This window comes from Neobacillus niacini (genome assembly GCF_031456445.1).
Lineage (GTDB): Bacteria > Bacillota > Bacilli > Bacillales > Cytobacillaceae > Neobacillus > Neobacillus niacini_I.
The window spans coordinates 57,672-114,655 of record NZ_JAVDUQ010000013.1; the positions used below are offsets into that span (position 1 = coordinate 57,672).

63 protein-coding genes, 3 pseudogenes and 1 riboswitch (1 of these 67 only partly in view) are annotated in these 56,984 nt (G+C 36.6%); of the genes and pseudogenes, 41 read left to right on the forward strand and 25 right to left on the reverse strand.

Annotation, left to right across the window (positions count from 1 at the left end; translation table 11 throughout):
- Positions 1–3 carry the 3' portion of a hypothetical protein gene (locus tag J2Y67_RS12760; protein ID WP_310174550.1) on the forward strand. Its footprint begins 219 nt before the window's first position, so 3 of the gene's 222 nt are visible here — the last part of the coding sequence; the start codon falls outside the window, past its left edge; its stop codon occupies positions 1–3.
- A 281-nt stretch (positions 4–284) separates the two neighbouring features.
- The gene (locus tag J2Y67_RS12765) at positions 285–653 is read left to right on the forward strand and encodes a Gp49 family protein (RefSeq protein ID WP_310174552.1); all 369 of its coding nucleotides are present in this window, start codon (positions 285–287) and stop codon (positions 651–653) included.
- A gap of 187 nt (positions 654–840) precedes the next feature.
- Here J2Y67_RS12765 and J2Y67_RS12770 read toward each other — a convergent pair whose 3' ends face one another.
- Positions 841–1,617 carry a hypothetical protein gene (locus tag J2Y67_RS12770; protein WP_310174554.1) on the reverse strand — a complete coding sequence of 259 codons (777 nt, stop codon included), beginning with the start codon at positions 1,615–1,617 and terminating at the stop codon, positions 841–843.
- 323 nt (positions 1,618–1,940) lie between these two features.
- Here J2Y67_RS12770 and J2Y67_RS12775 point away from each other — a divergent pair, with 323 nt between their 5' ends.
- Positions 1,941–2,408 (forward strand): DUF3291 domain-containing protein, encoded by a 468-nt coding sequence (locus J2Y67_RS12775; RefSeq protein WP_310174556.1) that lies wholly within the window; start codon positions 1,941–1,943, stop codon positions 2,406–2,408.
- 70 nt (positions 2,409–2,478) lie between these two features.
- Here J2Y67_RS12775 and J2Y67_RS12780 read toward each other — a convergent pair whose 3' ends face one another.
- The 3 genes from J2Y67_RS12780 to J2Y67_RS12790 form a co-directional block, all read right to left on the reverse strand.
- The gene (locus J2Y67_RS12780) at positions 2,479–2,835 is read right to left on the reverse strand and encodes a GIY-YIG nuclease family protein (RefSeq protein WP_310174558.1); all 357 of its coding nucleotides are present in this window, start codon (positions 2,833–2,835) and stop codon (positions 2,479–2,481) included.
- Positions 2,836–2,857: 22 nt separating this feature from the next.
- Positions 2,858–3,613 carry a DUF2087 domain-containing protein gene (locus tag J2Y67_RS12785; RefSeq protein WP_310174560.1) on the reverse strand — a complete coding sequence of 252 codons (756 nt, stop codon included), beginning with the start codon at positions 3,611–3,613 and terminating at the stop codon, positions 2,858–2,860.
- Positions 3,614–3,940: 327 nt separating this feature from the next.
- Positions 3,941–4,099: a hypothetical protein gene (locus tag J2Y67_RS12790; RefSeq protein WP_310174562.1), complete on the reverse strand. Its 159-nt coding sequence runs from the start codon at positions 4,097–4,099 to the stop codon at positions 3,941–3,943.
- A 242-nt stretch (positions 4,100–4,341) separates the two neighbouring features.
- Between J2Y67_RS12790 and J2Y67_RS12795 the strand changes: the two genes are divergently transcribed.
- From J2Y67_RS12795 to J2Y67_RS12815, 5 genes are all read left to right on the forward strand, one after another.
- A complete protein-coding gene (locus J2Y67_RS12795; RefSeq protein WP_154709163.1) occupies positions 4,342–4,542 on the forward strand; it encodes a cold-shock protein in 201 nt (66 codons plus the stop codon).
- A gap of 397 nt (positions 4,543–4,939) precedes the next feature.
- On the forward strand, positions 4,940–5,074 hold the full coding sequence (locus J2Y67_RS12800) for a DUF3934 domain-containing protein (RefSeq protein WP_310174565.1): 135 nt from the start codon (positions 4,940–4,942) through the stop codon (positions 5,072–5,074).
- Between the two features lie 171 nt (positions 5,075–5,245).
- Positions 5,246–5,869 (forward strand): hypothetical protein, encoded by a 624-nt coding sequence (locus J2Y67_RS12805; RefSeq protein WP_310174567.1) that lies wholly within the window; start codon positions 5,246–5,248, stop codon positions 5,867–5,869.
- Between the two features lie 147 nt (positions 5,870–6,016).
- Complete coding sequence (locus J2Y67_RS12810) at positions 6,017–6,415, forward strand: VOC family protein (protein WP_310174569.1); 399 nt, start codon at positions 6,017–6,019, stop codon at positions 6,413–6,415.
- Between the two features lie 312 nt (positions 6,416–6,727).
- Entirely contained in the window at positions 6,728–7,354 is a 627-nt protein-coding gene (locus tag J2Y67_RS12815) for a hypothetical protein (protein ID WP_310174570.1), read from the forward strand.
- Positions 7,355–7,569: 215 nt separating this feature from the next.
- On the opposite strand, the gene J2Y67_RS12820 is transcribed toward J2Y67_RS12815, so the two are convergent.
- Genes J2Y67_RS12820 through J2Y67_RS12830 form a run of 3 tightly spaced genes read right to left on the reverse strand, consistent with a single transcriptional unit; the run spans position 7,570 to position 8,910 of the window.
- Complete coding sequence (locus J2Y67_RS12820; RefSeq protein ID WP_310174572.1) at positions 7,570–8,097, reverse strand: permease; 528 nt, start codon at positions 8,095–8,097, stop codon at positions 7,570–7,572.
- On the reverse strand, positions 8,094–8,576 hold the full coding sequence (locus J2Y67_RS12825) for a hypothetical protein (RefSeq protein WP_310174573.1): 483 nt from the start codon (positions 8,574–8,576) through the stop codon (positions 8,094–8,096). The genes J2Y67_RS12820 and J2Y67_RS12825 overlap by 4 nt, the downstream gene beginning before the upstream one ends.
- Positions 8,569–8,910 carry a PadR family transcriptional regulator gene (locus tag J2Y67_RS12830; RefSeq protein WP_310174575.1) on the reverse strand — a complete coding sequence of 114 codons (342 nt, stop codon included), beginning with the start codon at positions 8,908–8,910 and terminating at the stop codon, positions 8,569–8,571. Before J2Y67_RS12830 ends, J2Y67_RS12825 begins: the two co-directional genes overlap by 8 nt.
- Positions 8,911–9,461: 551 nt before the next feature.
- Between J2Y67_RS12830 and J2Y67_RS12835 the strand changes: the two genes are divergently transcribed.
- The 3 genes and pseudogenes from J2Y67_RS12835 to J2Y67_RS12845 form a co-directional block, all read left to right on the forward strand.
- The gene (locus J2Y67_RS12835) at positions 9,462–9,782 is read left to right on the forward strand and encodes a PadR family transcriptional regulator (protein WP_057776084.1); all 321 of its coding nucleotides are present in this window, start codon (positions 9,462–9,464) and stop codon (positions 9,780–9,782) included.
- Positions 9,783–10,137: 355 nt separating this feature from the next.
- A pseudogene (locus tag J2Y67_RS12840) lies at positions 10,138–10,227 on the forward strand (DUF1048 domain-containing protein); the annotation flags it as partial.
- A pseudogene (locus tag J2Y67_RS12845) lies at positions 10,214–10,438 on the forward strand (ABC transporter permease); the annotation flags it as partial. The pseudogenes J2Y67_RS12840 and J2Y67_RS12845, both read left to right, overlap by 14 nt.
- A gap of 150 nt (positions 10,439–10,588) precedes the next feature.
- Here J2Y67_RS12845 and J2Y67_RS12850 read toward each other — a convergent pair.
- A complete protein-coding gene (locus J2Y67_RS12850) occupies positions 10,589–10,876 on the reverse strand; it encodes a TetR/AcrR family transcriptional regulator (RefSeq protein ID WP_310174581.1) in 288 nt (95 codons plus the stop codon).
- A 160-nt stretch (positions 10,877–11,036) separates the two neighbouring features.
- Positions 11,037–11,206: riboswitch (cobalamin riboswitch) on the forward strand.
- 79 nt (positions 11,207–11,285) lie between these two features.
- On the opposite strand from J2Y67_RS12850, the gene cobT reads away from it, so the two are divergent.
- Positions 11,286–13,064, forward strand: coding sequence for a nicotinate-nucleotide--dimethylbenzimidazole phosphoribosyltransferase (gene cobT, locus J2Y67_RS12855; protein WP_310174583.1), 1,779 nt, complete (start codon positions 11,286–11,288; stop codon positions 13,062–13,064).
- Positions 13,065–13,183: 119 nt separating this feature from the next.
- Here cobT and J2Y67_RS12860 read toward each other — a convergent pair whose 3' ends face one another.
- Positions 13,184–14,152, reverse strand: coding sequence for a helix-turn-helix transcriptional regulator (locus J2Y67_RS12860; protein ID WP_310174585.1), 969 nt, complete (start codon positions 14,150–14,152; stop codon positions 13,184–13,186).
- A 111-nt stretch (positions 14,153–14,263) separates the two neighbouring features.
- Here J2Y67_RS12860 and J2Y67_RS12865 point away from each other — a divergent pair, with 111 nt between their 5' ends.
- The 6 genes from J2Y67_RS12865 to J2Y67_RS12890 all read left to right on the forward strand — a co-directional run bounded on the left by J2Y67_RS12865 (position 14,264) and on the right by J2Y67_RS12890 (position 18,076).
- Entirely contained in the window at positions 14,264–14,743 is a 480-nt protein-coding gene (locus J2Y67_RS12865) for a GyrI-like domain-containing protein (protein WP_310174587.1), read from the forward strand.
- A 22-nt stretch (positions 14,744–14,765) separates the two neighbouring features.
- On the forward strand, positions 14,766–15,233 hold the full coding sequence (locus tag J2Y67_RS12870) for a phage tail protein (RefSeq protein WP_310174589.1): 468 nt from the start codon (positions 14,766–14,768) through the stop codon (positions 15,231–15,233).
- A 272-nt stretch (positions 15,234–15,505) separates the two neighbouring features.
- A complete protein-coding gene (locus J2Y67_RS12875) occupies positions 15,506–16,123 on the forward strand; it encodes an NUDIX hydrolase (protein WP_310174591.1) in 618 nt (205 codons plus the stop codon).
- Positions 16,124–16,302: 179 nt separating this feature from the next.
- Complete coding sequence (locus tag J2Y67_RS12880) at positions 16,303–16,701, forward strand: VOC family protein (RefSeq protein ID WP_310174593.1); 399 nt, start codon at positions 16,303–16,305, stop codon at positions 16,699–16,701.
- Between the two features lie 64 nt (positions 16,702–16,765).
- Complete coding sequence (locus tag J2Y67_RS12885; protein WP_310174595.1) at positions 16,766–17,059, forward strand: hypothetical protein; 294 nt, start codon at positions 16,766–16,768, stop codon at positions 17,057–17,059.
- A 201-nt stretch (positions 17,060–17,260) separates the two neighbouring features.
- Positions 17,261–18,076, forward strand: a complete 816-nt coding sequence (locus J2Y67_RS12890) for a lipid II flippase Amj family protein (protein WP_310174597.1) — start codon at positions 17,261–17,263, stop codon at positions 18,074–18,076.
- Between the two features lie 71 nt (positions 18,077–18,147).
- Here the strand turns inward: J2Y67_RS12890 and J2Y67_RS12895 are convergent, their stop codons facing one another.
- Positions 18,148–19,521: a dipeptidase gene (locus J2Y67_RS12895; RefSeq protein ID WP_310174598.1), complete on the reverse strand. Its 1,374-nt coding sequence runs from the start codon at positions 19,519–19,521 to the stop codon at positions 18,148–18,150.
- Between the two features lie 190 nt (positions 19,522–19,711).
- On the opposite strand from J2Y67_RS12895, the gene J2Y67_RS12900 reads away from it, so the two are divergent.
- Entirely contained in the window at positions 19,712–20,347 is a 636-nt protein-coding gene (locus J2Y67_RS12900; protein ID WP_310174600.1) for a fumarylacetoacetate hydrolase family protein, read from the forward strand.
- A 334-nt stretch (positions 20,348–20,681) separates the two neighbouring features.
- Here J2Y67_RS12900 and J2Y67_RS12905 read toward each other — a convergent pair whose 3' ends face one another.
- From J2Y67_RS12905 to J2Y67_RS12925, 5 genes are all read right to left on the reverse strand, one after another.
- Positions 20,682–21,254, reverse strand: a complete 573-nt coding sequence (locus tag J2Y67_RS12905; RefSeq protein WP_310174602.1) for an acetylglutamate kinase — start codon at positions 21,252–21,254, stop codon at positions 20,682–20,684.
- 413 nt (positions 21,255–21,667) lie between these two features.
- Positions 21,668–23,092, reverse strand: coding sequence for a Na+/H+ antiporter NhaC family protein (locus J2Y67_RS12910; RefSeq protein ID WP_310174603.1), 1,425 nt, complete (start codon positions 23,090–23,092; stop codon positions 21,668–21,670).
- A 222-nt stretch (positions 23,093–23,314) separates the two neighbouring features.
- Complete coding sequence (locus tag J2Y67_RS12915; RefSeq protein WP_310174605.1) at positions 23,315–23,656, reverse strand: hypothetical protein; 342 nt, start codon at positions 23,654–23,656, stop codon at positions 23,315–23,317.
- 383 nt (positions 23,657–24,039) lie between these two features.
- The gene (locus J2Y67_RS12920; RefSeq protein ID WP_310174607.1) at positions 24,040–24,468 is read right to left on the reverse strand and encodes a hypothetical protein; all 429 of its coding nucleotides are present in this window, start codon (positions 24,466–24,468) and stop codon (positions 24,040–24,042) included.
- 96 nt (positions 24,469–24,564) lie between these two features.
- On the reverse strand, positions 24,565–24,957 hold the full coding sequence (locus J2Y67_RS12925; RefSeq protein ID WP_310174687.1) for a GNAT family N-acetyltransferase: 393 nt from the start codon (positions 24,955–24,957) through the stop codon (positions 24,565–24,567).
- A 279-nt stretch (positions 24,958–25,236) separates the two neighbouring features.
- On the opposite strand from J2Y67_RS12925, the gene J2Y67_RS12930 reads away from it, so the two are divergent.
- Both J2Y67_RS12930 and J2Y67_RS12935 read left to right on the forward strand, forming a co-directional pair.
- The gene (locus tag J2Y67_RS12930) at positions 25,237–26,244 is read left to right on the forward strand and encodes a M28 family peptidase (RefSeq protein WP_310174609.1); all 1,008 of its coding nucleotides are present in this window, start codon (positions 25,237–25,239) and stop codon (positions 26,242–26,244) included.
- A gap of 244 nt (positions 26,245–26,488) precedes the next feature.
- Complete coding sequence (locus tag J2Y67_RS12935) at positions 26,489–27,244, forward strand: class I SAM-dependent methyltransferase (protein WP_310174611.1); 756 nt, start codon at positions 26,489–26,491, stop codon at positions 27,242–27,244.
- A gap of 372 nt (positions 27,245–27,616) precedes the next feature.
- On the opposite strand, the gene J2Y67_RS12940 is transcribed toward J2Y67_RS12935, so the two are convergent.
- The gene (locus J2Y67_RS12940; protein ID WP_310174612.1) at positions 27,617–28,315 is read right to left on the reverse strand and encodes a Dph6-related ATP pyrophosphatase; all 699 of its coding nucleotides are present in this window, start codon (positions 28,313–28,315) and stop codon (positions 27,617–27,619) included.
- A gap of 231 nt (positions 28,316–28,546) precedes the next feature.
- Here J2Y67_RS12940 and J2Y67_RS12945 point away from each other — a divergent pair, with 231 nt between their 5' ends.
- The 5 genes from J2Y67_RS12945 (at position 28,547) to J2Y67_RS12965 (ending at position 30,566) form a co-directional block, all read left to right on the forward strand.
- Positions 28,547–28,807, forward strand: a complete 261-nt coding sequence (locus tag J2Y67_RS12945; protein ID WP_310174614.1) for a hypothetical protein — start codon at positions 28,547–28,549, stop codon at positions 28,805–28,807.
- Between the two features lie 214 nt (positions 28,808–29,021).
- Complete coding sequence (locus tag J2Y67_RS12950; RefSeq protein ID WP_310174617.1) at positions 29,022–29,312, forward strand: hypothetical protein; 291 nt, start codon at positions 29,022–29,024, stop codon at positions 29,310–29,312.
- A 197-nt stretch (positions 29,313–29,509) separates the two neighbouring features.
- On the forward strand, positions 29,510–29,815 hold the full coding sequence (locus tag J2Y67_RS12955) for a hypothetical protein (RefSeq protein ID WP_310174619.1): 306 nt from the start codon (positions 29,510–29,512) through the stop codon (positions 29,813–29,815).
- A 146-nt stretch (positions 29,816–29,961) separates the two neighbouring features.
- Positions 29,962–30,240, forward strand: coding sequence for a hypothetical protein (locus J2Y67_RS12960; RefSeq protein WP_310174621.1), 279 nt, complete (start codon positions 29,962–29,964; stop codon positions 30,238–30,240).
- Positions 30,234–30,566 carry a hypothetical protein gene (locus J2Y67_RS12965; RefSeq protein WP_310174623.1) on the forward strand — a complete coding sequence of 111 codons (333 nt, stop codon included), beginning with the start codon at positions 30,234–30,236 and terminating at the stop codon, positions 30,564–30,566. The genes J2Y67_RS12960 and J2Y67_RS12965 overlap by 7 nt, the downstream gene beginning before the upstream one ends.
- A 114-nt stretch (positions 30,567–30,680) precedes the next feature.
- On the opposite strand, the gene acpP is transcribed toward J2Y67_RS12965, so the two are convergent.
- The 4 genes from acpP to J2Y67_RS12985 form a co-directional block, all read right to left on the reverse strand.
- On the reverse strand, positions 30,681–30,908 hold the full coding sequence (acpP, locus tag J2Y67_RS12970) for an acyl carrier protein (RefSeq protein ID WP_310174625.1): 228 nt from the start codon (positions 30,906–30,908) through the stop codon (positions 30,681–30,683).
- A 220-nt stretch (positions 30,909–31,128) separates the two neighbouring features.
- Complete coding sequence (locus tag J2Y67_RS12975; protein ID WP_310174627.1) at positions 31,129–32,241, reverse strand: Ger(x)C family spore germination protein; 1,113 nt, start codon at positions 32,239–32,241, stop codon at positions 31,129–31,131.
- A 2-nt stretch (positions 32,242–32,243) separates the two neighbouring features.
- Positions 32,244–33,338, reverse strand: a complete 1,095-nt coding sequence (locus J2Y67_RS12980; RefSeq protein WP_310174629.1) for a GerAB/ArcD/ProY family transporter — start codon at positions 33,336–33,338, stop codon at positions 32,244–32,246.
- Positions 33,319–34,863 (reverse strand): spore germination protein, encoded by a 1,545-nt coding sequence (locus J2Y67_RS12985; RefSeq protein ID WP_310174631.1) that lies wholly within the window; start codon positions 34,861–34,863, stop codon positions 33,319–33,321. The genes J2Y67_RS12980 and J2Y67_RS12985 overlap by 20 nt, the downstream gene beginning before the upstream one ends.
- A gap of 265 nt (positions 34,864–35,128) precedes the next feature.
- On the opposite strand from J2Y67_RS12985, the gene J2Y67_RS12990 reads away from it, so the two are divergent.
- The 8 genes from J2Y67_RS12990 to J2Y67_RS13025 all read left to right on the forward strand — a co-directional run bounded on the left by J2Y67_RS12990 (position 35,129) and on the right by J2Y67_RS13025 (position 43,938).
- Positions 35,129–36,286 carry a DUF4317 domain-containing protein gene (locus J2Y67_RS12990; RefSeq protein WP_310174632.1) on the forward strand — a complete coding sequence of 386 codons (1,158 nt, stop codon included), beginning with the start codon at positions 35,129–35,131 and terminating at the stop codon, positions 36,284–36,286.
- Between the two features lie 275 nt (positions 36,287–36,561).
- Entirely contained in the window at positions 36,562–37,521 is a 960-nt protein-coding gene (locus J2Y67_RS12995; RefSeq protein WP_310174634.1) for an aromatic acid exporter family protein, read from the forward strand.
- Between the two features lie 456 nt (positions 37,522–37,977).
- Positions 37,978–40,935, forward strand: a complete 2,958-nt coding sequence (gene fdhF, locus J2Y67_RS13000; RefSeq protein WP_310174636.1) for a formate dehydrogenase subunit alpha — start codon at positions 37,978–37,980, stop codon at positions 40,933–40,935.
- Positions 40,935–41,432 carry a helical membrane plugin domain-containing protein gene (locus tag J2Y67_RS13005; protein WP_310174638.1) on the forward strand — a complete coding sequence of 166 codons (498 nt, stop codon included), beginning with the start codon at positions 40,935–40,937 and terminating at the stop codon, positions 41,430–41,432. The genes fdhF and J2Y67_RS13005 overlap by 1 nt, the downstream gene beginning before the upstream one ends.
- A gap of 191 nt (positions 41,433–41,623) precedes the next feature.
- Complete coding sequence (locus tag J2Y67_RS13010; protein WP_310174640.1) at positions 41,624–42,229, forward strand: trimeric intracellular cation channel family protein; 606 nt, start codon at positions 41,624–41,626, stop codon at positions 42,227–42,229.
- Between the two features lie 84 nt (positions 42,230–42,313).
- Positions 42,314–42,673: a Na-translocating system protein MpsC family protein gene (locus J2Y67_RS13015; RefSeq protein ID WP_310174642.1), complete on the forward strand. Its 360-nt coding sequence runs from the start codon at positions 42,314–42,316 to the stop codon at positions 42,671–42,673.
- Positions 42,674–42,682: 9 nt separating this feature from the next.
- The gene (gene fdhD, locus J2Y67_RS13020; protein ID WP_310174644.1) at positions 42,683–43,486 is read left to right on the forward strand and encodes a formate dehydrogenase accessory sulfurtransferase FdhD; all 804 of its coding nucleotides are present in this window, start codon (positions 42,683–42,685) and stop codon (positions 43,484–43,486) included.
- A gap of 251 nt (positions 43,487–43,737) precedes the next feature.
- Positions 43,738–43,938, forward strand: coding sequence for a cold-shock protein (locus J2Y67_RS13025; RefSeq protein WP_026574136.1), 201 nt, complete (start codon positions 43,738–43,740; stop codon positions 43,936–43,938).
- 178 nt (positions 43,939–44,116) lie between these two features.
- Here J2Y67_RS13025 and J2Y67_RS13030 read toward each other — a convergent pair whose 3' ends face one another.
- Positions 44,117–44,638 (reverse strand): GNAT family N-acetyltransferase, encoded by a 522-nt coding sequence (locus tag J2Y67_RS13030; RefSeq protein ID WP_310174648.1) that lies wholly within the window; start codon positions 44,636–44,638, stop codon positions 44,117–44,119.
- A 90-nt stretch (positions 44,639–44,728) separates the two neighbouring features.
- Between J2Y67_RS13030 and J2Y67_RS13035 the strand changes: the two are divergent.
- Both J2Y67_RS13035 and J2Y67_RS13040 read left to right on the forward strand, forming a co-directional pair.
- Positions 44,729–44,851: pseudogene (locus J2Y67_RS13035) on the forward strand (TetR/AcrR family transcriptional regulator); the annotation flags it as partial.
- Positions 44,852–45,181: 330 nt separating this feature from the next.
- On the forward strand, positions 45,182–45,958 hold the full coding sequence (locus tag J2Y67_RS13040) for a putative protein N(5)-glutamine methyltransferase (protein WP_310174650.1): 777 nt from the start codon (positions 45,182–45,184) through the stop codon (positions 45,956–45,958).
- Between the two features lie 194 nt (positions 45,959–46,152).
- On the opposite strand, the gene J2Y67_RS13045 is transcribed toward J2Y67_RS13040, so the two are convergent.
- From J2Y67_RS13045 to J2Y67_RS13060, 4 genes are all read right to left on the reverse strand, one after another.
- Positions 46,153–46,380, reverse strand: coding sequence for a hypothetical protein (locus tag J2Y67_RS13045; protein ID WP_310174652.1), 228 nt, complete (start codon positions 46,378–46,380; stop codon positions 46,153–46,155).
- A gap of 70 nt (positions 46,381–46,450) precedes the next feature.
- Positions 46,451–46,630, reverse strand: coding sequence for a hypothetical protein (locus J2Y67_RS13050; protein ID WP_310174654.1), 180 nt, complete (start codon positions 46,628–46,630; stop codon positions 46,451–46,453).
- Positions 46,631–46,942: 312 nt separating this feature from the next.
- Positions 46,943–48,148: a COG4705 family protein gene (locus tag J2Y67_RS13055; protein ID WP_310174656.1), complete on the reverse strand. Its 1,206-nt coding sequence runs from the start codon at positions 48,146–48,148 to the stop codon at positions 46,943–46,945.
- Between the two features lie 371 nt (positions 48,149–48,519).
- Positions 48,520–49,302, reverse strand: a complete 783-nt coding sequence (locus J2Y67_RS13060) for a hypothetical protein (protein WP_310174658.1) — start codon at positions 49,300–49,302, stop codon at positions 48,520–48,522.
- A 515-nt stretch (positions 49,303–49,817) separates the two neighbouring features.
- On the opposite strand from J2Y67_RS13060, the gene J2Y67_RS13065 reads away from it, so the two are divergent.
- The 5 genes from J2Y67_RS13065 to J2Y67_RS13085 all read left to right on the forward strand — a co-directional run bounded on the left by J2Y67_RS13065 (position 49,818) and on the right by J2Y67_RS13085 (position 56,833).
- A complete protein-coding gene (locus tag J2Y67_RS13065; protein WP_310174660.1) occupies positions 49,818–51,509 on the forward strand; it encodes a methyl-accepting chemotaxis protein in 1,692 nt (563 codons plus the stop codon).
- A 197-nt stretch (positions 51,510–51,706) separates the two neighbouring features.
- Positions 51,707–53,440 carry a sensor domain-containing protein gene (locus tag J2Y67_RS13070; protein WP_310174662.1) on the forward strand — a complete coding sequence of 578 codons (1,734 nt, stop codon included), beginning with the start codon at positions 51,707–51,709 and terminating at the stop codon, positions 53,438–53,440.
- Positions 53,441–53,632: 192 nt separating this feature from the next.
- The gene (locus J2Y67_RS13075) at positions 53,633–55,708 is read left to right on the forward strand and encodes a carbon starvation CstA family protein (protein WP_310174664.1); all 2,076 of its coding nucleotides are present in this window, start codon (positions 53,633–53,635) and stop codon (positions 55,706–55,708) included.
- Positions 55,701–55,904 carry a YbdD/YjiX family protein gene (locus J2Y67_RS13080; protein WP_310174666.1) on the forward strand — a complete coding sequence of 68 codons (204 nt, stop codon included), beginning with the start codon at positions 55,701–55,703 and terminating at the stop codon, positions 55,902–55,904. Before J2Y67_RS13075 ends, J2Y67_RS13080 begins: the two co-directional genes overlap by 8 nt.
- Positions 55,905–56,695: 791 nt before the next feature.
- Positions 56,696–56,833, forward strand: coding sequence for a hypothetical protein (locus J2Y67_RS13085; RefSeq protein WP_310174668.1), 138 nt, complete (start codon positions 56,696–56,698; stop codon positions 56,831–56,833).
- Positions 56,834–56,984 lie beyond the last annotated feature (151 nt).

Below are 56,984 nucleotides of genomic sequence, written 5' to 3' on the forward strand. Positions count from 1 at the left end.
TAAAAATACAACAAAAACCAGAGATCCAATAAAAGATCTCTGGCTTTTTTTTATTAGAATAAATGTCGATTTAAAGACAGTTTTTCAGCCATGGATAAGAATTCCATCTCTTGTGATTTATCAGAAAAATTAGAAAAAATTTAATTTGACTGCGTTCCCATTCCGTAATAAACTAAGGAAAATTTCATAAAGAAACTACCGCCTTTCCTATTTTTTTATGGGGAAAACATGGGTAATGTAGCTAGTAGATACTTTTCAGTAAAAAACTAAGGGAGAGAAGAACCATGATAATCGAAAGCATTTGCCCAAAATGTGGAGAAATCAATAATGTTGAGCATAAAGGGGAAGACCTTCTATTTGTAACGTGTAACAACAAACATATCTATGATCATATTGTCATCCCTTATTCAAGAACCGGTGGGATTAAGGATGACCGTAGGAAAAAGTTAGAGGAAATGATTGTTGAGAAAAAATTTCATCGAATGAGTGATAAATCAACAATTTGTCTATTAATCTTTGAAAATGGTTATGAAATTGAAGGGCGTTCGACCGTTCGTGACATGACTGATTTTCGAACGATTATTGGAAAAGATAAAGCGTATGAACAAGCATTGAAGAAGGCGATGGTTGCATTAGGTGCCTATTTAGTGTAATTAGAAAATAAACGGGACCATCCCATTTGGATAATTAGTTCCGTTTTTGCGGAGAAACCTAATAAATAACGTACAAAGTAAAAGACCAAATCATATGATTTGGTCTTTTACCATTCCTTATTGTTTGTTACACGAAAAAGAAACCCTTATCAATATATAGTGGTCTTTAATTTAGGTAATTCAATTTTCATTTTATATTTACAGAATGATCACTTTTTGGAATAAATGAATTCGTTAATGGATGTCCGAAAATCAACTTCCATTGCCCTTTTTCATTAAAAACAGCTAAATTTTGGGTATAGCTGTGATTTGGATATTCAATTTCAACTTGTGTAATTGCTAGTGAGTCGGAAATCATATTTATTCCGTAGGTTGTTATTTCCGGTGTCGGTTGTTGACTTAACGCTTTTAGATGTTTTTCGATTTTTTCATTACTGGATTTAGGTAAGATTTTAATAAAAGTTTTCATTTTTGGAATATCGTGAGCTTTTATGGCATTGGTATACTCCGTAAAAAGCTGTTCCACTTCTGCCTCCTTCGCAGATCGATTTTGTTTCTTTGTACTCTTAGCCCCTGAAGGAGGAATTCCCATTACGATTTTCCAATGTCCATCTATCTTTACCACGGGTGTGGTTCTTAAAGTGACCATTTCCTTGTATGTTGATTGAATGGATACCAATGCGGTTTCATCGTTAACGATGCTAAGATTCGTTATCTTAGCTTCTTCTAAAGGGGTTTCAGTGCAAAACCATGTATAAAATTCTTTCACATTCTCTATCTTATGGAAATATTGAGAGTGGGTCACCATCATATCTGTATTACAATTTTTTTGAGCTTTTAGGAAATTCACTACAGCAGCTAAAGCATCATCTTTTGTTGCAGCATTAACGCTTATACTGCTAAATGAAATAATAAATATCAAGAACAAAAGTATTTTTCTAAGGTTTTTAGCGATACTAATCAATTTCTCACCCCGTTCTTTTTATTGGAATCTCCCATTATTTTTCACCAAATGATCAAGGATATCCTAATAAAATACAAAATCCCTTGGAATGAAATTAATTCTTATTAAACAAACGGGCATTTAGTTAAAGGAATTTTTTTAATAAAGCAGAATATATAAATTAAAGGTATTTCCAAAATTTACATTTTAAGCACCATTTGTCACAAAGAAGGTACAAAAGGAATGGAGGAAAATGAATATGACCAGCCTTACATTAAAAATGTATAATAAGATCCCATCTTACTTGAATATATCTAGGTAAAACTGTAAATGGAGGGCTGTTTATGGCTTTAGTATCGATCTATACTGTTGGTAGGCTAAATCACCCCTATGACCACCCTGCCTCTCGTGAGTTTTTTGAAGTGGGATATGAAGTATTTCGGCAGGCATCTGAATCAGGACATCTTATAGAGGCGTTTTCACCAAATGGAGTGCAATTCCCTGAAGAAGACATTAAAGGGGAAGGTTTTCCTATTCTTACTTTAACGGTATGGAAAAGCCTTCAATCCTTATATCGTTTTACCTATTCAGGTCAGCATAGGCAAGCGTTACGAGATAGGAGTAAATGGATGGAGCCTTATCAAGAGAAACACCTTTCATATGTAGTGTGGTGGACAGAGAAGGTGAAGGATGTCTCATGGGAGGAGGCTTTCAAGAGATACAACTATTATCTTCAGCATGGGCCCACTCCTTTTGCGTTTGACTTTAAGCACCCGTTTGATGAAAAAGGGGAGACGTCCTTGGTTAAGTAGCAAGGACGTCTTTTGTTTACGTATAAGAAACAGAAAAAATGGTGATAGGTTGATCGCGCTAATAATTTAATTACTGGGGCTTTTGGGAGTTATATCCTCGTTCTCCATATGGTTGAAGTTGTTCCAACCATTTTATCTCTAGCTCCAATAATGCTTCTTTCTCAGTAAAATACGGATCATCTTTCTTTTTAAGAATCTCTAATACTTCAAAAGTAAACATGCTTTGCCCAAAATGGTTCCATTCTTTTTGGAGCTCTTTATTCGAATGGGTACCTGTATCAAGCATTAACTTTACCCCATTTAAGGTTTTCAAGTTTTTTGTACTTCCGATAAAAATCTTTTGGTTATGACTATTTTTAATTTGATAGACACCTGCTTCAATGGGTTGTTCTTTATAAAGTCTTTTTAATTCTTTTTTTCTATCCATTATTTATCCCTGCTTTCAACCATTATTTTTTTAGCCAATATTGGCTTCCATCGGATTTTCGATCTAAAAAACCATATTCGATTAAATATCTTCTGATTAAGACATAATCATCGTAAATGGATTTTAAAATTTGATTTAATTCCATCTCATCATAGGACTGTTCACGATCCAATTTTTTTGCAATTTCTCGAAGGACAATCAGCCGCTGTTTTTCCTTTGGAGGAAATTTCTTTAAGGCTCCACTGGTTCCTTCAGGGAAGTATTTCTTAATGGTTTCTAATTGTTCATCCTGTGTAATATCATATCGATCATCCACCATTCTGGCTGTTTTATGAGGGGGGATAAAGGCTGGTTCGTACTGATCTTTGTCTTTTAATAGTTCCATTATGGCTAAAAAAATCTTTGCTTGACGTTCCTTCTCTTTGAGTGCAAAACGGTGATGCCTGATCGTCGAGGTACTTCCAATATCCATTTCTACCTGGACTTCTTTATCGCTTTTTCCCTGATAAAAAAGACTGAGGAGATGATTCTGATGGTCGGTAAGACCTGTGAATTTTTTATCCATTCCGATTAAGTAATCAAATACGGACTGGTGGCTCCTTTCGATGTGGATCCGCGTATACCTTTCAGCTTCATAAAGAATCCCCTCATAAGGATAAATAATTCCACCTTCGAATGCCTCGCCACATAGCAGGCATTTATAAGTACCCGAATCATGAATGTATCCTCGTTTAAGTTCTTCTAATGAAGCGTTCCAAAAAAAATCTGAAATATCCATTTCCAAACACACCCAAACAACGTTTAATTATATAATAAACAATATTTAGTTTTGTTTATATATATATATACAAATATAATAAAATAATGTTTAGTCTTGGTCAATAAATTAGCTGGAATTTAATTAAAAGGGGGATAAGAACATTAAGTTTTGTTACTTGCTAACCCGTGCACCACTAAAGACTATGCGGTTGTTAAATAGTCAAATGATAGAGGACAAAATAAAAAGTCAACATAATGAATGTTGACTTAGATCACCGACAAATCCGAAAATTTACGGTTTGCAGGCAGTTTTAAAAAAGTTCCAATTTAATATTGTTAAGAGTTTTTAATCGCGCATTGCTCCGGCCTCTCGGGAAGTCATTGCACCTTGTCCTTCGCTTACATCTTTTTGAATTTCTTGTTTTATATTTTGTGCATTAGTTCCGGCAAATTCTGGTTTCATAATAGATCCCATATTCTCTTTAGCTTGTTGATCCTGTTGCATACAAGTCCTCCTGAATTTATTATTTAACAATCTTATTATTAGCATCGACTGGAAAAATAAAAGCGACTTATTTTTTCCTAATTTTAATCTCCTTGCAAATACATACAAAAAATGTTATTATAAATATTGAATTATTTTTGTTCAGTGTAAAGGATTATAAGTTTCAACTTTTCGTCTTGATGATCACTGAGAGCAAGGATAGTAATACATTGTGTGTATTTACACACTAGGAGGCAACAAAAATGGAAAAAGGTAAAGTAAAATGGTTTAACGGCGAAAAAGGCTTCGGATTCATCGAACGTGAAGGTGGAGAAGACGTTTTCGTTCATTTCTCAGCGATTCAAGGCGAAGGATACAAAACATTAGAAGAAGGTCAAGAAGTGACTTTTGAAGTTGAAAAGGGTCAACGTGGACCTCAAGCAACTAACGTACACAAAGCTTAATTATAGAATCCTGTAAACAGGCTCTTATATTAGAGTCTGTTTTTTAATTTTCTTAAAAAAACAAAAAACCCCACTCATAAATGAGTAGGGAATATGAAAACAGTAAATCAAATGGTAAGCAAAGTGTAGCACACAATCAGGGAATCTCCAAATTTTTTTAGAGAGATTGACTTCTAATGGTCACTCTTTATTAGTTCAGATATGCCGTATTGAGCTAATACCAGTTTAGTGAAAAAAGGAAATTCTGTGAAGACGATAATAGTTTATTGTTTCTACACAATTATATGGGTGACCTTTAGGATGTTATTTATTGTAATATGCTTGGTTAATAACCCAGTAAAATGACTAAAATTAACCAGATCGGTAACTCAACCTAGAATAATAATGGGGTGATTTTATGAGTAAAGGTAAAGGAAAAGGTGGAACAGGGAGAGGAACAGACAAGAAAGGTTGGAATCGTTGGCAATCTAGTGCAAACAAAAAAAAGAGTGCAAAACCTTATATAAGTAAAGGTACAAAAAAAACGGATTAATTAGTATATGGTTAGGTAGTTTCTTAATTGCAAGGGCTGTAAGTCTTTTTTCAAAAGCACACTGGAAAAATGAATTAATAATTACATCTGCATAATCATTAATAATTTCGGGAGTAATAATATTTTTCTTTTAAAGCCTAATTAGAAGTAGTTTTTAAAGGGGATATTCATATGACATTAAAGATCGATGTAGATTATAAAAAAAATAAATCCGCTTTTTACCCAACGGATGACATATTCGAATCATATGATACCGCCATCAACTTTATTTATAACGGCAAATCTTTTTTTGAATCTTTTTCTCCGATTACAAAAGATAGTGAAATGGCAAAGTTTATTGTTCATAGTGAATTGGATAGCAGTGCATTTACTTATGATCTTGAACATGCTAAATTTCCGTTGTTTAGTATGGTTATGGATATAAATTTTGGTCTAAAACAAATTAGCCTTAACGAAATTGTTATAATGACCCATGATACATATCAAACAGAATTCGTATTTTATAGAGACAAAGAAGGAATCCATATATTTTTCCATCTTAAATATGACGGACTATGGTATGACGGTAATAAAATCTTCTTTACAAGACAGGTTCCAGTAAAGTCCAGTTTTGTAGTTAATACAAATGAATTTATTTGTGCTTTTGATGATTTTATTAATCAACTTCAAGAATATTTATCAATAAATCATCTAGATTTAGTTAAAGATCCGTTGGTTAAAAGAAGTTTTGGAAATGATAAGCGTTTTAATGATTACTTAGAAAAAAACAAAAGAAACAATATGATTTCTGAATAGGGTGTTCTTAAGCAATCCGATGCTTGAATTTAAGATGGGAGCTGTCATCGTGGCAGCTCTTTATTCTTGTATGAACTAAAGCAGTTTAGTTCAACAAGAAAATCAACTAAAATAAATTTAGTACATAAAATTAGGAGGCGGATAAAAATGGAAAAGGTTACACCATTTTTAATGTTTCAAGATAGTAACGCAGAAGAAGCGATGAATTTTTATACATCCATCTTTGAGGATTCTCAAATTACAAACATTGTTAGATATGGGGCTAATGAAGCTGGACCAGAAGGCACCGTAATGCAGGCAACTTTTACCTTGAAAGGGCAAGAATTTATGTGTATTGACAGTTATATAAAACATCAATTCTCCTTTACACCTTCTTTCTCAAACTTTGTTACTTGTAATACTGAAGAAGAACTTGACAATCTTTATGAAAAACTTATAGAAGGTGGCCAAGCACTTATGCCTTTAAACAATTATGGTTTCAGTAAAAAGTTTGGTTGGGTGAATGACCGCTTCGGGGTTTCTTGGCAATTAAATCTTCCTTTGTGAATGTTTTAGGGGAATTTAATAAATAAAAAAACTAGATTAGGTAAAGGGGTATTACTTCAAAAAAGGTAATACCCCTTTTTATCTTAAAGCTGTATTTTTTTGACTTTGTGAAATAATGCATTTAAAGCAACGGGTGCAAGAGTTATAAATTATGCTGTCACATTGGGGCTGCTTTTCTTATTTAACTAAAAGCCCGTTAGTTTGACAAGAAAAAGTAATGGAAGTAAATTCCTTTAAAGTGTAAAATAGTAAAGGTAATTTATTGAATCAGATTTAAGGAGCATGGTCTATATAGAAGTTGGGGGAAAATTTATGAGAAAATTAATGATTAGTGTTCTATCTATTTTTACATTGAATTTTTTACTTTTTAATGTCATTGTTGAGGCAAAAACAAGAACAGGCACGATTAACAGACCGAGTTCAACTATTTCCAAATCTATTAGGTCTACGTCAAAGTCTTCGACGTCACAATCCAACTCAAGCAGTCAAAGCAATTATACTACCAAAACACCATCCTATTCATCTTTTAAGAAAAAGTATCCAAAATCATCACGTTATTTTTCCGGCAGCGAGTTATCAAAAACGCTTCTTTTTGGAACGACATTATTAATGTTAAATGACTCGAACAATGAAGAACCCACATATGAGGACGAAGAAGGAAATATTTACACACTTGCTGATATGGAGGAAATGGATATACATATACCAGAAGAGGAACCAGTAGAAGAAGACCTATATTCGGAAACAGTGGAATTTGATGAGACAGCAACAGATATGCCAAATGAAATTGGAACTGCAACTTCTAACGATGATGAAAACATAGATACTGAAGAAAACGAAGAAGAAGATAACTCTTTTAATTGGATCTGGCTTATCCTCCCTTTTATGGTAGCAGGGATTGCATTTACTTTAAGACAGAAAACTAAAAATAACAAATGAAGTTGATATTATTCGTCTTAAATGGCGGATCCCCCATTTCTTGTTGAACTAAAGTGGCAGGGTTGAAGAAGGGAATTAAAAAGAGGATGCAGTGCATACTGTATCCTCTAATCTTTTACGATACGAAGTAGTCGTTGTAGGTGCAGCAATACCAGAAAATGATAGTAGATAAAAAAGAGTTTGGGATTGAAGCTTAAAGATTTATGGATCTAAATCTAAATGTCCTTAGTTATATCATACTTTAACAATTGTCGATGCTTATAAAATTCCTCAAAAATAATACCCATTAAATAGAAAAATAACAAACCAAAACAAATGTGAATGAGTGTAAATTTAACTCCAAATGAAGCAAATTCATATACTATAACCGGTAATTTTGCAGTTGTCCAAACTCCTAAAAAAAATACAATATAGCGTATGCTTGCTCCTTTTTTTAATAACAGTGCCGCAATTGGAAAAGCTACGTATAGAGGACCAGCCGCAATTACTCCTAATAATAAGGAGAACAAAATACCATAGATGCCGGATTTCCTCCCCATATATCTAATTAGTGTTTCTTTCTCCACCCATTTGTCAAGCAAACCTACGAATAGTAAGACAGGAGGGAGTAGAAACAGCATATCTAAAATGCTTTTTCCAGTTAATTGAAACGCGTTCCACCCCACTGATTGGTTTATAAAGGTAAGGATCATGAGCCCAAATAGTAAAATGAAAAAGAAACGATATCTTTTTAATTCATTCATCCCATCATCACCCAAATAATATATGAAAATATGAGAGACATTAACACTGCAGATGCATTGCGAGAATAGGCAAAACTTCGCCCAAATATCTTTTGTTCCATAGGTAAAGTAGTGATTCCTACGGACATTAATGTAGACATTAATACAGCTACTTGAGGGAGTCCTGCACCATTTTGGATTAATGTATGACCAAGTGGAAATACAACAAAGCTTGGAACTAGTGCAATAGATCCAATTAATGTCGAATAAACAATACCTATCAATCCAGATTTTTCTCCAATGATTGAAGAAATGAAGGATGGAGTTAATATAGATAGTGAGAGCCCAACGAAAAGCATAATGGATAACATGTCAGGTAAAAAATTACGAAAGCTTTTCCATGAGTTTAATAGAGCATCTTTTGTTTTATTTCGATCTTTTATAAAAGAAATAGTGAGAAGAATCATAGCCATAGCGTAAAGGATAGCTCCATTAATCATGATTAGACTCCTTCCATTCTTTGTATTTATTTAAGAAAAATGATAAGTTCTTCATTTTTTCTTCGATATCGATTTGAAAATCATCTAATTTTCTTTTTCCAACTGTAGTTATTTTGTACATTTTTATCAGCTTATCTTGATTAGATGTGTCCAAATAAGACTCAACAGCACCTTCTTTCTCTAATGTTTTTAATGTGCGATAAAGAATCGCACTATCAATTGGATTGATCGGAAGCTTTTCTTCACATTTCTGCAGAAGTTTCCCTCCATAGCTATCTCCCTCTGTTAAAAACAGCAGAAGAAATGCACCTGTATGTCTCCCTGTATGTTTCATGAAATATAACCTCCTAATTTAAATGCTAAATTTTTTTTCGGCAACATCTTACTGTTAATAACAGTATACTGTCATCGACAGTAATATGTCACTGACGTATGTCCTTTTATAAAAATTTTTTGTTCAATTTTTCAGTAGAGGTTTCGAAGGTTGCTTTATTTGAAGGTGTATTGCCTCATTTTATTATTGTGCTAACGGCGGGTTAGTGGAAAATGAGGAAGTAAAAGCTCCATAAAGAAAATTGGCTGTATCCAATGGGGTTAGCTGGTTTTAAAAATATTAAGAAAATCCAGTTGACAGTCCTTCTACTACTTGTTACGATATACCTTTAATAAGTCACACTTGATACCAATACCACTGAATAGTGAAGACGCAAAAATATTTTTAAGAAAAAAAGTTGACACCTTGCTACTCAGTGATACAATGCACGTGTAATAAGCAATACTGAATAGTGTGATTTCTCAAAAGCTATTCAGTGAAAATTTACCTTAGTACTATGTTATACTGAATATAAGTCAGACAATATAGAGGAGGTAAAGGAGGTTCTGAACATGGAAAATTTAACTGAAATGCTGAAGGGTTCGCTGGAAGGTTGCGTGCTGGAAATCATCAGCCGCCATGAAACCTATGGCTACGAGATTACCCGCCGCCTGAACGAGCTTGGGTTTACCGAAGTCGTGGAAGGGACGGTCTACACCATTCTCGTGCGATTAGAAAAGAAAAAACTGGTGACTATTGAAAAGAAACCGTCAGATATGGGGCCGCCCCGCAAGTTTTACTCACTTAATGAGGCTGGCCGCCAGGAACTTGAATTGTTTTGGAAAAAATGGGATTTTGTATCATCAAAAATCAACGTCTTGAAGTCAATCTAGCTGCATAAGATATTCCGTCCGATATTTTTGGAGTGTCTTGTTCAGCTTTATAAAAGGCTCTGTTATTATTCATTGTTGATTTTCGTGTAGGTATGAGAATTCATAGGAGGAGAATTTCCTGCTAATGTATATAGAGGAAGCTTAAGAAGCAGATATAAGCGGAAATATTCCGATTAACTGCTCTAAATAAGACAAAATTCAAAGATTTGGATATTATAAACGGAAAAACTTCCTTTATTTTTAAGGAAATATGGGTATTTCCCAATTTAAACGGAATTTTACCGTTTATTTTTCAAACACAGTGAAATCAACATTCAGTTATTACAGAGGCATATAAAAAAGAAGGAAAAATAACATGCTGGAAATGTTCAAAAAAATGATTGGTGATAAAAAAGAGTACAAAATGATGATGGCACGGGTAGAAGCCCTCCCTACCGTTTATCAGCTTGGCCTTTGTCCCCACCGAAACCATGCCTAAAATTGTCCGTGCGTTCGCTGAGAACCAGCCCGTGACTTCAATCGTGAATGCGATTCGTGCCCTCTTGTATGAAGGGTCTGTTGGCAACGGAATCTGGATCGCGCTTGCCTGGTGCGTCGGCATCGTGGTCATCGCTTACTTCTTCGCCAGTAAAGCATTTAAACGCCAGTTAGGGTAAGTACACCATTATGGGATTAGCCCTATCAATAGTCAGCCGCTGCGATGAATGCATTTGCTATCACATGGAAGGCTGCTAAAATGCCGGGGTAACCATCGAAGAAATCATGGAAACCCTCAAAATTGGTGTGATTAGTGGCGGCTCGATCACTTATCCCAACCTGTTTATTGGTGCCTGTTTTATCTCAGAAAAAATTTTTTCACGACCTTCTTGAATTCTGTCGCAAACTGCGATACCTAGATCTCCTTTCTTTTCAAAATGATAATGAATACTTGCTTTAGTGACACCTAGTTCTTTCGCTAAATCATCATAGTTAAAAGATAAGTAGCCTTTTTCTTGAATATTTTTTAAGGTTAGTTCAATGATTTGAGATTTTCTATTTGTCATGTTTTCGTAGTAACTTACTAGTAAGTAAGTGTCAATTAATGCGTTTTCCATGGTAGTATGTCAGCTTCCCTAAGATGTTTTATTTCGAGCTCTGAAAGGAATATTGGTTTTTTTCCAGGCTTCTAGTTGAAGTATTGTGATAGAAATACGGTCGATATAAAGGATTGTCATTCCAATTATTTTATGGTTTACTAAAAGTGTAAGTTTTACATCTTAATAGTCTTCATTAGGTGCCTTAATATGGGAGAATAGGGAAGTTTTTAAACAACGCGGAGCCCGCCACTGTAGTCGAGGAACTGCTGCAATGCCACTGGGAAACTGGGAAGGCGCAGTATGTGATGAATCGGAGTCAGGAGACCTGCCTAAATGAAGTTGTGTATGCGGTTATGGCAAAACCTCAGCTTATTAAAGCTGGGGTTTTTTAGCGTGGTCGGGAATTACCATAAGGGAGGAAATATTTATGGAAAAGTTAAAAGAAACAATTTGTTTAATCGATGGTTTGAACACAGAAGCACAAGAACAAATGGAACAACATTTAAACTCACTTACAAAACCATTGGGAAGTTTGGGCATATTAGAATCACTTGCAATTAAAATTGCAGGGATAACGGGAAATACAAAACCTGAAATTGACCCGGCAATGGTGGTATTGATGGCAGCAGACCATGGCGTAACTGCTGAAGGAGTTTCAGCATTTCCATCAGAAGTTACACAGCAAATGGTTAGAAATTTTATTACAGGTGGAGCAGCTATCAATGTTTTGTCCAGAGCAGCGAATGCCTCGGTACAGATTGTTGATATTGGTGTTAATGGAGATTTGCAGCTTCCGGGTGTGATAAACAGAAAAATACGCTATGGAACAAATAATATGGCACAAGGACCGGCTATGGAAAGTGCAGAAGCCATTGCGGCAATTGAAGCAGGAATCGAGACAGCACAAGCAGCTATCCAGAAAGGTGCTAAGCTGCTCGCACTTGGAGAAATGGGAATCGGAAATACGACTGCTAGTAGTGCAATGCTTGCTGTACTCGGACAGATTCCGGTTGAACAAATTGTCGGTTCTGGAACCGGTATAAATACTGCGGAAAAAGAAAAAAAAGCCAATGTTATTAAACGGGCAATTGAGGTAAATCAACCCAATCCAGCAGATCCGATTGATGTTTTGGCAAAAGTCGGGGGATTAGAAATAGCAGGACTTACAGGTATTGTGTTAGGTGCAGCAGCAGCACGAATCCCTATTTTAATAGATGGTTACATAACAGCTGTGGCTGCGTTGACGGCGGTTCGAATAACTTCTACATGTGTGCATTATCTTATTGCATCACATCAATCAGTGGAACCTGGTCATATCTTTGTGAATAAACTTTTAGGATTACAGCCACTTGTCAATCTAAACCTTCGTCTTGGAGAAGGAAGCGGGACGGCAACTGCGCTTCCGATTGTGAGATCAGCTATTCGAATTGCTAATGAAATGGCTACATTTGAGCAAGCAGGCGTGTCTGGTTCAAATGATGGCTCGGTTAAAGGTGCAGCAGAAGTAGCCGTTGCATCTGAAATATTACCTACAGAACCTACTTTGCAAATTGCAACTCGTCATGAGTTTGATGGGCAACAAAAACAAGGTGTCTATCATGCCATTTATAGCCGAAGGGATATTCGGTCATTTATCAAACATCCGATTGAGGAGGAGAAACTGCGCAGAATCATGAAAGCAGCTCATCACGCACCATCAGTAGGCTTTATGCAACCATGGAATTTCATTATGGTTCGCTCAGACGAAATTAAACAGCAATTACATGATGTTGTTTCTAAAGAAGTAGAGGTTGCAGGAAGGTATTTTGAGGATGAACGGTCTTTATTGTATCCCAAATTAAAAGTGGAAGGTATTCTCGAGGCTCCTGTTACAATTTGTTTTACGTGTAATCCGACAAGTGGTGGGGAACATGTACTGGGGAGAAATACGATACCAGAAACAGATGCCTATTCAGTAGTATGTGCTATACAGAACTTGTGGCTAGCTGCACGGGCTGAAGGTCTTGGAGTTGGATGGGTTTCCTTTTATAAGAAACAGGACATAAGGAAAATACTAAATATCCCGCCACATATCGAGCCTATCGGCTTACTATCAGTCGGATATACACATCAGTTTCAAGAACAACCAATATTAGAGACAGTCGGATGGGGTAAACGAATACCATTAGATGAATTAATTTATACTGACAAATGGGGAAAGCAATGAAACTATATAGTTAAGTTATCGTTATTTAACGGATGGAAATTGAATAGCGAAATGAACGAAAAAGCCGGTTCTTCCTTTATGAGAACCGACTTTTTATTTCCATAGTATGTAATCAAAGATTATGCTTTTGGGAAGCATAAGGATAATCTCTGTTGTAAACCTTCTAAGATTTCTTCTGGCACTTCCCTGACCTTGATATCCCCACCTAGGAAAAGTAGCCAATTTGTTATTTCGGTCAATTCTTCAGGATTATGTACATTGATAAAATTCTTTAGAATGGCTGTGGTCTGGTAAGGATTCGTATAGGAAATTGAAACCTTTAAAGGACGGTATTTTTTGAACTGGGCAATCGCTTTTGGACCAAGTTCAAGGACAAGGTTGATTCGTTCTTCCTGCTTACTTAGTTTTTCTAAAATTTTTTTCTTACTTAATCTTTTTTTCGTCGGGTAGGGTTTGACATTGGTGAGATGGTCGACAGGAAAAATCAGCTTCTTTTCTTCCTTTAAGTCAAATCCTTCAATCAGCCAAAGGCTTTTTTCATGATAAAGGTGCAAGAGATAAATTGGATAAGACTTTATTACCTCCTCTTGTTTGATGGTAATCAATAAATAGCTATCCAAAAGAAGGATTTGGATGAGTTTTTCTAACATGGGATCGGGTAGATCTGTAAGATCAAGTAGGTCGGGATTATTAGGGTTGGTCCCTTCAAAAAGTAAGATTTGATTTAAAAGAACAAGGTCATCTTGCTGGTTTTCTGAGATGAGGCCAAGTAATTTTTCAGCTAAAGACTGACGACTCTTTAGATAAGGGAGTTGTTTGTTTCTTGTGGCCATAAAGGCAATAAAAAGAGCTTTAATCTCATTGTCGGTAAAGCGAACAGTCGGCAGGACAGAGTTGTTCATGACAAAATAACCCCCATCTCTTCCAACTTCAGCGACAAGCGGCATCCCCATGGCTTCTATTTCTCTGATATCTCTAATAGCTGTCGAACGAGAGATGGTAAATTCTTGCATGATTTCAGAAATTGTAAAGTGGGAGCGGTTGTTGATATACCGCATGATGGTATTAATCCGTTCAACTTTTTTCATCGGGACCTCCGAAACAGTATCACTTTTTGACATGATTTAAAGCTATTATAAACTCATCAAGTGAAAAAACAAATCATTTGATTAATTTTTAAAAAAAGGAAGGTTTTGAACATGACAAATTATACCCTAGAAGAAAAAGATAGCTTTACCGTTTTAGGTATTGGGACTGAGCTGAAGAGCGATTACACAGACTTTGCTGGCATAAACAAGGAAAAGGCAGACTTTTGGGAGTCCGTCAAACAAGATGGAAGGCTTGATTCTTTAAAAGCTGTAGCCGCAAATGACTACATTTTTGCCGTGAACGAAGCGGTGAATAACAAGATGATGCATTATGCAGGCGTCATGACAGAGGCATCGGTACCAGAAGTAGACAGGGAGATCCAATTTCCTAAGGGGGAATACTTAGTTGTAAATGGGGAAGGGAAGACGCCTGATGAATTGAATAATAATCTTGCTGGCATTGCCTTTGGTCAAGTCTTGCCAGAAGCAAAGAATTTTGCCTATGTTGGCGGGCCAAATACAACGGTTGAGATGGGGCAGCGAAACGGCTTAGTTTTTGGTGAAATGTGGATTCCTGTTGTTAGGAAATAAAGAGATAAAAGGAGATATGGAAATGTCCTATATCGTTGATTTTAAAAATGTATCTACGGTTGGTTTAGAGTCTTCACCTATAGCAGAAGCGCTTGCTGGTTTACGTGCGAATGAAGCCCGTTACTTTATGAACAAATACAAGCATGAATTTACGGTTGTACCAGCGAGCGAGTCCTGCGAGACCCTTGATTATGTGAACCGAATTTTGAAAGAAGAACGTGATATTGAGTTTGCGGCCAAACCTTTAGAAACGTCGCGTTTTCAAGTGGAAAATATCGATTGGACTTACGTCTTTTATGAGGATGGTCTTTCGGTAAACGTCCTGTATACAGTTGATGACCCAAAGCCGAAGCGGGCCGTTGGGTTTAAGCTTTCTGAAGGAATGGAAGTACCAAAGGAGTTAGAAGGGAAGTTTAAGTTTGCTAGGCAGAAATCTAAACTAGCAGGAACCATTCGGGGCTCGTATTTTGTAATTAAAGGAGAATATTAAAGCAAGCAAGAGAAGGAACCCAGCCAATTTTTGTATTTGGGTTATTCTTTTTCTTCATTGAAATTGGTGAAAGCTATTTTCTCTATAGGTAAAAAATAGCTTTCACTCGCTAGAAAACCCAATGGATGCGTACATTTTCCTTTGTAACTTCTACTTTGTTAATAGGGGGGAAAAGCATCCATTTTTATTATTCCTCAAACATTTAGCAGTTTAGTTGACATAGTATTGCGAGAGATATTAGATGAAATGAATATTTTTAGGGAGCAGATTGTATGGAAAATGAACAATTAAAAATTTTTGACGATTACAGGAATTCAATAGGGGTTGCTACTCGTGAAGAGGTACATAGACTTGGATATTGGCACGAAACTTTTCATTGTTGGTTTATAAGTAAAGAAAAGGGAACGAATTATCTATATTTACAACTTCGAAGTAATACAAAAAAGGATTATCCAAATCTATTGGATATTACGGCAGCTGGGCATTTATTGGCTAACGAAACCGTTCAAGATGGTATGAGAGAGATTCAAGAGGAGGTTGGGATTGATATTTCCTTTCAGGATTTAATACCCTTAGGGATAATTGACTATTGCTTAATAAACGCTGATTTTATAGATAAAGAATTTGCAAACGTATTTCTGTATAAAAGTGAAAAATCCTTTCATGATTTTACTCTTCAAGAAGAAGTTTCAGGGATTGTTAAAGCTGAATTTAACCATTTTGCGGAACTTTGGTTTGGTGAAAGAGAGACAATTAAGATAAGAGGATTTGAAATAAATAAAGATGGAACTAAAATTTTTTTTGAAGAGAGTGTGGGAAGGGATAAATTTGTGCCTCATCAAATTAAATTTTATAAGACTGTTATCGAAAAAATTAAAGAAAACCTTTAATGGACTATACCAGCGGGTTTCCAGCTGTCCCTTTTCCTAATCCCCTATCCTGAAAAATAACCTTGACTACCTCCAAAAAATGAATTATCTGTATTATCCCTAAATTTGGAGAAAATGTTAAAATTAGTTATTAAAATATATTTTTTGGTAAATGAGTGCATTAAATAGGGGGGAGTTTCATGTTAAAGGGGGCACTTCATCATATTGAGATTTATGTCTCTAATTTAAATAGGACAGTAGATTTTTGGAGTTGGTTTCTTGAAGAATTAGGATACACGTCTTTTCAAGAATGGGAAAGTGGACGAAGTTGGAAAATAGGGGATACTTACATCGTTTTTGTACAAGCAGAGGACAGGTTTTTAGACGTTCCGTATCATCGATGCCGAGTAGGACTAAATCATTTAGCATTTCACGCAAGTTCAAGGCAACACGTTGAGGAAATGACAGCTAAATTAAAAGAAAGAGGAATAAAAATTCTTTACCCAAATGAGCACCCTTTTGCTGGGGGAGATAATCATTATGCTGTTTATTTTGAAGACCCAGATAGAATTAAAATAGAGCTTGTGGCTCCTGCTTAGTTTTCAAAATTTAATGATACAACAGGAGAACTCTTTGAGAGCTATTAAAATGGTGGTGATAAATATGCTAAGAATATTCTTGGAATTAATTCGAATTCTTGTCGTTTTCTTTATTATTGGGGGGATAATGGGAGGTCTAGTGAAATTAATCTATGCAAGTATTGGGATTAATGTTGATAATACCAATGGTGCTTGGTTAGTTGGATTGTCTATTCTTCTTCTAATTTTTGTCTTATATAGAAATAGACTTCAATTTTCAGGTTTTTATAGAGGAAAAGAGAAGCTTCCGAAAAAAGTTAGTATTTCTTTGATTTTGTGTTCCGTTTTATTGATCCTCATCGCCCCTTTCTTCAACTAATGTTTAAGAACTTGGAAACTCTCCAAGTTTTTTGTATGTTTGTAATTCTCCTTAACAAGGTAGTTAAAAATCGCTGTACCACCTACGTGCCGGATATTATCTCTTTCAGTATCTTTTTTATTGCATGTCCCATCTAATTAATTTCAATTTATGAATTTTAGGTTATAATACTGCTATAATAAATTTTTAAAGGGGCTTTTTATGGATCTATTTACAGGTAAAGTAATGATTATTGCTTTGTTTCTATTGATCATAACAATGATCGAGACTCTGGCCTATTCAACTAGGATTTCAGGAGCAAGAGTGAGATTAATTGCAACTGCCTTATCTTTATTTAGTACATTAGTGATTGTTTCACGTTTTTCCACTATGATACAACAACCTCTAACAGCAAAACTTATTGCAGAGGTACCCAAAAATTCAAACCCATTAAGCTACATAGAGGAACAGTATAGGATTTTAATTTGGGTAACGACTATTGGAGTATTGTTTGGTATTCTTCTTTTTCCGACATTCATAAATATCTTTTCACGGGCCATTGTGCAATTATCACATCAACGTGGTTCAATCATTGCATTATTTGCTAATAATTTTAATCGAAAGGGCATTAAAAAGCTTTTTATGTGTTTTCGATTACCAAGATTGAAATTCCTAAAAGGAATTACCTTAAAAACAATCCCCAAACGCCTCTTTGTTATTAATGTAATCATTACGGCAGTGTTTACGATTGGGGTTCTTTCTTCTATCTATGCATCAATGCTAGTTCCGAAATATTCACAGGCTGCCCTCATGTCATCTGGGATTATAAATGGGATTGCAACGATTTTATTAACCTTGTTTATTGATCCTAAAGCTTCAGTGTTAGCGGATCGAGTTATGAAAAAACAAAGTGATTATATCTACTTAAAGAGTTACTCATTGACAATGGTCAGTTCAAAATTATTGGGTACAATTTTAGCTCAGCTTTTGTTTATCCCGGCTGCCTATTATGTTGCTTGGTTTGCCAAATGGATTTAAAGAGTTGTAAATAGGTTAAAAAAACGCTTGGAAATATCCAAGCGTTTTTTTGCATACCAATAGGGAAAAAATTATATCGATTGCTCCAACTCATACCAATAATAACAAATCGTTTCCATCCCTTTATCAAAATTCTCTAGGTGGAAGTGCTCATTCGGGGCATGGAAGTTTTCGTCCGGCAGCCCGAATCCCATTAACACAACCGGCTTTTCCAAAATTTGATCAAATGTGGCCACAATCGGAATCGAGCCGCCCCCGCGTGTATAGGACGTAGGTACCTTGTAGACTTTTTCATAAGCTCTTCCGGCAGCTTGAATCGCTGGATGGTCAAATGGTGTAACAAAGGCAGGACCCTTATCAAAAAGTGAAACATTTACCGTTACGCCAGGTGGTGTATGGGTTTTGATATGTTTTTGCAGCAATTCTACAATTTCATCTGGATCCTGATCCGGCACAAGACGGCAGGTGATTTTTGCGTGGGCTTCAGCGGGAAGAACCGTCTTAATGCCATCCCCTTGGAACCCGCCATAAATCCCATTCACTTCAAGCGTTGGACGAACCCAATTCCTTTCTAATGACGTAAAGCCTTCTTCGCCAAACATTTCCGGAACGCCTAATTGGTCAATAAAAGACTGATCGGTAATTCCCAGTGATGCATAGGCGGCTTTTTCAGCTTCGGTTAAATCAGCGACTTGATCGTAAAAACCTTCAACTGTGATTTGTCCTTTTTCATTATGGAAGGAATTCACAATCTCGACTAATGCATGGATCGGGTTTTGAACCATGCCGCCGTATAATCCAGAGTGAAGATCGCTTTTTGGACCCTTGACATCAATTTGTAGACCGCATAAACCTCTCAACCCATAGCAAATGGCGGGCTTGCCGCGTTCCATCATGCTGGTATCGGAAATCACAATCACATCGGATGACAATAATTCCTTATTTTCCTTTACAAAAAGCGGAAGGTTGGGGCTGCCGATTTCTTCTTCGCCCTCAATTAAGAATTTCACATTGATCGGAAGAGTCCCAGTCGTTTCAAAAATCGCTTGCAATGCTTTAAGATGCATAAACACCTGACCTTTGTCATCGCTTGCTCCACGAGCATAAATCTTCTCATTACGAATTTCTGCTTCGAAAGGGGGGCTATCCCATAATTCAAGAGGGTCAACGGGTTGCACATCATAGTGACCATAAATCATAACTGTTGGTTTTCCTTCTGCCTTCAACCACTCTCCATAAACAACAGGGTGACCTTTTGTTTCGTATACTTCAACCTTTTCCATTCCGATTTCTTGAAGTGAATGGGCTACCCATTTGGCAGCTTTTTGAACATCTTCTTTATGATCCGGGAGAGCGCTGATACTCGGAATTGCCAAAAATTCCTTTAATTCAGTTAAATGCTGTTCTCTTTTTTTCGTTAGGTATGTAATAACCTCATGTTCCAATAAAAAAACCTCCCAAAATCTTATTTTTTACCAATAACTTCATTTTGAATCATATTGTTTTATGTTTCAAGTTGAATCCATGAGAAAACTAGGTTTATTCAAATGAAAATGAAATAGAGATGAAGCGGATGATATTTAATATGATAGAATTAAAACAAGAACATCACATTCATACAAAGAGGGATCGGACATGAAGGAGATTAAAAATATTTATTGTGTGGGGCGAAATTACGCAGCACATGCAAAGGAATTAAACAATGAAGTACCTAGTTCTCCATTTCTTTTTTCAAAGCCTACTCATGCCTTCGTAGAAGCGAGAGGCCAGGAAATTCACCTGCCAGGAAATCGTGGTTCCATTCATTTTGAAACGGAACTCGTCGTGAGGATTGGAAAAGAATATGAGAGCGGCATGAAAGCTGATGAAGCGATTGACAGTATGGCGATCGGGATTGATTTTACTTTGCGGGATGTTCAAACGGAACTGAAGAAAAAAGGGCACCCATGGTTACTTGCAAAAGGATTCCCGCATTCGGCTGTAGTAAGCGAGTTCACTGCTTTTCCCGGGGTTGAAAAAGTGAAAAAAGCGGACTTCATGCTGATGATAAACGGGGAGAAGGTACAGCATGGAAATATTCAAAATATGATATTTAATTTGCAAACCATCTTAGATTTTACCGCCGAGAACTTCGGATTGGGGGAAGGTGACATTATCTTTACTGGGACACCGGAAGGAGTGGGACAAGTGAAAGATGGTGATCATCTTTCATTGGTATGGGACAATATCGTACTTGGTGAGTGTGTCATTAAATTAACGGAATCATACTAATATAATGTTAGTAAGGAATAGTTTTGGAATATAGCTTTCAGTTTATCAGCGAATCTTTGACATTTATCAGCGAATTTAAGAGCTTGTCAGCGATCTACACCAGAACTCAGTAACAAATTAAATGATTAAGGATAAACCCACCGGGAAATCGAAGCCAAGTGTCGGGAGGATTTTTAGATTGTGGAGGAAATAGAAAGAGTAAGAATACTGATTAAAGATCATTTGTAAAGTGTTTCACTTAAAACGACCAGGTGCAATTTGAAATCACAAAGACTAAATAAAAAAGGCACTGAAATTAGTGCCATTTATTATCTTATTGTCCAATTAGCAAGTCTTATATTTGAAACTTTTTAGGGAATTGTTTCACAATTGCAGCCGTTATGGTGTCCGCCATTTGTAAAGCTTCCACCTCAATTTTATCAAACACAGCGATACTAGATTTAAAATCTTTTTGGAGTATAAATACTGCTTCCATTTTAGTAAGTGCAAGATGCTCGAAAAACATTTCTTTGAATTCATTTTCTGATATAAAAGGATTTATTGTACTTAGGAAATCAGCAATTTCTTCTCCATTTGCGTACCATCTTCGCTCTATAGCGGCTGCTGCTTTTTGATCACCTGCTTTTGCAGCTTTGACAAGTTCTACAGCAATGACCAGGTGCTCCCTAATTAAGTTGCTAAACTTTGCGGCTATTCTATTTCCATAGTAAGGCTTTAGTAAATTTCCCATATCTGTAGCGTTCCGGAGAAGACGTGCGGTAACAAATTCTACATCAGGTAAATTAAAAGCCAGGCTTATGATCGTCATTCTTGTCCAATATACGTGTTGTTCCCAAACTAAACGCATGGAACTTTGTAAATTAACTTCCTGTTCACTAATACAAGAAGAGTTGAACCAAGGATTCATGGTTTCACCCCCTTACTCGCTAATATCAAATTCAGTATATTCTGATTCCAAAAAACGGCTTGTACTTTAGCTATTGGCTAATCGTGATTTCAAATAAATTAAAAAAGAATCAGTAGATTTTATAATCAAGATTAATCCTTATTGAAGTAACTGTCCTTTCGTTCAATAACTAAAGGCATCAATCATATTTATTTATTTTGAACTTTCGCATCTGGCGCTTTAATGAAGCAACGGAAAAGCCCATTTTCTCCATTTAATTTGCAGAGAAGTTGGGCTTTTTAATTGGGGATTTCCTTAACGTTGTAAATCCGCAGTTTCCTGACGGTACCCCTTATAGAAAAAGTTAAAAATGTGAAAAGTCCCATTTAAACGGTCGCCTATGCCTACATGGAGGTGGAAGACTTAGGTCGAAATTAAGAAACAAAGAAAGCAGTACCCGTATAGAGAACAATGGCAATGATTCCACCAATCACAGCAACCTTCAATTTAAAGCGTGCATAATCGACAAGCGGCATATCCAAAATGGATGCGGTTGTAATGGTGGTATCACCAAGAGGGGAAGTTAACGCACCAAATGCACCACTTGCAAACACAGCACCCACTGTTAACGGGATTGATGCCCCGGTGGAAACCGCTAATGACATTCCTAACGGCATAAATAATCCCCAGGTTCCCCAAGAAGAACCAATAAAGTAGCCGATAATCGAACCGAGCACAAAGATGGTGACCGGAGTTAAAAAGGCAGGTAAGAAGGACCCCAAAGTAGAACTAATAAACTTCGAAAAACCAAGATCCTCTGCCGAGAGGGTCAAGGACCAGATGAGGACAAGCAGCGTGATTGCCTCCATCATTTGGTTTCCCCCATCAAAAAAATGGTACAAAATCTCATTCAGCTTTTGCCGTCTGATAATATAAAAAACAAAAGAGATCACAAGGGTGATGAAAACGGCTAATAACATAACAAAAGTTGCATCCGCCATAGAAAAGGCTTCAAAAATCGTTTTAGCTCCTTTACGCGTACCATCTTTCCATAAAAGAAATAACGATAATCCGAGGAGCAAGAAAACGGGTACAATCAAATTCCACGGCTGGGCTTTGACCAAGGATAATTCTCTTTGAATTCCCTGCCGGTGAAGTTCATTCCCATCATCATCTAACTGCTTATCATCCATTTTCAATAGGGAATTTTTCTTCGCAGGCCTCCAGAATGTTTGAACAATCCCAATCACCAACATCGCAATCGCAAAAAAATTAAACAAAATACTAAGCAGGAAAACATGATAGGCAGACATTCCTAAATGAAGTTTATTGATACTTCCTTCCACTAAAGAGACCATGAATCCAACAAATGCCGTGGCTACGGGTAAAAGGACAATGACCGATTCAGTTGAGATATCCATTGTGAGTCCGACCTTTTGCTTTGGCAGGTTCATTTTTTTAATCAGGGATTTCACAATAGGACCAATCATCATGATCCGAAACATCGGCATCATAAATGTAAACGGAAGCGTAAGCCAGATGAGCGCCAGCAGCCCGCGCTCTGTATGAATTTTAGCCCCAACCCATTCTGAAAAGCCTTTAATCCCGCCAGAAATGTTCATCATCCCAACAAGCCCGCCAAATAAATAAAGAAACCCTATGATTTTAATATTGTTTCCAGCAGACAGGGTAGTCACAATATAGGATACGGTTTGATAGACACCAGTTAATAAATGGGCCTTAAAAAGCAAAGAACCAACAAGCAAACCAAGAACCAGTCCAGGTAAGATGTTTTTTAGCCAGATCGACATCGAAATGACAATAATAAATGGTAATAATGAAAGCCAAGTATGTTCCAAAATCTCTTCCCCCTAAAGCAGACAACTTCATTATAAGTATTGCCTAAAATAACCCCTTTAAAAGATAAAGATGAAAAGGGTGGGGAAAGTGAACTTGTCCATGAAAAAAAGAATAATAAGTTGGGGGGATTCCAATCGGTGCAAATTTAGAAGGAATATTTAATTTTTTTTGATGACCATCGAGAAGCTGAATTTTAGAAAAGCACGATTGTAAAAAAATGATTATTTAGAGGGTTTATTAATAATAAAGGAAGAGACCTTTCTCGGAACATGTTGGATCCAATACTGGTGGAAGGCATCCAATACTTCTTTCGCGAATATGTCTCCTGTTCCTTGCTGTCTGATTACGCCATAATCCAGCTTACTTTGTTGAGTTTTACCACTTACCTTTTCACAATGTTCTAAGTCCAACTCAATATAAAATTGAACCTCTGTTCCTTCCTCATTTTTTATCGAAGCAAGATAATTTCCGAATTCTTCCACAAGAACCTCAACCATCCATCCCTGTTGCTCACTTTCCATTAAAAACGCACGATAAATTTGAATAAAAAGATTTAAATCCATTTAGCCCGACACATCCTTTGCATATTTTTTAATCTGAAAAAATAAATCAATAGTAGGCAGCAGCCAAGGGGAATGAAAGGGAAAAAGGTTCATTCTACTTATTTATCAATATATGCAACGTTGCAAATGGAAAGAAGACTTCATTTACAGTACGGATAGTAAAAATCTAAATCGTGAGGAGATAACTGAATTTTTAAAATAAATGCAAAAGAACCCAGGAATATAAGAAAAAGTCCTATTCAAACGAACTTGAATAGGACTCACTTTTTGTAATAGGCATAAAGTTTTGTACCATGAGGGGATGATGCGTATATTGTTAGAGATACATCTATTGCAGTGGATACCATTATATTTGTTATAAGATATCAGTCAGCTGAATTGCTTTAATGGCTTTTCAGCAGTATTTTATCCATTTCACGCATTTTATCATAGGATTCTACAAGTGGTTCAGGGACCAATGTTCTGCCATACTCCCAAGCATTCGTTTCGATAATCGTTTTAAGCTGTTCGATTTCATCCTCTTCACCATACATTATAATCCTAGTATCATGTTTGTTTTTCTTAAAATCAAAATAGTACCCGAGCACATGATAAAGAATAAGTTTTACAAAGTTTTCGTCTGTCTCTTTAATTTTAAAGTTCATTTTATCTTTATATCCGTTAATTTGTAAGTAGTTAAATCTGATTGTATTTGTCGATACGTTATAACACATCGGCGCAGGCAGCTGATTGTTAAATTCAAAATTGATCTCTAAATTGTGCTGATTTAAGGTATTTTCGATGATCTCTTCAATATCCCATATGTATAGCATATACTCCACCAATGTCCTTTCAAGGTACTTCAAATTATGTATACTTCTTTAATGGATATCGTTAAATTTTGCTTTTTTAGGGATTGTAAAATAAAGTCAATTAGGCGCAGCAAATAGTTTTTTCTTTTCTTTTTGCAAGTCTTCAAAAAGATTGCATTTATGTAAAAAAGCTTCCGTGATTTCCGTTGAAGTGATTGACGTATAAGGGTAAAGTCCTTTTAAAGCTTTAACCAAATGTTTGCCGAGTCCTTGATTACGATGAGAAGGGTTTATGGCAATATGTTGTAATTGGATTTGGCTATTTGTAAACAAAACACCAATCAGACCTATAATCCCCTCTTTTTCTTTCCAGAGGTAGAGCTTGTGGTTCTTCTCTGTATCATACTCATTCATGGTTTTCCTAAGTTTTGTAAGATCCTTTTCGCTCGGATTAAATGATAAAAGACCCATTGCGATTTTTTCATAATTTTTTTTATATTTTATCAACAAATCCATCCCTCGCTTTTTATCACTTTCAACTGAACAATACTAAACCTTTTTATCAATTTGCGTCACATTATTTACCGACTATTTTTTCAGAATTATAACATAGCTATTTATTAAATACGTTAAAAGCCCATTACAATTCAATATCAGATACCTAACAAAGGAGGGGGCCTGACAATTTCTTTCCTATTCAGTTAACAGAATAAGGTTCTTTTCTTATAGTTATACCGTAATCATAAGGAGGAGAATATTGCTGCTAAATCATGGTTAGGAGGTAGCTAGGTGAAAAAAGAGCATATCCAATTCATACAAAAGCTTTCCAATCCAAGTCTTAGAGGAAGAGTTCCGGGCACAAAAGGGCATGTTGTGGCTAGGAATCTAATCTTAGAGCAATTTGAAAAACTATCATTAACTCCATTAATCGATAAGAAATGGGAACAAACCTATAAAGCTTTTAATGGGCAGGTGGGTCGTAATCTGCTTGCACAGAAAAAGGGATGCGGCAAGAAGTGGCTGCTTCTTGGAGCCCACTATGATCATATACCTGGCTGTCCAGGGGCAAATGATAATGCAGCGTCCGTCGGCATCTTACTTTCGGTCCTTGATTCATTAAAAACAACCGAATTAAATATAAATATTGTTTTAGCGATCTTTGATATGGAAGAGGCAAGATACTTCATGACCAAAAGCATGGGGAGTATTCAGTTTTATCAGCAGTCTCAAAAAATACTGGACTACGACCAATTCCTTGGGGCATTTATTTTAGATTTATGCGGACATAGTGTCTCTATTAAAAATCGGGAGAACTCCTTGTTTGTGATTGGAGCCAATACATCGCCAATTCTTTCACAATCCATTGAATTTGCGCAGGGTAAGGGAAAAGATCTTCACGTCTATCGTTTAAGCAGCAGAGAATTATATTATCTATCCGACCATTATATTTTTGATATAAACCAACAGCCCCATTTATTTTTTACATGCGGTCCTTACACTAACATGCATACTCCTGAAGATACTTTTGAAAAACTGAATCTAGATAAAATCTCATCCATTGCAGCACTTATTAAACAAAGCATCCTCAATATTGACTCAAGACCCCCATTTGGGAAGTACCAACCATTTAATCACAGATCTGAAGCAGTTGAACTAGGACGCTTTTTGGAGGTGGAACTTGGTCCAAATCATAATCTTGATCTTATATGCCACGTGTTAATGAGAGAACAATCGAAAGGTCAGAAGATTGACCTTGAAAAAATCAGATTAATGATGAAAGCTTTGCGGATTCTCTAATGATTAGATTTTGGTAAAATTATGAATGATTTTATAAACAGCTATAGAAACGAGAAGAGAACAAGCAACGACACTGCCTCGTAAGATTCCATGCTATGCAAATATTTCGAGGAATTATTGAACGCTTTACCGCATGGAAAACCTCGGAAATATTCTTATTCAACTCTATAGGGCAGGATACTTTAAGTAGGATATATTAGTAGAGGGAATGGATTTAACGTAAACATATTGGGGGAATTAAAAAATGAAACAAAATGAAGGTTCCGAAGAAGCAATTAAAAGATGGGATGCTTTTGCAGATGCATATTCAAAAAATCATACTGAACAAGGAGACCTTCATAAAGAAGTCTTTTTAAACCCCACTTTATTTTCACTTATGGGAAATGTAAAAAATAAAAAAGTTTTAGATGCAGGATGTGGTGAAGGCTATCTAAGCAGAATTTTATCAAAGTTTGGTGCCACCGTGACAGCAGTGGATTATTCATCAAGAATGATAGAAATTGCTAAAGGAAGAACCCCAAAGGATTTATTAATTGATTATAGACAAGGTAATTGTGAGGATTTAAATACTATAGAAAATAAAAGTTTCGATTTAATAGTTTCCAATATGGTTATACAAGACCTAGCCAATTATGAAAAAGCATTCCAAGAAATGTATAGGTTACTAGTAGATGGAGGCAATTTTATTTTTTCGATATTGCATCCGTGTTTCGTTACTCCAGAATGTGGTTGGGAGAAAACAGAAAGTGGTGAAAAGTTGCACTGGAAGGTAGATAGATATTTTTATGAAGGTGCGTATGAACAAGGTTTAGGTGATAAACAAAAAATGTTATTCTTCCATAGAACATTAACAAGTTATATTAACACTCTAATTAAAACGGGTTTTGTTTTAGAAAGCATTGTAGAACCGAAGCCCTCAACTGAGATGCTAAAAAAATATCCAACGTTTGAAGAAGATTTTAGATGTCCTGACTTCATAGTTTTTAAGTTGAAAAAATAATAGATAAAATTGTTCAACTTAAGGGTGCGTTGCTCCAGAAAGGATTAACGCCCTATTTGTTGAACATATTGAACTCCCATGAAAATAAAAACGGAAAAAACAAAAAGAAAGTGGAACCAGCCAATTAGATTTTAAAAAAAGGCTGTGCCTGATCCTTGAATTAAATTTGTAAAGCTTAAACTAAAATACAAAATTATGTAGGCTAGGCTGTTGCAACAACCCAATAACGGTTAATCTCCCTAGGTGCTACCCGAAAAGGGCGCGACATTCTGTGATGTATTGGAACCCTTTAGACTGCATATGCAGTCTTTTTTATCAGGAGCCGAATCATTTCGGTTTTAAGATGAGGTCGCACATACTGATTCGACATCATCATCTCAAACCTTCCTCACCTTTTAATTTAATTCCAACAAATTTCCAACGATCCCTTTCGTTTATTATTTGATCGTTGATTTCGATCGGAATAGGATGTTGAAAGATAGGTCCATGATATACAAAGGTATGGTACTCACCGTACTCCCCGCATGGGTCTACATCAGAAGGCAATGCTTCCAGCCATTCTTTCGACAAGGTTTTCCCTAAAAAATCGGACGATAATTTCGTTGAATCGACGGATATGACGGCAGCTTTCCATCCTTCTTCCACCATTTGTCGAGCTAATGCTTTAGTATTTCGTCCCCATAATGGCAGCAGCAATTCAAATCCGTGTCTCGCTAGTAATTTTTCTTTATAGGTCTTGACTTCTTCCAAAAATAAGTCACCATATGCGATTTTCGTGACTCCGAAATGTTGCCTGAAATAAACCATAGTACTAATTAAACCATCTTCGAAGTTCTCCCTAGTAAAATCGCTCATTATTAGCTTGTATAGAGGCAGTCCGATGGATTCCGCTTGTTTTTCAACTAGCTGTTCATCAATGTGGTGACTGGTGACGTTTCCATTGTTCGTACAGGTTGTCACCAACGATATGATTTTATACCTTTGATCCTTTAACAATTGGTTGACTAAAAAAACGGAGTCTTTTCCAGATGAAAAGGCAACGACGATATTTTCAGGGCTCGTTTCTTTCACGGTCTCATCCTTTCTCAGATGATGATTAAATCATCTTCTCTTTCTATAGATATTCTACTGTCCAATATATTGTGGCGTCCATCTATTTAAGAGAGATTGGTTTATATTTGATTAAAAAGATGATGGTCAAAAGCAACTTTCACATTAGGGAATTTGGAATGACACTTTACTGATAGAGAGATTTTCTGAAAGCACTCCCATGAAATAAGTTTTTAAAAAGATGGTAAAAAAGTGAAAAGAGCTGGAATTAATCTTTGGGTTGATACTGTTCCAAAAATATTTGAAGTAGATGTTGAAATTATTGAAGGTTCGTTAGGGATTGGGCATTTTTGCGATAATACTGGAACTGGTTCTTGTGTTTTAGGTTTCTCTGGTTTTGCCATGATGATTGAGGAACTAAATAACAATAAAAAAAGATACTATTGTAATGATTTTGAAGCTGATGACGATTTTGATGATTTAATATTTGAGATTGAAATTATTGAATTTTAAAATAACATCCTTGTTCAACCAACGAGTGTAACAAGAAGATAGTAAAAAATTGACTGTACTAATCGACTGGTGAACACTTCAAAATGATGGGTTATGACTAAACCGTAAATAAAATAAGGGCCAAGAATACTCCTAAATATATAGGCAAATATCTATTCCTCTTTAAACATGGACACATACATTATTTTTGAATCAATTTGAGGAGGAGATAAAAATGGAAAGAATCTTTGGAATGGGCATGGGTGGTTTCCCTGGAATGGGCATGGGTGGTTTCCCTGGAATGGGCATGGGTGGTTTCCCTGGAATGGGCATGGGCGGTTTCCCTGGAATGGGTATGGGTGGTTTCCCTGGAATGGGTATGGGTGGTTTCCCTGGAATGGGTATGGGTGGTTTCCCTGGAATGGGTATGGGTGGTTTCCCTGGAATGGGTATAGGCGGTTTCCCTGGAATGGGCATGGGCGGTTTCCCTGGAATGGGTATGGGTGGTTTCCCTGGATGGGTATAGGCAGTTTCCTTAGAATGGATATACCATGTAGCTATAACTTAAATTTAAAATACTTTATTAAGTAAATGGTTCTTTTGCGATAAACCAGAGCTGTCGATAGGGCAGCTTTTTTAAGTAAAGGGCAGTTAGTGGAAGAAGGATATTTAAAATGTTTGGAGAATAAAACCTTTAAAGGAAAAAAATAGTGGGTGAAATCCTTGAAAAAATTAATTGGGATTGCAGTAATAACAGTAGTCATTTTTCTTATGTTACACTCAACTCCAAAACTGGCTTTAAGGACTTGTGTATTTTTTATGGGGTATCCAAAAGCTGCTTTTATTACTGACATAGGTGATGATGAATATCATAATAAATTTGATAAGAAAAAATTCGCTAAGATTAATGCAAAAGCTTATACCTTAACAAAACCACCATTCGATAAAGCTACTGAAAGTGAGTTAAGAAATTATTTTGTACGGAAGATTGGCTATTTATATTTTGCTGAATATTATGGAGAATTATAAATCTTCTACTTCAGCTAACGGATTTTAATTAGCCAGGGGCTTGCTATTCCCTTAAATCAATTACGAAGAGGGCAACATAGATACATATTTGAATATAAAAGGAGAAATAAACACAGGGACATATAAGGTTAGAGAAAGGGGCATTTATGAAAAAGAGTTTTAAACGAATAATTACTTTAATAATCCTTGTTGATTTAGTATTAGTAGCTGTTGGATGTGAACCAAATAGTAATATTAAAACCGAAGCAAGTAAAAGTTCTAAATCTGAAATTACTTTAGATGTAAAAGAATTACAAACATTAAAAAGAAGAACAATTTTCTATGCTAAAAAAAATGAAATTATTCAAACCCAGGAATCAATAATATTTATTTCGGAATTCAAGAGTACTATAATGCCGATACCAACGAATATCAATATGTGTTAAATTTTAAAAAACATCCTCTTACAGATGACCAAAATGAAATGAAAATTGTACCTTTCAATGTTATTAAACTCTCAGTGGGGGCTTCACAGGATGAAAATACTAACTTTTTTATTCTTAGTGCTAGCTCACCTGTCTTAAATGATTTTTATAAGTCGTATATTAATGAAGGGTCATACTTTTTGTTTAGTTCGAACAAAACAATCGAAGCCAAGGATTTTCAAATTGAAGGCATTTTTGTGAACACTATTCCGATAAATAATAAAAAAATAGGTGAAGAAACGTATCGTTACTTTTCAAATGTAAATGAAAGTATTCTTTCTGAATAAACTAAAGGGTGATTAAATTGAGGAGGAAATTGCTGAGGTAATATGCGTATTTCTGTAAAATGAGGATTTAGCGGATGCCTTCTACTGTATTGGGCTATCCGCCTTTCCTATATGTTAACGTTTTTCAATATAGTTTACGACATCTCCAACTGTTTGTAGTGTCGCTGCAACTTTGTCACTAATTTCGATCGCGAATTCATCTTCAATTTCCATCGTCAAGTCCACCATATCAAGCGAATCAGCATTGAAGTCATCTTTGAATGATGATTCTAGTTTGATATCCTCCATTTTGACACCAAGCTGGTCGGCTATAATAGCTTTTAACTTTTCAAATGTGGTCATTGTTGCATCCTCCCAATTATTTCATAACCATCATTATAACAACCTAATTCGGAACGTAAAACATAAAAATATTGTCAATATCTTTTGCAACTGTTCTTATTGAACAAACGGGCAGGATAAATGAAGAAGCTTATTCGCCGAAAAGGACATTCCTGTAATACAGAGATGCCCTTTTTTACTGTTTTGTTAGAAGGAGAAGTCTAGAATCATCTTACTGGTTTTACAAGACAATACCTTGTTTGATGATTTCAACTTTTACATTCGTTTTAAACATAACATTTTTAAAATAATCCTTTTTATCTAGCATTTCCCATGTTTTAGGGTGAAACGCGATCAATCTCCTCCCAATTCCAAATGCATCACAATTCGCCTGCTGTAATGTTGTAATTACCTTTTTCGCTTCCTCTGTAAACTCCTTTGATAATACCTTATTTAGTCGTTCGATATCTTTGGGAACATCCCCTTTAGGATATTCTTCTACGTTTATCTTTAAATGTAATTTTAATTGAACAGAAACCTCGCCATTTTTTACATCAACTTTTAATTTTCTTTTCATATTGCTGACATTCAATGAAATATAATTTGTTAATTTCTGCGGATCTTCTTTATTCACTCGTTTTGTAAATCGTGCGTATTCTCCTTTTTTGTTATTCATTAAAAGAAGGAGGCATGAATCTTGCGGAGATAAATTTTTTCCCGAATATTCTTTTTCATCCATCAGTGCCAGACCGACCACTACTGCGCTTTTCTTTTTATTTATTTTAAGATAGGGGAGGACGATATCTTCTCCCGGATCAAGCATTTCTGAGGCTAGTGTCTGGATGGTTTGAAACGGAATGATCGAGTTTTCTTCTGCGCTAGTAAGAGCGTCTTGTATATATTCGCTAACGTTTGGCTCATGTTTTGGCTTAATTTCAAGCAGATTCACCGCTTCTCCATCCACTACCCCTATTGTCGCCCCCAGTGAATTTCGCGGATCTCTCCAAATGACATCTAATGGTGGATAAATACCTCCAGCCGCCATCCGCTCGCCGAACATAATCAGTTTATTTTTAGAAGAATCTAATATTCCGGATACTTCTCGATCGATTTTAAGTCGGCAATCCCTTGGTGTATGACCTTTTGCAGAAAGTGTTTCACTTTTTACCCTGGCTTGCGGTCCCCCAGAGGTCTCCTCGATTATGGGAATGGAAACTCCTAATAACATTTCGCCGTTATCTGCTACATCATAACTTAATATCTGCACCAATACTGCATTTTTCATCAGGTGCTGGTCCCAGCATCCAGTAAGTAATAAACATAGAAGGACAAAGACAGGCTGTTTGCTTTTCATGTCTAATTCACCACTTCTTTTTTCGACAAAACCCACGAGAGAATGAGTAAAAGTACAGGGATGATGCCAATAAAAATATAGTGCGTCGGCCCAAGAAAGTGATTAAAATTTTCAAAGTCTCTTCCTTGATCAGGAAGAAGAGCCAAAATTAAATTGACTCCTGCAACAATAGGCAGCAAGCGGGCATAATGTTTTTTACTAAACAGGCTGGCCAACCCCATTGCAGATAATAATAGCCAGTTGGCAATCGAAGTTGCAACGATTACAAGCCAGAGCGATAAGAAAAATAAATCCGTCCTTTCAAGAACTTGAAACGAATAGGCTTTAATCATATATAATAATGGCTCTGGAGTCAGTCCAATATCTAAAGTAGACTCGAAATAGACAAGGGCTGCAAACACCAAAAAGGTATAAAAGAAAGTGACAAAAATGTTCGCTGTTGTGATGGCGATCAGCTTCTCTTTTCCGGAAGATTGGACATAGGGATGGATAAAAAGAAACAGTTCAAAGCCCAACATGGAGAAAGCAGCTTCTTTTGAACCTTTCAATATCGTTAGAATGCTATGGTTCCCTACTGGAAAAATATACAGGAAGTTCGCATCCTTCATTGCATACGCAATCAACACTAATAACACAAACAGAATGGGAGATACCAGTACATAAAATCTCGCTATACTGGTTAATCCTGCACTGACGATGTAAATGCAGGTGAAGAGGATTAAAACCATTGTAATCCAATTAGGGGTACGCGGTAGGATCCATTTATCCAAGATATCACTATATCTTGCTAAAACTAAGCTTCCTGTTACCATAAAATAGAGTGCATAACTGAGAATGAGTAGCTTCCCGATCACTTTCCCCAGTAATTTTGGGAGTATTTGATACAAAGACAACGATGGAAATCTTCTGCTTAGTCCCCAAAAGGCAAAAATAATCGCTTGTGAGATGACTCCTGCTATTAGAGTTGAAATCCAACCATCCTGTTTGGCTGCTAATGCCACATCATGGGGCAACGATAATATTCCTACACCAATTTGGGCCTGGATTATCATAAATACAAGCTGTTTGTTCGTAATTTTATTCTTGTTTTGTTTCATTACTATCCCAGCCCCTTGCCAAAGATTGCTTTTTCAGGATGTTTGGTTTTGAATCAAGCGGACGTGTATTAAATTTCCAAAGGGGCAAACGGATAAACGTATCTTTAATGTCTTTTAATCGAAAAGGTGCCCATGGTGCAAAGTAGGCTGTGCCAAATGATTCTAACCTGCATAAATGAGCTAAAGAAAACATAAACCCAAAGGTAATCCCAACAAATCCAAAGGTTGACGCCAAAATCATATGGGGAAAACGCAAAAATCGTACGGCATCACTCATTTCTGTGGTGGGGATGCTGTAGGCTGCAATGGCCGTAATCGCCACAACCACGATCATGGTATTCGAGATGAGACCAGCACGGACAACCGCATCACCAATAACCAAACCTCCGACTATACCGATGGTTTGGCCAATTCTTGATGGAAGGCGTACCCCCGCTTCACGAATTAGTTCAATGGTCAACTCCATTACAAGTGCTTCAATTAACGGAGGAAAAGGTATATTTTTGATTGAACTTACAACAGGGAGAACTAAATCATCCGGCAGTACTTCAAAATGAAAACCAATCACCGCAATATAAATAGCAGGTAAATTAACCGCAATGAAGATGCTTACAAGCCTCATGGAACGGATAAAGGTCCCGATCATCCAGCGTGAATTATAATCATCAGGTGAATGGAAGAATGCAAAAAAAGTGACGGGAATAATTAAACAAGCTGGAGACCCCTCCATCAACACCGCCACTCTTCCTTCATTCAGATGACTTATTACACGATCAACTCTTTCTGTACTTAATATCTGAGGAAAGGGGGACCATGTGGAGTCTTCGATCAATTCCACAAGAGCTCCAGTACTGGGGATATGATCCATTGAAATATGCTGGGCCCTCCGTTTGAATTCGTTGATCATTTGATTATTGGAAACGTCTTTCATATAAACCATGGCTATTTTGGATTGAATCTGGTCACCCATTGTTATATGTTCCATGGTAAGATTTGCGGTTCTACACGATTTCCTAATTAAATGAAGATTGGTTGAAAGATTCTCGATAAAACCTTCATGCGATCCTTGAATAACTTGTTCATTACTAGGTTCTATAATGGTCCTCTCTTTGGAGAGGCCAACTTCCACCATGTAGAATTCTTTGACACCATCCAGGAACAGGATACAGGATCCATTTAAAAGTGCTTCTTGAGCTTTGAATAAGTTATCTGATTTAAGAAAGTTAGAATGAAGTACACTTTCGAACTGGGCACTCTCCGCTTCATTCATAGGTTTGACAATATCTCTTTGAATCTTATCCTTATCTGCCATCGTTTCTAAGAAAACCAAACTTCCACAAGTATTTCTTTCATTTAATTCCTTAATCATTAAATCAGCTGAATCAGAAAAGGTTTGTTTAAAAAAAGAAATATTTTCATCGATTGTATGGAATACCTCTTTAAACGATATAGAGTCCTGATTTGAAGCAACTGGTTGAATATCCCTTTTCATGAACTTTTTTAAAGCAGGGTAAATGAATTTCATGTTTTTACTCCATTATCAAAATGTTTCCATTATCATCCCAAAAATATGGTATATCTATGTATTTGTTTGTTTGGTTAAAAATAATAAAAGGCAGATCTTCAAGTAGATCCGCCTTTCTATTGCACGTTTGATTCTTGTTTAATTAATTCTCTATTAAAATAGGATGATATCAACTTTATTCCTGTCTGCGACTAAAATTGAAAAAATATCAAGTATTACTATTTTTTTGTTTGAACAGTATAATCAGGGATGGGAGTTGAAACAAATGAATAAAAAAGATATCGCTAATATCCGAAAGCAATTTAAATTAGATAATTATCGTATGAACATTCGTGAAATCTTTAATGTTTATGTTCAGAAAGACTCAGGCGAGATTTACCATCAAGTTTGTCAGCCGTTTCAAATGTTGGAACAGGAAGCACAAGAGTTGTTTTTAGCCAACTTTAAAAAGGTCTTAACAGGAAATCTTGATGCCAAACTGTTTGAATTGAAATTCCAGCGGGATGTGGAATACAGTACACAATCGATTCTCTTTGAAGGATTACAAGCGGATTCAGCTGATTGGCAAGATAACATGGTGGAAATCGTCGGAAAAATGCTTGCTAATACTGCTTATGAATTTGATATGGTGGTGACATTTATCCGGGGAGAATACCGAAAGGCGACTCGGAAACGGAATGCTGAATCCGAAGAAGGCGGGGACGATGAGGTTTATTCTAACGAATTTATCCTTTGCAGTCTTAACAAAACGGATCATCCGAAAAAATCCTTGATGTTTGACTATATTGAAAAAGAATACAAGTCTTATCATGTAGTGGATCCCATTATTAATTTAGACTCTCCATTGTCAGGTTTCCTGTTCCCGACTTTTAATGAAAATGCTGCGGACGTGAACCATATTCTTTATTGTGCCGGCAAAGTGAATCAGCCGGATGTAAGATTTATTGAAGAGGTTCTAAATGGGGAAGAGATCATGACGGCCCAGGAAGATAAGGATTGCTTCGATTTTATCTTAAAAGAAGTGATGGGAGACGAAGTCGAGCCTCGGGTCATTTCCAATGTTTATGAGGAAATCGACAAGATGATTCAAGAGAATGCGGAAAAGGAAGAAAGTGAAATTCCTACGTTGGATACCCGGGACATTGAGAGAATCTTAACGGTTAGCGGGGTCGAAAATGTAGAGCCGGCTAAAGTGGAACATGCCTTCAAAGCGATTATAGATGATGAAAAATATGAATTCAAAGCCAGCAATTTAGTACCAAAAACGATCAAAATCAATACAAAATTGGCAGATGTGACCATCAACCCAAAAGATCTGAAATATGTAAAATATATTACGTTTGAAGGAAAACGGTGCCTACTGTTAGAGGTTGATGAAGAAGTGGTCGTGGAAGGATTTAAACTGGAATCGGAAACACTCTAGTGGGTTTTGATGGACAGGTTCCTTGATCCAATACAAGAGATATGAATGAGTTTCAATTGGTTCTTACAAATGGTAGGGACCAACTTTTTTTGTTTTTTGGATGATTCAAGACAATATCATAATACAGGAAAAGTAATCTCATCCACTAGGCTTCAAATATAGAAATTACCTTCGAAACCAAAGAAAGCGATGCCAAAAACTTAACAAATAAATAACCCAAAAATCAAAGAAAATCATGATAAACTAACAAAAATAGAAATGACGGGGGTGTATAGATGAAAATTGGTTTAAGGACAGTCAAAACAGCATTGGGTGCGGGGGTTTCCATCTGGGTTGCCGAATTGCTTCAACTTCAGTTTGCAAGTTTTGCTGCCATTATCTGCATCCTTTGTATAGAAAAAACGAAAAAGCAATCGATCCGGTCTTCACTGGAACGATTTGCTGCCTGTACGATTTCTTTGGTATTGAGCGGTCTGGTGTTTCGAGCGATGGGATTCAATCCTCTTGTATTTTCGTTATTCATTTTGCTGATTATTCCTGTTCTGGTTCGGCTCCGTTTGCAAAAAGGATTCATCAACGGCGTGGTGATTGTCCTTCATATTTTCACGCTGGAGAAGTTCACTCTTCCCATTGCCTTAAATGAACTTCAAATTGTCATAATCGGCGTAGGAGTGGCAATCTTGTTGAACAGTTATATGCCAAACGTAGAAAAAAACCTCAAGGAAATAAAAACAAACATAGAAGAAAAGTTCAAAAAAATATTGTTTGAATATGGCGCTTACTTGGAAAAAGGCGATCTAGGATGGGACGGGAAAGAACTATTGGAATTGGAAGAAAACCTTAATGAGGGTAAAATTTTAGCCATCCAATATGAGGAAAACCAATTGGGCATTGATAAAAAGGGATATTATCACTATTTCGATATGAGGGAAAAACAGTTTGTCATTTTAAACCGCATGCTGCCTATCGTATCCTCGCTGTATGAAGATGTCGTCCAAAGACATGTATTCGCTCAATTCCTGTATGAAATCAGCACCGATGTAAAGAGCGACAACACTGCTTACAGACATCTTCAAAGACTGGAAAACCAACATCAAAAAATGAAAGAGCTTGAATTGCCAAAGTCCCGCACAGAATTCGAAACAAGGGCATCTGTATTCCATTTAATGAACGAGATGGAGTATTATTTAAGAACAAAAATAAACTATTACGACGAAAAACAGATTGATGTTTAACCTACCATCTAAAAAATTCTGTAATACCGAAAGACGTTCAAAACCATTTCCCTTTTCGGAAAAGTAATGATGAAAGAAGGGTGGACGGAGAAATTACCAGTGGCAGATGACCGTAAAGAAATAACATAATTATTTCTATACAAGTTTTCCTTCTAGAATGAAGCGTAAAATTCTCTTGTAACCCTTAAACGTTACAGTCTATGTGATTGGCTCTAAAAGAAATTTGTTATTGAGATTAAATACTAAATGCATTATAATTATAGTATAAAAGTTAATGGATGGTAAGTAATGTAATATTGCCTACCTCTATGTCTTTTGCATAGTTTTAATGGTGAGATGGATAACAAGTAGGATAAACTGCTTAGATATTAGCCCGCCATAAAATAGTTTGTGTAAAGTCAAACACACACTATTTTATGGTGGGCTTTTTATTTTGGGAAAAAGGGAGAGTTTTCATTGTCTGAAATAGTGAGAGTAAAGATTAATGGCGAGGAACGTAAGGTAAAAAAAGGTGTTCGTATTCTCGATTATCTTTTGCAGCAAGGAATTGAGCATCCACATATCTGTTATTCAGAGGTATTAGGTCCAATTCAAACATGTGATACATGTATGTGTGAGATTGATGGGAAAATGATGAGGGCATGTTCCACGGAAATGGTGGAAGGAATGAATATTTTAACTTCCTCAGAACGGGCCAAATCTGCACAAACAGAAGCAATGGATCGTATTTTAGAGAATCACTTACTTTATTGTACGGTTTGCGACAATAATAACGGAAATTGCCGTGTTCATAATACAGCGGAGTTTTTAGAAATTGAACATCAAACTCGTCCATTCCGAGAAAAAGGTTATGAGGTAGATATGTCACATCCTTTTTACCGATACGATCCTAATCAATGTATTCTTTGCGGGCGTTGTGTAGAAGTGTGCCAAGATCTACAGGTTAATGAAACGCTAACAATTGATTGGGAACGAAAAATGCCGCGTGTCTTGTGGGATAATGGTAAATCCATCAATGAATCTTCCTGTGTATCTTGCGGACAGTGTGCAACAGTATGTCCATGTAATGCACTAATGGAAAAATCGATGTTGGGAGAAGCTGGATTTATGACAGCCATTCCGAAAGATTTGTTAAACCCTATGGTTGATCTTATTAAAGAAGTTGAACCGGATTATAAGACCATTTTTGCCTTATCAGAAGTAGAAGCAGCGATGCGGGAGACCCGTACGAAGAAAACCAAAACCGTTTGTACCTTTTGTGGAGTAGGATGTTCATTTGAAGTATGGACAAAGGGACGTGAAATTTTAAAAATTGAACCAACTGAAAATGGACCTGTAAACAGCGTTTCTACCTGTGTGAAAGGAAAGTTCGGATGGGATTTTGTTAATAGTGAGCAACGTCTTACTACCCCTTTAATCCGAAAAGGGGATGAGTTTGTTCCTGCAACTTGGGAGGAAGCCTTGTCATTGATAGCCGAAAAAATGGGTGCGATTAAACAAACCTATGGCGGACGTGCATTAGGATTTGTAAGTTCTTCCAAAACTACAAACGAAGACGCCTATCTTATGCAAAAATTAGCTCGGCAAGTATGTGAATCAAACAACATTGACAACTGTTCACGTTACTGTCAGTCTCCTGCCTCAGATGGATTGCTCACGACAGTTGGATACGGAGGTGACTCCGGTACCATTAAAGATATTGCAAGCAGCGGTCTTGTCATCATAATTGGTGCGAACCCAACTGAAGGACACCCTGTGCTAGCAACTCGGGTTAAGCGCGCAAAGAAACTATACGACCAAAAATTGATAGTTTCCGATCTTCGAAAACATGAAATGGCGGAGCGTTCCGATCTGTTTTTACATCCAAAACAGGGAACGGACTATGTTTGGATAACGGCTATTGCCAAATATATCATCGATCAAGGCTGGCATGATGAAAAGTTTATTGAAAAACGTGTAAATCAATATAGTGAATATCTTAAACTTCTTGAAAAATACACACTTGAATATGCAGAGGAAGTAACGGGACTTTCAAAAGAACAGCTTATCGAAACAGCCAGAATGATTCACGAAGCAGACGGAACTTCTATTTTATGGGGAATGGGTGTCACTCAAAATGTTGCAGGATCCCATACATCTGCGGCTATCGCCAATCTTTTACTCGTAACAGGAAACTTTGGACGTCCTGGTGCAGGGGCATATCCTCTTCGCGGACACAACAATGTACAAGGCTCATGTGACATGGGGACTCTTCCACAATGGCTTCCAGGGAATCAGCGGTTAACAGACGATAAGGCACGAGCAAAATTTGAACAGGCATATGGAGTCAAAATTTCCGACAAGCCAGGGTTCACAAACATTGAAATGTTAGAGGCGGTGGAGAAAGGCGAATTAAAAGCCATGTATCTAATGGGAGAAGATATGGCATGGGTCGATTCAAACGCAAACCATGTGCATGACACCCTTAGGAAGCTGGAATTTTTTGTCGTACAGGATGTGTTTCTAACAAAAACAGCTCAATTTGCAGATGTTGTCTTACCGGCGGCTCCATCACTTGAGAAGGATGGAACATTCACCAATACAGAGCGGCGCATTCAACGGCTGTATCGTGCACTTGATCCATTAGGTGACTCAAAACCAGATTGGTGGATTATTCAACAAATTGCAAAATATATGGGTGCTAATTGGAACTATGAACATCCAAGTGAAATTATGGATGAGATTGCAAGCTTGTCTCCGTCTTTTGCAGGTGTATCATATGAACGGCTTGAGGGATGGAACAGTTTACATTGGCCAGTACAAAAAGATGGTACGGATGAGCCACTTCTTTATACGAAGCGTTTTAACTTTCCAGATGGAAAAGCTCTTTTTTCTCTTGAAGAATATGTTCCGCCTATTGAGTTTTCACAAGAATTCGACCTTACTTTGAATAACGGACGCCTTTTAGAACATTTCCATGAAGGGAATATGACCAATAAATCGAAAGGGATTCAATATAAGTTACCTGAAGTATTCGTAGAAGTTTCGCCAGAACTTTCCCGGGAACGCGGTGTGAAAGATGGCTCGTTGGTACGCCTAGTATCACCTTATGGTGCGATCAAGCTTCGTACGGTCGTAACAGATCGGGTACAAGGAAAAGAACTCTATGTCCCTATGCATTCTGTCAGTCATGAAAATGCTATTAATCTACTAACAGGAAGTGTCGGCGATGTTCGGACACAAACACCAGCCTATAAACAGACAAAAGTAAAAATGGAATTAATAAATCTAAAGGGGAGTACACCACTTCCATTGTATAATCCGCGGTATGCAAAGCGAAATCCGCAGCTGGGTGTACAAGTGGAACGAAAATGGGCACGTAAAGATTATGAGCCAATTGCAGACTTGAATCATCTATCAAGGGGGAATAAATAATGGCGAAACCAATAACCAAGATCAAAGAGCCTATTTTTTCAGAAGAGGAAAAAAAGGCTGATAGAATCGAAGGTGTTATCCAGGATTTAGCAGAAAATGCAGATGGAATTAAAGAAACGATTAAGCTTCTTCAAGAGCTTCACGAAAGTGGTGTTCTTGAAGCTTTAAATCGTTTTATTGATGCGAAAGAAAAAGTTGCAAAAATTGCGGTAGGACAATTATTACGTCCTCCTGTAACAAATGCAATTAACAATGGGATGGCTGCAGCTGGAGCACTGACAGAACTCAATCCTGAAATGACCAAAAAGATAATGAATGGAATGACAAGGGGGATTCAAAAAGCAGAGAAGGAACTTCGAACAAACAAGAAAATGGGTGTTTTTAAATTAGTAAAACTCATGAGAGACGCTGATATTAACCGTGCTTTGACATTTTCTTTATCTTTACTGCAAGGAATTGGGGCAGGATTGAAGGAGCAATCTCAAGGGAATAAGTAATTTGAAATTTAAGATGTTGTTAAAGTGATTAGATTCATCTATTGCTAGTTTTTGGTTCACTGAATTCGATAATAAGACTTAGTTATCATATTTATAAGAATCTATAAATTGCTTTGAAAATTGTCCAGCGCAAGCAGCTGTTGGGGCTGACCAAGGCGCTTGTGCTTCGCTTATAAGGAGGAAAGGATCAATTGACTTGGTCGGTTTTACACATAATCGGAATTTTTGCTTATGCAGCCAGTGGGGCATTTGTTGCTATGCAGGCCAAATTTTCTATTATTGGAATCTTTGTCCTTGGGCTTACAACGTCTTATGGCGGAGCAGTGATTAGAAATGTAGTTCTTGATGTCCCTATTTCTGATATCTGGGATCGTCAATCCTTACTGATTGTACTTATAACACTGACTACAATCGTATTTGTTGAGAGGAAATGGGTGAATCATTGGAAACGATGGGGGTATTTCTTTGACTCTATTGGTCTTGCTTCCTTTGCGATACAAGGGGGACTGTTAGCAAAAAGTCTGCAGCATGATCTAGGCATTATTGTCATTGCTTCTATGTTTACTGGTGTTGGCGGCGGAATGGTTCGAGATTTGTTAGCGGGTAGACCTCCCCTTGCTTTAAAGGAGGAAATCCATGCAATACTAACATTTTTGTGTGCAATTTGTATTTGGTCTGGGTGGAGCAGTCCTATTGAATTGACGACCCTAGTTGTTTTCGTCGTATTTATTCGTATGTTTTCAATTCATAATAAATGGAGGCTTGAACTTCCGTGTAATCGGATTGAAAACCAATAATAATTCTGTGGTAATGACGAATTCGTAAATTGTTAACGAAAACCTTGGTGAAAATAAAAAACATGATGATAGGAGGAGGATATGATGACAAAGAATTTGGAACATAAATTTTGTATGTTGATTCGAGAAATAAGAAAGGAGTATATTGGGAATGGACCGAGAGAAATTACTACTCGTATTGCTGGTCCTTGGGTAATTTGTGAGATGAAAGGTAATTTAACAAATGTTGAAAAGTTTATGATAGGTTCAAATGAGGGACAGTTGATGGTTCATGAGGCACGAACTGAATTAGTGAAAAATATTTATAAGGATCCTGCCCTTGTGAATAAACTTGAGGAAATGATGAATGCAAAAATTGTGAGTATTTTTACAGATATCAATATTGAAATTGATACTGCGATGACGGTTTTTGTTTTTGATGAATCTATTATGGGCAAGGAATGAGACCCTTTGATGAAACCAATAGTGAAAAAACGAGAAATTCTCAGATGTACAAATGGGTATACGGAAACAACTGAAGATATGATTGTAACAGAGTTCCCTGTTACAGTAAAAATAAATGGACAAGAACTTGTGACAATGGTCTGTACGCCGGAGTATATAGAAGATATGGTAATTGGTTATTTAGCTTCTGAAGGGATCATAAGGTGTTATGAAGATATAAGAGAAATATGGGTTCAGGAAAGAGAAGGTTATGTACATGTAGAAACAGATAAACTAAATCCTTATTATCAAAGTTTCCAAAACAAAAGATATATTACGTCATGCTGTGGAATGAGCAGACAAGGATTTGTCTTCGTAAACGATGCATTAAATGCTAAAAAAATGAAGGAAATTAGAGTGACTCTTTCTACAGAGCAATGCTTTCGTTTAATGAAAGAATTGCAAAATTCTGCCACAACTTTTCAAGATACAGGAGGAGTCCATAACGCAGCACTTTGCGATGAAAATGGCTTAATTATAAGTCGAATGGATATAGGTCGGCATAACGCTTTGGATAAAATATACGGATATTGTTTAAGAAAAACAATCCCGATTGGAGAAAAAATTATTGTTTTTAGTGGACGAATTTCTTCAGAAATTTTATTAAAAGTATCAAAAATAGGATGTGAAATAGTTCTTTCAAAATCAGCTCCTACGGAATTGGCTCTACAGCTGGCAAAAGAACTCAGGATCACGACGGTAGGATTTATCCGCAATCAATCTTTGAACATTTATACTTGTCCAGAAAGAATTAAAATTAGTAGTCTTGTATAATAGTTCCTTTTTTCTTTTTGTGAAATCGGCCAGTGTCCTTGAAAAAATTGTATGAGGAGTTAGGAGGAGATTTGGTATGCTTTTAACTTTTCCAATAGCTCTTGAAAGCACTTTCAATTAATGTTATCCTATTGGTGAATTATTTTTGTTCGGTGTAAAGGATAGGATAAGTTCAACTTTTCGTCTAATGATCACTGAGAGCAAGAATAGTACTACATTGTGTGTATTTACACGCTAGGAGGCAATATTGAATGGAAAACGGTAAAGTAAAATGGTTTAACAGCGAAAAAGGCTTCGGATTCATCGAACGTGAAGGTGGAGAAGATGTATTCGTTCATTTCTCAGCGATCCAAGGCGAAGGCTTCAAAACTTTGGAAGAAGGACAAGCTGTTACTTTTGACGTTGAGCAAGGACAACGTGGTGCACAAGCTGCTAACGTTCGTAAAGCTTAAGGCTATAAAAGCAAAACTCGCCCCTGTTAGGGCGAGTTTTGCTTATTATAGTTTTGGTTCTTTATTAAACAAAAGCATCGATGAATTTATGTACACAATTTAACCATTTAAATAAACATCTACAAAAGATATTTAGACATTTGTTTTGCCTTCCATCTACCTTACAACTTCTTCAATTTCAAACAAACTTCTCCATACGAATATCTTTCCACATTTTACCTTGCCAATATGTAAAATCTTCAATACAACCGATTTCTTTGTACTCTAGCTTCTGATAGAGCTTCTGAGCTTGTTCGTTAAATTCAAATACGCCTAATTCAATCCGTTTAAGCCCTTGCTTCTTAATCTGTTCCTCTAAGTATTGAATCGCTGCAAAACCAATCCCTTTTCCCCGTCCATTGGGCTCACCAATTGTGATACCTATCCAGGCGCTCCCGGGCTCTTTTTTGTAGAGATGATCTGGATCAACCATATAGTTCATTTCACCAATCAACTGGTCATTCAGATAGATTAGGTAGACTTGATGGTTTTCCAGGCGTTTTATTAAGTCATCCAGGGTGATTTTTTCACGACGTTCCATTTCTGATTTGTTTTGGTTAGGGCGAATCAATGGAATTAAAGTTGGGTCGTTTTCCCATTTATTAAACACCTCGACAAGACTTGAAGTTGGTTCCGTTAATTTTATAAATTGAATAGTCATTGTGTTTGCCTCTCCTATATATTTACATTTTTCGTTTGGTAAAGCCTATTTTAGCTGGATTCTTTTTCGAGTACTTAAAGCAATGGTGCTTTTTGGTGTAATGGATATGAAAAAACGTCTATGCAAGATTTAGTAGAATATATGGACATACACCGTAGAAGTAATTATGGCACATTTGGTGATAAATTGACTTTGATTCTAAGGGCTTTCAACTTTTCGAAGAAATAAAAACCGCTGTTTCATCAAATTCTTTGTTTCTAGCGATTTTCCACCTTCTTTGAAAAAAATGGTATCATTTTTAGAAAGATCAGTAAAGAATAATCTGAATATTTCGATAGAATTTAAAAATTTTAGAGGCTATCAATAGTAAGTAGAATGAATGAATGTATAGGACTCAATTCGAGGCAGATTCTCTTATTCTATTAACCGAGCAGGGGAGAGGAAGAAGGATTTTGCCAATTTTTAGCGAATACCTATCATAACCTTTACAAAGATTGGGTGGTATTCATAGGGAAGCAATTGAAACTTAAAAGTGATGACCAAATGATAAAAAATATTATCGGGATTCTTCGGACCGCTGGTTGTGTTTTTGCAGAAGAAGAGGCTCAGCTCCTTATTTCTGAGGCACGGACCTTGGATGACCTCTCCAAGATGGTCAATACTCGAATTACAGGTATGCCGCTTGAACATGTCCTTGGTTGGGCGGAGTTTTGCGGCATGAGGATAGCAGTAGACCCGGGAGTCTTCGTACCACGCCGCCGTACGGAGTTTCTCGTCCAAAAGGCAGTATCCTTATCTGCGCCTGGAGCAATAGTCGTTGACCTTTGCTGCGGTACGGGTGCGGTGGGTGTCGCGATCGCAAAAGCTCTAGGGTGGATTGAGTTGTATGCAGTCGACATCGACCCAACCGCCGTGAGCTGTGCACATCGCAATGTTACAACTCTGGGTGGCCTCGTATATGAAGGGGACCTCTATCAGCCACTACCTGCCAAACTGCGCGGGAAAGTCGACATCCTTGTAGCAAACGCACCTTATGTACCGACCGAAGCAATCCAGTTGCTCCCACAGGATGCACGTCTGCATGAACCGATGGCGGCGCTTGACGGAGGAAATGACGGACTTGACATTCAGCGAAGAGTGGCAGAAGAAGCGTCCCAATGGTTAGCTCCTGGAGGGCATCTAATAATAGAGACGAGCAAAATGCAGGCACCTCAGACCGTTGAAATCTTTGCCCAATACGGGCTAATCCCTCAATTGACACACAATGATGAATTGGATGCTACCATCGTTATTGGATCCAAGCCTGCCCCTTTTGAATAACAGTGTAACTTGATGTTTGCTTGGCGTTTGGGCTAATAGACCTTTATATACTACAATGTTAGAAAGATGTATTTTCACTTTCTTCTGTGCCACATGGATGGCTAATCGGTGTGTTTTTACGCTATGTGAAGACGCATCTTTCTTTTGGAAGTTACGGGACAATGCAAAATTTATAGCTTAGAAAATTAAAAGAACTATTTAATTAAAATCTTTTCACTAACGATCCGTACATAACGAACTAAAGATGAATTTATCCTATAATTACCTTGTCCATTTTTCACATTAATGGATTTGTTCCTTTCCAGCTTTTCAATTACTTCTTGTTCAACATCTTCTTTTTTAACATCTATTTCTTTTATCAGTTTTTCGGTTACGATATCATGATCTAACGTATAGCAAACAATAAATTCCTTCACATTCATTTTCCTTTCTATTCATTATTAAGAAGATACAGTCCATTTATAAAATTCATATAGGTTAGGATTTTAGTAATTATTTAGTTTTGCCTTTCGAAGACCTTACACACGAAAAAGCGATCCATAGTGATAGAATAAAGGATAGTATTCCTGCAATTTCGGTACTAATCCGATGATTCTGATTTAAAAATATTTCATACGTACCATAGACAAAACCTAAACAAATTAAAATTAAATCATGTATAGAAATCTTCATTTTCTTTACTCCTTTACCATCCTAAAAATGACTTATCTCTTTTTATTTATTTTAAGAGATGAAAGAGGAAAGTAACTTCCTTTCAAGATTTTCATGTAACAATTATGTAACAATCTTGTAATAATTGATATAGTTAGGACGAATTTTTTAAAAATAGATTCTAAAGTACTATCATTTTACATATTTTGAAATTTAATAGTTCAAAAGTATTAGTCAGATACTGACTAGTGCTTGTGACGAACTAGGAGTTTTTCCTCCCAGAATGGGATGTTTCAATCAAAAAGGAACCGCGATGTGCGATTCCTAAGATTTTTATTTATTTGCTCCGTTTATGGTACTAAGCGATTGGGTTAATGAAGATTTACAATGGATGACATCAGGGTTGGATGAACGAACTGCAGCTAATACAACGTCAATCGTTCCATCAATTTTAGTCCAAGTTGTGCCATCTATTTTCCTAAGTTTAGGCTCCGACGTGTCCCATTCATGTTCCAACTCATCGGCCCCTTTTTTCGCCGAAGTAAAGTCTTTTGCGTTTATTTTGTTTATCATATCACTTTCAATTTTAGCAAAATCTGTTAATTGCCCAATCAATGTGGTTTGTGCAGAATTGGTTTGTGATGCTATATCATTACTCCGCCAAACATAACCGCCTATACCAACAACTAAGAAAATGCAAAGGACCGATATGGTTTGTGTTAAAACACTTTTCTTGCTTCCATGAGTTTGGTTTGTTTCTGCTGTTTCATTTTTTGCCTTTGTATCAATTTTTGTAACAGCAAGAAAAATAATGATGGCCAAAATAGCGATAAGAAATATTACACTTGTGCCTGTTGTCCCCAAGCCTAATCCGCCATTTTTTGGGGGTTGAGATAAGTAATCTCCTAATGATGCTCCCAGTGGGCGAGTAAGAATATACGCAATCCAAAAAGCCAATATCCCATCAAGATTCAAAAATTTCCATGCTAAAAATACACAAGCTATGATAATAACGACGGCTATTCCTGTGTGTAGATAACCAAAACCGAGTTGTTCGGAATATAAATCTCCGACTGCTGTTCCAAGTGCAAATGTGAATAGAATGGTTAGCCAATAAAAAATTTCTCTTTTTCTTGTATAGATCGAGTGGATCGAGAGTGTTTTTTCACTAAGATACCAAAAAAGAAATGTCAATCCTAGTAGCACGGAGAAAACGGCTGTACTAAGCTCAAGCGGTACTCCCATTCCATCTGTTAAATTATCCGTTACCAACGTCCCAAATACACTTATAAGCACAACTGTGGACCAATAAATGCCGGGAACATATTTTGTTGTTCTGAATTGAAGATACAATACAATGAAAAACGCGATTCCCATTAGTAAGGTGGTGTTGGTTAAACCAAAGCCAAGGTTGAAATTTAGGAAATCAGCAAATGTTTCACCGACTGTTGTACATAAAATTTTGATGATCCAGAAGAAAATAGTTACTTCTGGTACCTTGTTAAGCAACAGTTTCATTTTATTTTGGTTTGTTTGCATACATAATTTCCTTTCTTTACTGCTAAGAATCCTTTCAAAGAACTCGTCTCTTTTTTTGAAGTAGTTAGGGTTACAAAGCCATTTGCATCTCTTACTTTCATTTGAAATAATGCTTGTTTTTACTATAGTAGAAATTTGGCGGCTGTTTATTAAAAACCGATTAATATTAACTTAAGTGTGTATTAAGTATAGATAGTATTTTCATATTGTTCATATGGTTCAGGAGTGTTGGAGAAGGGGATTCTGGAAGTGATTTAACAGAAAGAGGAAATATTAAGATTAATTTTATTCCATATTTTAAAAGCCGAAAATATACAAGGTAATATTCATACCCTGTACATTTTCGGCTTATTTAATACAAATAGATAAAATTAAGCTGATTGCTTTTTGTCTCTTTTTGTTCGTGCTTCCTTTTTATTTGCCTTAGATTTATCTGCTTTAGATTTTTTTGATTTTGACACTCTAAAAAATAGGATTAATCCTGCATTAAACATTAGAGTCCATACAAGTGCGAATTGATTCCCACTAAAATAGATTCCTAAAATAGGGATCAACAAAAATACGATGCTTTTCGCATAATAGTTTACTTTCGGATTAATGGCCATCAAAACGGATATCATAACAAGCAACGATGGGATGATATTATTCCCCAAAAAGGAATGATTCATATAATTTACATAGATGTAATACCCAAATGATCCTAAAAGGGCAAATAAGGAAAGATAAAATCTCATAAAGGACCTTTTATAAAACAGCACCCAGACGGCAATGAAATTAATCGCTACACAAATTCCAACAACATATAAGGTATGATAAAACATGCTAATAGGATCCTTCATAAAGCCCAAAAGAAATTTGAAGTTTAAAAAAACAGCTGCTACTACAATAATCTTAAAAACTAGTTTTACCCAGGGCATTTCCACTTTCATTTTCTTTTTTGACGATCTGGAACTTGATCTTGATTTTGTTCTGGATGGCGGGTTTACTTCCGTTTCGCTCTCTTCATCTGTATTTTTCTTTTTCCTATCCATAAACCATTGTTTATATCCTCCTTCATCTAGTTCCTTTCCTGCTTCTTGCCTAGTAGGATATTCTTTATATTCTTCATCATAAAATTTATCTTCTTGTTGGTCTGACTCTGAATTAAAACCCAATGCACATTCACCTCAAGTATTTTTTTAGCTGGTAAGAAAGTATAAACTTTTACCAAGTTTATACTTTCTTACTGCGCATAAGTGCAACTACGCCTCTGTCATCGCCCTTAGGGGCTCGCCAATCGGCGAGTTTTCTTTATCATTATATCTTATTTCAATAAAAGTAGGGATTTCTATGCTCCTTCCTTCGTATGAAGATCATAATTGAATAGAGGTATCCCGTAAAAGATTTTTAATAGAACTTTTGAATATTTTGGTACAAATTTGGTGTTTTGCAGTAAATCCCATAATAAATGTAACAATCCTCACACGCAATAGACCTATTTAACTATAAATTAATAGGATAAACATAGGGAAATTTTATCAATCATTCAGAAATTCTATAATGGGGGTCAGTAATGAATGGATATCAATATCCAATTAATAGTAAGCCAAGTACTAGATTAAAAGGGAGTATTTTCGAAAAGACAACTACATAATATTTGAACAACTTGGGAAAAGGTGGTATGAAAAGAATGAGAATTACAATTGGAAAAAAGTTATTTTTCAGTTTTGTTGCTGTTTTAATGATTCTTTCTGTTTCAGTAGCAATGAGTTATTCACAAATTACTTCAGTAGATAAATCTTATAGTAATTTATTTAACGATAAAGTCCAAAAATTAATTATGATCCAAAAAATGAATGTTGCCATTAAACAGGAGCAGGTTGAGCTCCGTGGATATTTAATAGCAGGCAATGATGAGGCTAATGAAAGGTACATGAAAGCACATGATGACTATTTGAAACTAAGTAAAAGCCTAGATAAGATTATTAATAACTCAAAAGCAAAAGAGTTATTAAATGAGCTAAATCAGATTGAAAATGAATATTTTCATTTTGGAAATAAAGAAATTCAACTTAAACAAGAAAATAAATCCGAGGAATATACAAAATTAATTAAGGAACAAGGTCTTGAAATTATTAAAAGATTCGACCACAAGATAGAAGAACTCGTTACGTTTCAACAGAGCTTATTAGATAACGGAAATCAAGATAATACATCCAAAGTGGAAAGTGTCAAGAAATGGGTCTTAGTGATAGGAATCGTTTCTATTGTAATTGGGATGATCATAGCCCTCATAATCGGTCGTATCATTTCTACGCCATTGGTTAAGATGGCAAAAATGGCTGAAAAAATAGCCTCTGGCAATCTTACTTTCGATGAAATAAAAATGAAAAATAAGGATGAAATCGGTGACTTAGCGAACTCATTTAATCAAATGACGAATAATCTTCGTCACTTGATCCAAGAAGTGGGTGCAAATGCTGAACAGGTTGCCGCTTCTGCGGAACAATTATCTGCAAGTGCGGAAGAAACGAGTGCTGCTTCCATTCAAATCGGAGAAACCATGCATCGAGTGGCGGATGGTGTGAATAGGCAGGTTCAAAGTATAGAAGAGACCTCTTTAACCATCAATGAATTGTCTGTTGGTGTTCAACAAATTGCAAATAATTCTTTGAATGTATCGAATAGTTCGGTTAAAGCCTCTGAAAAAGCCTTAGACGGAGGCAAGGCTATACAAACTGCTATCTTACAAATGAATTCAATTAGCAAAACTGTTACGGGTCTATCAGAAGTGGTTGAAAGTCTTGGAAAAAGGTCAAATGAAATAGGCAAAATCATTGAAGTGATTACAGGTATTGCGGCACAAACAAACCTTTTATCCCTAAATGCTGCCATTGAAGCTGCCAGGGCAGGAGAACATGGACGAGGATTTGCAGTAGTCGCCGATGAAGTACGAAAATTAGCCGAACAATCAGCACAGTCTGCAGAACAAATTTCCCAATTAATATCAACGATTCAAGAGGAAACGACTAAAACCGTCCAATCTATGGAGATTGCGACGAATGAAGTTTCAACTGGAATTGAAATAGTTAATTCAGCAGGGAATTCTTTTGAAGAGATAACGGGGGCCATCGATGAAGTGACTAGTCAGATACAAGAAGTATCGGCAGCAGTTCAGGAAATAGCTGCTGGTTCAGAACAAATGGCACAATCCGTTAAATTAATTACAGAAGTGTCTGAGTCTACAGCCGCCGGGACACACGAAGTAGCTGCAGCTACTCAGCAGCAATCTGTCTCAATGAAAGAAGTAACAAAATCGGCAAACTATTTATCAACCATGGCCGAAGAATTACAAAAACTAATAGGACGATTTACCATTTAGAAAAGGATCAAATATCTGAACTTTGATTCGTTACTGTTTTTTTATTACTAATAAAAGGAAAGATGAGAAGAGGCCGTAAAACGAAAATAATACCAGAACAACTTGCGGTCCCTTACGTCTCTTTGTTAACCATGGAAGGTTGGCAAACAACTTATATATACTTTGAAAGGGTTAATAGAAGGGGATTTTGAAATAAAATGACAGAGTGCTATCACGAACTAAAAAATGATTCCAAAAATATTGAATTAGAACTGACATGCAAAGTGAAGGAATTTGAGGATCTTAAATTTGCATTAGATCAATCTGTGATTGTGGCAACAACAGACAGTACAGGAATCATTACGGAAGTAAATAACAAGTTTTGCGAAATATCGAAGTATACGAAAGAAGAATTAATAGGAATGAACCATAGTATTTTAAATTCTGGGTATCATTCAAAAAAGTTTTTCAGAGAAATGTGGAAAACCATTAGAGCAGGCAAGGTTTGGAGAGGGAATATAAAAAATAAAGCAAAGGATGGAACTTTTTATTGGGTAAAAACGACGATTATTCCGTTTTTCAATCAAAATGAATTACCCTATCAATATATTTCGATTCGACAAGACATTACAGACTTAAAGGAAGCAGAGATGCAAATACTGCAAAACTCTTATCATGATGAATTAACAGGGCTCCGAAATCGTCACTTCTTTTATAATGATTTAAGTAAATGGATCGATGAAAATAAGGAAAATAGAATGGCACTGCTTTTTTTAGATTTAAACCGATTTAAATATATAAATGATACATTAGGCCATAGTTGGGGAGACCAAGTTCTTAGGGCAGTTTCAAAAAGATTGCTGAATCATCTACAGGATAAAGCGGAATTATATCGTTTTGGGGGCGATGAATTCATTATTGTATTAAAGAATTACCCAGTGGATGAGGTAAAAGAACTGGCAAATGAAGTAACAAGGTTACTTTCAAATCCTTTTCAAATTAAGAGCGAAAATTTGTATCTAGGGGTTAGCATTGGAATTAGCCTTTTTCCTAGGGATGGAATCGATCTTGAAACGCTTGAAAAAAAAGCAGATAGTGCAATGTACTTAGCAAAAATGAGGGGTACAAATGCGATTCAATATTATTCATCAGAAGAATACGCAGATATGCAGAAAACGATGCATCTGGAAAGAGCGTTAAGACAGGCGGTTGAAGAAAAATCCTTCACGCTTCATTATCAGCCACAAGTGGAGTTATATTCCAATGAGATTATTGGAGTAGAGGCGTTAATTCGTTGGGAACATCCAACCCTTGGAAACATACCTCCTTCTGAATTTATCCCACTGTCAGAAAAAACGGGGTTAATTACCCCTATAACGAAATGGGTTCTTGAAACAGCATGTGTGCAAAATAAAAACTGGCAGGAAAATGGTTTAGCTCCAATTACAATTGCGGTGAATATATCACCTTACTTGTTAAAAGGTGATTTGGTTGAGATGATCACTCAAATTTTAATTAAAACAAAATTACAACCCTGTTATTTGGAATTAGAGATTACGGAAAGTTTAATGCAAGACCCAGAGTTTACCATACCCATTTTAAGAAAATTAAAGTCTCTGGGGGTACGGCTGTCAATAGATGATTTTGGTACAGGTTATTCATCTCTATCCTATTTAAAACATTTCCCCATCGATAGCCTAAAAATTGACCAGTCCTTCATTAAAGAAATACAAAATGACGATGGGATTATTGTTAAAACGATTATTGATATGGCTTCCCATTTAAATGTTAGTGTGGTGGCTGAGGGTATTGAGAATCAAGAACAACTAGATTTTCTTTCAAACCTTAATTGTTCTACAGGACAAGGATTTTATTTTAGTCACCCGTTACCAAGTAAAGAAGTCTATAAAAAAATCCAAAACAAAATATTCGAAATATATCAGGTTAATTAAAATCAATCCGATTTTAATAGCATATGAATGAACAACAAAGGGACGGAATATCCGTCCCTTTGTTTATGGAAGTTAATCTAGATTCTCATCAAAATTTTATTGAGGTTTGGAGAATAGGACAAAAGAGTTATTTTAATTTTCTGAATAACGAATTACAATATTGGTAGATTTTAGAAAAGGTGGCGATGGGATTTGAAAGCGGTTAAATCGATTCTCATTTGGGGGGTAATAGCAGCCCTTGGTGCGGCAGGATTTGCTGTCATGGCCTTAAACAGCGGGGAAAGCATTAATGCTGTGTGGCTATTAACAGCTGCCGTTTGTGTGTATGCAATTTCTTATCGATTTTACAGCAGGTTTATTGCGAGAAAGGTATTTCAGCTTGACGACAAACGCAAAACACCATCAGAAATGAATAACGACGGGAAAGACTATGTTCCAACGAACAAATGGGTACTCTTTGGACACCACTTTGCGGCCATTGCCGGTGCTGGACCGTTAGTCGGACCGATCTTGGCAGCCCAAATGGGATATTTACCAGGAACCATTTGGATTGTCGTCGGTGTGGTACTAGCTGGTGCCGTTCAAGATTTCATTATACTGTTTGGCTCGATGCGGCGAAATGGGAAGTCACTCGGTGAAATGATTAAAGACGAAATGGGCCGAGTAACCGGTCTGATCTCCATGATTGGCATTTTAGGAATTATGATTATCTTATTAGCTGTTTTAGCGTTGGTGGTTGTGAAAGCCTTGACGGGTAGTCCATGGGGAATGTTCACCATTGCAGCCACCATACCGATTGCCATTTTTATGGGGATTTATATGCGCTATATTCGTCCAGGCCGTGTTGGAGAAGCATCCATTATCGGAATTGTATTATTGCTTTTCTCTCTCTACTACGGTCAAACGGTTGCGGATACCCCGGAATTAGCAAAGATTTTCACCTTTAAAGGGGAAACCATTGCCATTATGATGATTATCTATGGTTTTATTGCATCGGTCTTACCTGTATGGCTTCTGTTAGCACCTCGGGATTATTTAAGTACGTTTTTAAAAGTAGGAACAATTCTCGCACTCGCTTTAGGGATCATCATCGTGGCACCGAATCTTGAAATGCCAGGCTTAACGAAATTCATTGATGGAACGGGTCCTGTTTTCGCAGGAAATCTCTTCCCATTCTTATTTATTACGATCGCTTGCGGCTCTGTTTCTGGGTTCCACGCCTTGGTCTCTTCGGGAACGACACCGAAAATGATTGAGCGAGAATCACATGCGCGGCCAATTGGATATGGTGCCATGCTGACAGAATCATTTGTCGCCATCATGGCGATGATTGCGGCGTGCGTGTTGACTCCTGGAATTTACTTTGCGATTAACAGTCCTCCTGCCCTAATCGGAACCGATGTGGTCCAAGCGGCAAAGACTGTTTCCAGTTGGGGATTTACGATCACACCGGATGCTTTACAAACGCTTGCTAATCATGTAGGGGAGCAAACGATTCTTTCTAGAACGGGCGGTGCCCCAACCCTTGCCATTGGAATGGCTGTCATTTTTTCAAAAATAATCGGCGGGAAAGCATTAATGGCTTTTTGGTACCATTTTGCCATCCTTTTCGAAGCCTTGTTCATCTTAACCACCATTGATGCCGGAACACGTGTCGGACGCTTCATGATTCAGGATTTACTTGGGACGGTTTATAAGCCTTTTGCAAAAACTGACGCATTCATTCCAAATATCATTGCAACAGCCTTTTGTGTTACCTTCTGGGGTTACTTCTTATATCAAGGGGTCATTGACCCGTTAGGCGGAATTAATACGTTATGGCCGCTTTTTGGAATCGCCAACCAAATGCTGGCGGGTATTGCATTACTTCTTGGTACCACGATACTTTACAAAATGGGCAAAAAAGCCTATGTATGGGTAACTTTGCTACCAACGACGTGGCTGTTAATTGTCACCTTAACGGCCGGTTGGCAAAAATTATTTCATGATAATCCGAAAATTGGCTTCCTTGCCCATGCGGATATTTTTAGTGAAGCAAATTCAACTGGAAAAATCCTAGCTCCGGCTACGACGGCAGCACAAATGAAACAAGTCATTATCAACGATTATGTAGATGCAGCACTTACAGCCATTTTCATGATCGTGGTCATTGTCGTGTTAATCTCTGCACTCCGTATCTGGTTTAAAGTATTAACCAATCACAAATTACCGTTGCATGAAACACCTTATGTGCAACGGGATAAGGGAGATTATACAAATTATGCTTAACAAAATAAGAGAATTCAACGCCTATAGGAAGCAATTTATTAGTTTGCTGGTTGGAGTTCCTAGCTATGAAACCTATGTCGATCATATGAATTTGCACCATCCAGACATACCGATTAAGTCACGGAAAGAGTTTTTCTGTGAGGTACAGGAAGCACGATATAACGCAAAGGGCGGAAAGGTTTCAAGGTGCTGTTAAACAGTGATTTAGCATGAGCACTGGTTGACATATGAAGAACATTTTCACGGGGATGTCTCTTAGTTTTGTCCTTCATGGCTGGGTCCTATGCGACTGAATCCAGTGAAGAAGCGCGTCCACGGTCGCATAGCCTTGTTCTATGCGACCGAGTCATGGGAAGAATTGCGTTCATGGTAGCATAGCCGGGTTCTATGCGACCGAGTCATTGGAAGAATCCTGTCCACGGTAGCATAGCCGTGTTCTATGCGACCGAATCCAATTTAGAATCCTGTCCACGGTAGCATAGCAAGGTTCTAAGTGAACGAATCCTAGTAAGAATTCGTCCACGTCTGCGTCTCAAACTTATGAAGTACATTTATACGAGGATGTCCCTCAGATTTGTCCTTCATTGAGCTTATGAAGGACATTTTCACGGGGATGTTCCTTAGAGTTGTCCTTCATCGACCTTATGAAGAACATTTTCACGAGGATGTCCCTTAGATTTGTCCTTCATGGAGCATATGAAGAACATTTCACGGGGATATCCCTTAGATTTGTCCTTCATGGAGCATATGAAGAACATTTCACGGGGATATCCCTTAGATTTGTCCTTCATGGAGAATATGAAGAACATTTACACACGGATGTCCCTCATACTTGTCCTTCATCAATCCTATAAAGATTTACAATGACGGTTATATTCTAGCAGAACAGTTAAAATTCAACAGGGTTTAAAAAAACTCATGCACAAATTCTAACAATCGCCCATATAGTAGCTTCTGTGGGAAATATGTTAGAAAGGAAGTAGAACGATGATTAACAATCAAATAGTAATATCAACTAAAAACGAGTATAAAGATGGAAATAATGGGTATAAGGTAATAGAATTCAATATAACGGATCCAAGTGAAAATTTATTTGCAGTAGTTACTCCAGTAAAAAAGCAATAAAAAAATTTACTCGAACTTGTAAAACTATCTTTTTTGTATTGATACATAGAAAGATGGTTTTCTTTATTTTTTGATGGATTCTATAAGCCCCCTAAATCACATACCTATGTACTATTCTTAAATATTCAATTAGAAAAAGATGGCAGCTCTT

Coding starts and splice junctions, on each gene's coding strand:
- J2Y67_RS13030 (WP_310174648.1), bottom strand. CDS start 44,638: ATGACTATTCAATTTATAAAATTAACGGAACCAACTTCAAGTCTTGTC.
- J2Y67_RS13040 (WP_310174650.1), top strand. CDS start 45,182: ATGATAAAAAATATTATCGGGATTCTTCGGACCGCTGGTTGTGTTTTT.
- J2Y67_RS12785 (WP_310174560.1), bottom strand. CDS start 3,613: ATGGATATTTCAGATTTTTTTTGGAACGCTTCATTAGAAGAACTTAAA.
- J2Y67_RS12995 (WP_310174634.1), top strand. CDS start 36,562: ATGAAAATTGGTTTAAGGACAGTCAAAACAGCATTGGGTGCGGGGGTT.
- J2Y67_RS12865 (WP_310174587.1), top strand. CDS start 14,264: ATGACAAATTATACCCTAGAAGAAAAAGATAGCTTTACCGTTTTAGGT.
- J2Y67_RS12975 (WP_310174627.1), bottom strand. CDS start 32,241: ATGAAAAGCAAACAGCCTGTCTTTGTCCTTCTATGTTTATTACTTACT.
- J2Y67_RS12960 (WP_310174621.1), top strand. CDS start 29,962: ATGAAAAAGAGTTTTAAACGAATAATTACTTTAATAATCCTTGTTGAT.
- J2Y67_RS12880 (WP_310174593.1), top strand. CDS start 16,303: ATGTTAAAGGGGGCACTTCATCATATTGAGATTTATGTCTCTAATTTA.
- J2Y67_RS12950 (WP_310174617.1), top strand. CDS start 29,022: ATGGAAAGAATCTTTGGAATGGGCATGGGTGGTTTCCCTGGAATGGGC.
- J2Y67_RS12765 (WP_310174552.1), top strand. CDS start 285: ATGATAATCGAAAGCATTTGCCCAAAATGTGGAGAAATCAATAATGTT.
- J2Y67_RS12870 (WP_310174589.1), top strand. CDS start 14,766: ATGTCCTATATCGTTGATTTTAAAAATGTATCTACGGTTGGTTTAGAG.
- J2Y67_RS12835 (WP_057776084.1), top strand. CDS start 9,462: ATGGAAAATTTAACTGAAATGCTGAAGGGTTCGCTGGAAGGTTGCGTG.
- J2Y67_RS12920 (WP_310174607.1), bottom strand. CDS start 24,468: ATGCTATACATATGGGATATTGAAGAGATCATCGAAAATACCTTAAAT.
- J2Y67_RS12990 (WP_310174632.1), top strand. CDS start 35,129: ATGAATAAAAAAGATATCGCTAATATCCGAAAGCAATTTAAATTAGAT.
- J2Y67_RS13045 (WP_310174652.1), bottom strand. CDS start 46,380: ATGAATGTGAAGGAATTTATTGTTTGCTATACGTTAGATCATGATATC.
- J2Y67_RS12890 (WP_310174597.1), top strand. CDS start 17,261: ATGGATCTATTTACAGGTAAAGTAATGATTATTGCTTTGTTTCTATTG.
- J2Y67_RS12810 (WP_310174569.1), top strand. CDS start 6,017: ATGGAAAAGGTTACACCATTTTTAATGTTTCAAGATAGTAACGCAGAA.
- J2Y67_RS12980 (WP_310174629.1), bottom strand. CDS start 33,338: ATGAAACAAAACAAGAATAAAATTACGAACAAACAGCTTGTATTTATG.
- J2Y67_RS12985 (WP_310174631.1), bottom strand. CDS start 34,863: ATGAAATTCATTTACCCTGCTTTAAAAAAGTTCATGAAAAGGGATATT.
- J2Y67_RS13080 (WP_310174666.1), top strand. CDS start 55,701: ATGCTTAACAAAATAAGAGAATTCAACGCCTATAGGAAGCAATTTATT.
- acpP (WP_310174625.1), bottom strand. CDS start 30,908: ATGACCACATTTGAAAAGTTAAAAGCTATTATAGCCGACCAGCTTGGT.
- J2Y67_RS13005 (WP_310174638.1), top strand. CDS start 40,935: ATGGCGAAACCAATAACCAAGATCAAAGAGCCTATTTTTTCAGAAGAG.
- J2Y67_RS12805 (WP_310174567.1), top strand. CDS start 5,246: ATGACATTAAAGATCGATGTAGATTATAAAAAAAATAAATCCGCTTTT.
- J2Y67_RS12860 (WP_310174585.1), bottom strand. CDS start 14,152: ATGAAAAAAGTTGAACGGATTAATACCATCATGCGGTATATCAACAAC.
- J2Y67_RS12780 (WP_310174558.1), bottom strand. CDS start 2,835: ATGGATAGAAAAAAAGAATTAAAAAGACTTTATAAAGAACAACCCATT.
- J2Y67_RS12915 (WP_310174605.1), bottom strand. CDS start 23,656: ATGGATTTAAATCTTTTTATTCAAATTTATCGTGCGTTTTTAATGGAA.
- J2Y67_RS12795 (WP_154709163.1), top strand. CDS start 4,342: ATGGAAAAAGGTAAAGTAAAATGGTTTAACGGCGAAAAAGGCTTCGGA.
- J2Y67_RS12790 (WP_310174562.1), bottom strand. CDS start 4,099: ATGCAACAGGATCAACAAGCTAAAGAGAATATGGGATCTATTATGAAA.
- J2Y67_RS13065 (WP_310174660.1), top strand. CDS start 49,818: ATGAGAATTACAATTGGAAAAAAGTTATTTTTCAGTTTTGTTGCTGTT.
- J2Y67_RS13055 (WP_310174656.1), bottom strand. CDS start 48,148: ATGCAAACAAACCAAAATAAAATGAAACTGTTGCTTAACAAGGTACCA.
- J2Y67_RS12875 (WP_310174591.1), top strand. CDS start 15,506: ATGGAAAATGAACAATTAAAAATTTTTGACGATTACAGGAATTCAATA.
- J2Y67_RS12815 (WP_310174570.1), top strand. CDS start 6,728: ATGAGAAAATTAATGATTAGTGTTCTATCTATTTTTACATTGAATTTT.
- J2Y67_RS13015 (WP_310174642.1), top strand. CDS start 42,314: ATGACAAAGAATTTGGAACATAAATTTTGTATGTTGATTCGAGAAATA.
- J2Y67_RS13050 (WP_310174654.1), bottom strand. CDS start 46,630: ATGAAGATTTCTATACATGATTTAATTTTAATTTGTTTAGGTTTTGTC.
- J2Y67_RS12885 (WP_310174595.1), top strand. CDS start 16,766: ATGCTAAGAATATTCTTGGAATTAATTCGAATTCTTGTCGTTTTCTTT.
- J2Y67_RS13025 (WP_026574136.1), top strand. CDS start 43,738: ATGGAAAACGGTAAAGTAAAATGGTTTAACAGCGAAAAAGGCTTCGGA.
- J2Y67_RS12900 (WP_310174600.1), top strand. CDS start 19,712: ATGAAGGAGATTAAAAATATTTATTGTGTGGGGCGAAATTACGCAGCA.
- J2Y67_RS13085 (WP_310174668.1), top strand. CDS start 56,696: ATGATTAACAATCAAATAGTAATATCAACTAAAAACGAGTATAAAGAT.
- J2Y67_RS12905 (WP_310174602.1), bottom strand. CDS start 21,254: ATGAATCCTTGGTTCAACTCTTCTTGTATTAGTGAACAGGAAGTTAAT.
- J2Y67_RS12850 (WP_310174581.1), bottom strand. CDS start 10,876: ATGGAAAACGCATTAATTGACACTTACTTACTAGTAAGTTACTACGAA.
- fdhD (WP_310174644.1), top strand. CDS start 42,683: ATGAAACCAATAGTGAAAAAACGAGAAATTCTCAGATGTACAAATGGG.
- J2Y67_RS12825 (WP_310174573.1), bottom strand. CDS start 8,576: ATGATTAATGGAGCTATCCTTTACGCTATGGCTATGATTCTTCTCACT.
- J2Y67_RS12775 (WP_310174556.1), top strand. CDS start 1,941: ATGGCTTTAGTATCGATCTATACTGTTGGTAGGCTAAATCACCCCTAT.
- J2Y67_RS12935 (WP_310174611.1), top strand. CDS start 26,489: ATGAAACAAAATGAAGGTTCCGAAGAAGCAATTAAAAGATGGGATGCT.
- J2Y67_RS13070 (WP_310174662.1), top strand. CDS start 51,707: ATGACAGAGTGCTATCACGAACTAAAAAATGATTCCAAAAATATTGAA.
- J2Y67_RS12830 (WP_310174575.1), bottom strand. CDS start 8,910: ATGAAACATACAGGGAGACATACAGGTGCATTTCTTCTGCTGTTTTTA.
- J2Y67_RS12800 (WP_310174565.1), top strand. CDS start 4,940: ATGAGTAAAGGTAAAGGAAAAGGTGGAACAGGGAGAGGAACAGACAAG.
- J2Y67_RS12820 (WP_310174572.1), bottom strand. CDS start 8,097: ATGAATGAATTAAAAAGATATCGTTTCTTTTTCATTTTACTATTTGGG.
- cobT (WP_310174583.1), top strand. CDS start 11,286: ATGGAAAAGTTAAAAGAAACAATTTGTTTAATCGATGGTTTGAACACA.